Source organism: Cronobacter sp. EKM101R (genome assembly GCF_963888145.1).
Lineage (GTDB): Bacteria > Pseudomonadota > Gammaproteobacteria > Enterobacterales > Enterobacteriaceae > Cronobacter > Cronobacter turicensis.
In genome coordinates, this window is sequence record NZ_CAWPHW010000012.1 from 468837 (window position 1) to 525789 (window position 56953).

Sequence of the window (56953 nt, forward strand, 5' to 3'; positions counted from 1 at the left end):
CTGCCGGGCATGGTCGAGCGTAACCGCGGCCACGTGATTAACATCGGCTCCACGGCGGGCAGCTGGCCTTACGCGGGCGGCAACGTATACGGCGCGACCAAAGCGTTTGTGCGTCAGTTCAGCCTTAACCTGCGCACCGATCTGCACGGCACCGCGGTCCGCGTGACGGATATCGAGCCGGGCCTGGTCGGCGGCACCGAATTCTCTAACGTGCGTTTTAAAGGCGACGACGATAAAGCCGGTAAAACTTACGAGAATACGACCGCGCTCTCGCCGGACGATGTGACCGAAGCGGTCTGGTGGGTGGCGACGCTCCCGGCGCACGTCAATATCAACACCGTGGAGATGATGCCGGTCAGTCAGAGCTTCGCCGGGCTTAGCGTACATCGGCAGTAATTCCCTTATGCCCGCTGCCCGTCCATGCTGGGCGGGGTGGGCAATTAATGTTAAATTGCCGCAGTTACCCGCAAATTAAGACAATAGAATGGCCGCTGAAACTCCGCTCAACCCGACCCAGCCGGTGAGTCAACAGATTTACCGCATCCTGCGCCGCGATATCGTGCACTGTTTGATCCCGCCGGGCACGCCGCTTTCTGAAAAGGAAGTCTCGGTGCGTTTTGACGTGTCGCGCCAGCCGGTGCGTGAGGCGTTCATCAAGCTGGCGGAGAACGGATTGATTCAGATCCGCCCGCAGCGCGGCAGTTTTGTGAATAAGATTTCGCTGCGCCAGGTGCGCAACGGCTGTTTTGTCCGCCAGGCGATTGAGCGCGCGGTGGTGCAGCGCGCCGCCACGATGGTGACCGATGCCGATCTCTACCAGCTTGAGCAAAACCTTAACCAGCAGCGCACGGCCATCGATCGCAAACAGCTGAGCGATTTTTTTCAGCTCGACGACGAATTTCACTACCGCCTGACGCAGGTCGCCGACTGCCAGCTTGCCTGGGATACCGTGGAGAATATCAAAGCGACCATCGACCGGGTGCGCTATATGAGCCTCGACCACGTCTCCCCGCCGGAAATGCTGCTGCGCCAGCATAACGATATTTTTCACGCGCTGGAGCGCCGCGACCCGCAGGCGGCCGACAACACCATGCGCCTGCATTTGCAGGAGATCAGCGAATCGGTATTGCTGATCCGCCAGGAAAACCGCGAGTGGTTTACTGAAGAGTAACCGCGCAGCGCAATTAAACAACTCAGGATGGACAGGTGATGCGCGCATTACTGCTCGTGGGCTGTGCCCTTTTCTCTTCGCCGCTGCTGGCTGACTGTCTTCAGAGCGAGGCGAACGCCGCGGCCGCCGCGGATTTTACGTGGTCGGCGAGTACCGTCACCGCTACGCCCCGCGCGCATTTTTACTCCGCGCCGTCACCGGAATGCCGCCTTGGGGCTTTTCTGGTGCCGGGCGATGCCGTACAGGTTTATCGCCTTTCCCGTAGCGACGCCCTGGGCGCCGATGAAAAGGCGCGCCCGTTCGCCTGGGTGAGCTATCGCGACAATCAGGGCCGCGTTGCGACCGGCTGGATGGAAACCGCCGCGCTTAAGGCGCAGCCGGACGCGCTCAAGCCTGAAGGCGCCTGCGCCGCTCGCCTGCGGGAGCTGGACGATGCGCAGGACACGCCGGAAACCGCGAACCGCTACGAAGTCACCGGCAGCGGCCGTCATTTCTTTTACACCGCGCCCGACGCGCAGTGCCGCAGCCAGCAGGTGTATCTGGTGGCGGGCGATACGGTGAGCGTGAGCCGCACGCGGCCGGGCTTTAGCGAGGCGACATGGTACGGCAAGGACGGGCGCATCGTGAAAGGCTGGCTGGAATCGGCGGCGCTTCACGCCACCGGCGCGGGCGAGACGTGGCGTGAGGATATCAGCGCCAGCCCGCTTGCCCGGGTGACCCGCACCGTCTCGTTGCAACTCAACCCCCACGGCCAGTGCATTTTCTATGAGAATGCGCAGGACGGCGGCATTTTCCGTTTGCTGGTGCGCGAAAATCATACCCGCGAAGACTGCCGTGGAGGCGCTGACCCTGAAGTGGCGCCTGTCGTGGCGACTAATGATATCGATATCGCGAGCGGAAACATTGTGCGTAACGCGCCCGCGGGCGAGTAGTTACGGGCCGTGACATTCATCACACAATTGCCTCGTTTTTGATCGAGATTAACGTTTTTCCGGGAGTGATTTTTAAAATGGGGCTCGTCTGGATCTTTCCCAACTATTCAGAGGAGATAACACCATGATGACCTACGATCGCAACCGTAATTCCATCACTACCGGCAGCCGCGTAATGATTAGCACCACCGGGCAGACCGGCGTGATTAAAGCGATTCACGGCGACGGCATGACGCCGGAGCAGATCCGCCGTGGCCGTACCGTTGAAGTGGAAGGTTGCGAAGGGAAATTCGAGCCGATCGAGTTGATTCGTCTGGGGATGCATTAATCGTCTGGCGGGCGGGGTTGATATTGTGAGATGGCGGGTGCGCTGCGCTTACCCGCCCTACAAAGCGTTAAGGTTTCCACAAGGCGGGTGCGCAGCGCACCCACCACATTAAAAAACCCACCCTCAGAATCAACCCACTCGCGCTATCAACACCCTGCTTTCACATACTGCGCCACGGTCGCTCTGGCGCCGTTCTCCCGCAAAAGCTTATAGGCCTCCGTTACCTGCGCCACAAATTCTGTCCGCGTCGCCAGATCCTCGCCAAAAATCGCGCGAATGCTGAGCAGCGCTTTCACCCGCGCATCGCCCTCTTCGCTTGTGCGTACCGTCTCCTGAATAACATTCAGCAGCGGATCGCACACCTCAATCGTATTGCCCTGCTCATCGACGCCGCTCACGTAGCGCATCCAGCCCGCCACGCCGAGCGTCAACAGCGGCGCCGCGCTGCCGTGCGCCTGATGCCAGCGCAGAGAATCCAGCCAGCGCTGCGGCAGTTTCTGGCTCCCGTCCATCGCGATTTGCCAGGTGCGGTGACGCAGCGCCGGGTTGCTGTAGCGCTCAATCAGCAGATCCGCGTAACGCGCCAGATCAACGCCTTGCACACTCAGCGTCGGGGCCTGTTCGTTAAGCATCAGCGCATGCGCGGCATGGCGGTAATTCGCATCGTCCATGCAGTCGTTGATGTGCTGGTACCCCGCCAGATAGCCGAGATACGCCAGGAACGAGTGGCTGCCGTTAAGCATACGCAGCTTCATCTCCTCGAACGGCACCACATCGTGAACCAGCTGCGCGCCCGCCTTTTCCCACGCCGGGCGGCCCGCGACAAAATTATCCTCAATCACCCACTGGCGGAACGGCTCGCAGGCGACACCCGCCGGGTCGCGCACGCCGGTCAGCTGCTCGATTTTATCGAGCGTTTCCGGCGTCACCGCCGGCACGATACGGTCCACCATGGTGGACGGGAACGTCACGTGCTCCTCGATCCACGCCGCCAGGCTGGCGTCCAGCGCGCGGGCGAACGCCATCACGACGTTGCGCGCCACATGCCCGTTTTCCGGCATATTATCGCAGGACATCACGCTGAAGCCCGCAAGCCCGGCGGCTTTACGGCGCGCCAGCGCCTCCACAATCACCCCAACGGCGGAAGATGGCGCTGTGGGGTGCGCGAGATCGGCGGCGATCAGCGGATTATCCAGCGCCAGTTCACCGGTGGCGGGCGAATGGCAGTAGCCTTTTTCGGTGATGGTCAGCGAAACAATCGCCACCTGCGGCTCGCACAGCGCGGCGAAGACGGCTTCCAGGCCATCCACCTGCGCATGGAGCGCGTTTTTCACCACGCCCACCACGCGGGCGCGCCAGGCGTCGGCGGACATTTCAGCCACGGTGTAGAGATTATCCTGACGGCGGATATCGGCGATTTGCTGCTCGCCGCCGATCAGATTGATTTCACAATACCCCCAGTCGCTGCCGTGTTCGGCGGCAAGGATATCGGTATAGACGCCCTGGTGCGCGCGGTGAAACGCGCCAAAACCGAGATGCACAATGCGGGCGACCAGCGCGTCGCGGTGATAGGCAGGGAGCGTGGCGTGGGCGTGAAGCAGCGTATTTTCCATGGTCGGGACTCGTTTGATAAATAAAGTAATTTGTATGAAGCCTACGCGTCGCAGCGGCAGGATTTATGATTTGCGACAGCTTTTGATGACTACATTAACTAGAATGGTAGTAAAGCGTGACGTTCATCACGCTTTACGTGTTAAGAGAAGTGATAACAGGGATCAGACAGTGACGGGTTTCGCGGCCAGATTATCCGCCACGCGCGCTTTGACGAACGTCCAGAGGATAATCGCCCCGACGATATCCATCATACTCAGAATAATAAAGAACGGATTATAGCCGACGGTTTTCACCAACCCGCCCATGATAAGCGTGCAGATAAAAATGCCCGTCCAGCCCGCCGTACCGGCGAAACCGCTGACGGTGGAGGTTTCGTTACGCCGGAAGAGATCGGTGGCCATGGTAATGACCTGGGTGGAGAGCATTTGATGGGCAAACGCGCACACCGAGACCAGCCCTATCGCCACATAGGCGCTTTCCACAAACCCGACCAGCGAAAGCGGCAGCATCAGCACTGCGCCCGCGCTAAACCCGATACGCCGCGCGTTGATGGTCGAGAGGTTCCAGCGCTTCATCATGAAATTATTCAAAAAGCCGCCCGCCATGCCGCCGAAATCCGCCGCCAGAAACGGCAGCCAGGCGAACAGCGCGATATCCTTAAGCGGCATATGCCGCACCGTCATCAGATAGACCGGCAGCCAGAAGTTGATCGTGCCCCAGGCGGGGTCGGCCAGAAAGCGCGGCAGCGCGATGCCCCAGAAGTTACGCTGGCGCAGGATCTGCATCACTGACGGTTTGGTGCCGTCGGCTTCCAGATGTTTCTCCTGCCCGTCTTCAATGAGCTGCGCTTCCTCTGCGCTGAGCGCGCGATGGCGCGCGGGCGACTCATAGCCAAACCACCAGATCACCGCGAACACCAGCCCGAGCGCGCCGGTTATCACAAACGCCATTTCCCAGTTGTAGGCCATGATGGCCCACACCACGAGCGGCGGCGCCAGCATCGCGCCTATCGACGTGCCGATATTCGCCACACCGCCCGCAATGCCGCGCTCTTTCGCCGGAAACCATTCAGAGTTGCACTTGACGCCCGCCGGGATCGCCGAGGCTTCGCTCAGCCCCATCAGCCCGCGCAAAAAGGCCAGTCCTCCCCACGAATGACACGCCGCATGGGCCATGTTGGTCAACGACCAGGCGATAATCATAATGAAAAAGCCGAGCTTTAATCCCACCACATCGATAAAGAACCCGCAGATGGGCTGCGCAATCGTGTAGGCGAACTGAAAGGCGCTTAAGATCCAGGAGTATTGTTGTTCATTAATATGCAGTTCGGTAAAAAGCGTGGGCGCCGAGACGCTCAGCGAGCTGCGCGCCAGCGCGTTAATAATCGTGCCCAGTGACACCAGGCCTATCATATACCAGCGTAAGTGTTTAATTTTCATGGGTAGGGTCCGGAGGTTTTTATTATTGTCGCCGCAGCGCGCTGCGGCGATGCGGGATTACCAGTTCCACAGCGTGCCGTCTTCAAGCCGGGCCACCGGCAGGTAAGCCGGATCGTAGGGATATTTCGCCGCCAGCTTTTCATCGAACCCGATGCCCAGCCCCGGCTTCTCGCCCGGATGCATATAGCCGTTGTCGAATGTCCAGCTGTGCGGGAAGACCTCCAGCATCTGCTCTGAATAGCCCATGTATTCCTGCACGCCGAAGTTCGGCACCCAGAGATCGAAATGCAGCGCGGCGGCGTGACAGACCGGGGAGAGATCCGACGGCCCGTGCGAGCCGGTGCGCACCTGATACAGCGCCGCGAAATCCGCAATGCGGCGCATGCCGGTAATACCGCCTGCGTGGGTCACCGTGGTGCGGATGTAGTCAATCAACTGCTCTTCGATAAGCTGTTTACAGTCCCAGATGCTGTTAAACACTTCTCCGACCGCGACGGGCGTCACGGTGTGCTGGCGGATGAGGCGAAAGCAGGCCTGGTTTTCGGCAGGCGTCGGATCTTCCATCCAGAAGAGGCGGTAATCCTCAATGCTTTTACCGAAACGCGCCGCCTCGATGGGCGTCAGGCGGTGATGCATGTCGTGCAGCAGATGTTCGTTAAAGCCGAATTTCTCACGTACCGCCTCGAAAAGTTTCGGCGTGAAATCGAGATATTTTTCGGTGGACCAGAGCTGCTCCTCCGGCCACTGGCCTTTGGTGGCGGGCTCATACGCCAGTCCTTTGCCCTTCGCCATGCCGTAAGTGGTTTTCATGCCGGGCACGCCGCACTGCACGCGAATCGCCTTAAAGCCCATTTCTTTGTGCCGGGCATAGTCTTCCAGCACCTCATCGATGGTGTGGCCCGTGGTGTGGCAGTAAACCATCACGCCGTCGCGCGACGCCCCGCCGAGCAGTTGATAAAGCGGCATTCCGGCGGCTTTGGCTTTGATATCCCACAGCGCCGTGTCGATAGCGGAAATCGCCGACATCGTCACCGGCCCGCGACGCCAGTAAGCGCCTTTGTAAAAAAACTGCCAGATATCTTCGATGCGCTGCGCGTCGCGACCCACCAGCTGCGGGCAGAGGTGATCGCGCAGGTAGCTGGCGACAGAAAGCTCGCGCCCGTTTAGCGTGGCGTCGCCAAGCCCGGTCAGGCCCTCGTCGCTGGTGATTTTAAGCGTCACGAAGTTGCGCCCCGGGCAGGTGACAAACACTTCCGCTTTACTGATCTTCATGCATCTTTCCTTTTAGAAACGGCAATGCGTCATGCTGTACACATTGCGATCAACTGACTTAACTACCATACAAGTTGATTGAGCGGAAAAATGCGCGACGCTTCACAAAGCGTGAAGCGCTGTCAGTGGCAAAAAAGGGAAGACATCAGGAAGAACGTCAGGCGCGGCCCCAGCCTGCGACAATAATCAGCATACCGCAGAGCGCCACGGCGGCCCCTGCCCAGTCGTAGAGACTCAGGCGCACGCCATCCACCACCCGCAACCACAGCAGCGCGGTCATCACGTAGACGCCGCCGTAAGCGGCGTACACCCGCCCGCTCGCCGCCGGGTGCAGCGTTAACAGCCAGACAAAAAGCATCAGCGATAGCGCCGCCGGCAGCAGCAAAAGCACGCTCGCCCCCTTGCGCAGCCATAGCCACGGCAGAAAACAGCCAATAATTTCCGCAAGCGCGGTGGCAAAAAACAGCAAAGTGGTTTTAATCATATTGAGACTCTTTGAAGTAATATCGGTCATCGCTGCCGCTGTGCGCGATTCGCGCACGATGATATAGTAAAGCGTGTCGGCTTCACGACAAGAACAGCTTCATTAAGGATATCGCCATGAATAAATTCCTTCGCCACTCACTGCTGCTGGCGTTGCTGACCGGCGCGCTGTCAGGCGTTGCCCACGCGCAAACCGATAAACTGATTATTGAGTCCGGCGACAACGCGCGGACCCGCCAGGATGCTGCGATGGATAAAGAGCAATGGAATGACACCCGTTCTTTACGTCAGAAAGTGAACAAACGCGCCGAAAAAGAGTGGGATAAAGCGGATGTCGCGTTCGACGCTCAGGATAACTGCGAGAAAAGCGCGAACCTCAACGCTTACTGGGAACCCAATACCCTGCGCTGCCTTGACCGCCGCACCGGCCGCGTCATTAATCCGTAACCCCCGTTTGCATCACGGCTCCCGCGCCGCGGGGGCTGGTTTTTCCCGCGCATATAAAGGATGAACGATGTCAGATTACGTTGATGTCAAACTGCGCCCGCTCGAACGTGAAGATTTGCGTTTCGTGCACCAGCTCGACAATAACGCCAGCGTCATGCGTTACTGGTTTGAAGAGCCCTATGAAGCGTTCGTCGAACTCTCCGATCTCTACGATAAACATATTCACGACCAGAGCGAACGCCGCTTTGTCGTGGAGTGTGACGGCGATAAAGCAGGCCTGGTGGAGCTGGTGGAAATTAACCACGTCCACCGCCGCGCCGAGTTTCAGATAATTATTTCACCGGAGCATCAGGGCAAAGGCCTTGCCAGCCGCGCGGCAAAGCTGGCGATGGATTACGGCTTTACGGTACTGAATCTCTATAAGCTCTATCTCATCGTGGATAAAGAAAACGCCAAAGCGATTCATATTTACCGCAAGCTGGGCTTTATGGTGGAAGGCGAACTGGTTCATGAATTTTTCATTAATGGCGAGTATCGCAACACCATCCGCATGTGTATTTTCCAGCATCAGTACCTGACGCATCTCAAACCCGCCGGGACGACGCTGTTGAAACCGACCGCGCAATAACGTGTAAGCGCAGGCGTGCCTGCGCTTACACAATCTCTTGTAACAGCCTGTCAGTAGTAGTTGATTTCGTTCTGAATGGTGAATTTGTGCAGCACAGGCGGCGTCACGCTGGCATCGGTAATTTCCAGTACGCAGCTTGACGGGTTGAGGTGACGGTCATATTCGCAGCTCTGCTTTGCCGTATCGATCACTTTATCGTTAAGCTTTGTCACCGAGGTGTAATCGTGTTTTTTTCGCTTATCGCTGGGCGTGGCGACGGTTAAGAGCTCGGCGTCTTTCGCTTTGCTGGTTTTGCCGAGCGGATAACCTTCTTCATCGTAACGGTAGTTCACGGTGACATCCGGCGTGTGGCCCTTCACCACAAATTCGCGATCGTTAGTTTCATACACCATGCCTACCGAAGGCAGCTCGGCCAGCTGGCATTTGCCCTGTAAACGAATACGTTTTTCGCGGCTTAGCGCGTCGAGGTAGTAGTTGGCGTCCAGCACCAGCGACATATGGCTGTTGCTCGGTTTATCAACGTAGTTCAGCGTCTCGAAGCACCCCTCCTCGGAGAGCGTGCCGTTCACTTCCGTCTCCACCTCGCCGCTGTCGTTAATCAGCTTCTGGGTGAAATTTTTTACCGGGCCGCGCAGCGGATCGAAATTAAACTCGCTGGAGAAACTCGCCATCTCCGGGCTGAACGGCGCCAGCGCGTCTGGCTTATCGCACCCCGTGAGCACCAGCGATACCATCATTACCGTCACGTATTTTTTCACGTCTTTATTATCCTTCTGCGGCCTCGCCAAAAGCGGCATGATATCTGAAAAGTCAGTGATATATATAACAACTGCTATGCTTACTACATCTGTTTTACGTCAATAAGGAGCCGTTAATGAAAAAACGTTACTGGGCAGGCGCCCTGCTGCTGGCCGCGACATTACCGGTCAGCGCTGCGCAAAACTCCTGTGAACGAGTCAAAGCCGATATTGAACAGCGCATCATTAATAATGGCGTACCGGAGAACGGGTTTACGTTAACTATCGTTCCTAACGACCAGGCTGACCAGCCGGATGCGCAGGTTGTCGGGCATTGCGCCAACGATACGCAAAAAATTCTCTATACCCGCACCCAAAGCGGCAATGCCGCAGGCGGCGCAACGTCGCAGGGCGCGGCCAGCGAGCCGCAATAATCGCATAAGGGGCTTCGGCCCCTTTTTTTTATCCCTCATTCGTTTATGCCCCATCTATTGACCCTCGTTAACGTTTTCTACTCCATTCTGGGTAAAACTCTTTTTGCGCTAATCATTAGCGCTCTAATCGTCTGAGTTTCTTACCTCATGGCCGCCCGGTGTTTTCAGCGGCCCGCCAGGGAGCGCGTTATGTCACAACAGCAAGAGGGCATCAGCCGTCGTCATTTTCTTACGACCACTTCACTGGGCGGCCTGGCGCTGGCGGCGGGCGGCGTCACGCTGCCTTTCGGTTTCAGCCGCATTGCCGCCGCCGTCAACACCTCCGTTACTCCGCCTGACGATAAGATTGTCTGGGGCGCCTGCTCGGTGAACTGCGGCAGCCGCTGCGCGCTGCGCCTGCATGTGCGCAACGACACCGTCTGGCGCGTCGAAACTGACAATACGGGCCTCGACATGTACGGCGATCATCAGGTTCGCGCCTGTCTGCGCGGACGATCGATCCGGCGGCGCATCAACCACCCCGATCGTCTGAACTACCCCATGAAGCGCGTCGGCAAACGCGGCGAAGGAAAGTTTAAGCGCATCAGCTGGGACGAGGCGCTGGACACCCTTACGGAGAGCCTGAAGCGCATCGTCGCGCAGTACGGCAATGAGGCCGTGTATATCAACTACACCTCCGGCGTCGTGGGCGGCAATATCACCCGCTCCTCGCCTTACGCCTCGCTGGTGGCGCGGCTGATGAACTGCTACGGCGGCTTTCTCAGCCATTACGGCACCTACAGCACCGCGCAAATCGCGGCCGCCATGCCCTACACCTACGGCTCGAACGAAGGCAACAGCACGTCGGATATCGTTAACAGCAAGCTGGTGGTGATGTTTGGCAACAACCCGGCGGAAACCCGCATGAGCGGCGGCGGGATCACGTATCACCTTGAACAGGCCCGCGAACGGTCGCAGGCGCGTATGATTGTTATCGATCCACGCTACACCGATACCGCCGCCGGACGTGAAGATGAGTGGATCCCGATCCGCCCCGGCACCGACGCCGCGCTGGTCTCCGCGCTCGCGTGGGTGATGATCGATGAAGATTTAGTCGATCAACCGTTTCTCGATCGTTATTGCGTGGGCTATGACGAGAAAACGCTTCCGGCAGGCGCGCCCGCGAACGGCCATTACAAAGCGTATATTCTCGGCCAGGGCGAAGACGGCATTGCCAAAACCCCCGCCTGGGCGGCGCACATCACGGGTATTCCACAAGAACGCATCGTGAAGCTGGCCCGTGAAATCGCGGGCGCCAGACCGGCGTATATCTGCCAGGGCTGGGGGCCGCAGCGCCAGGCGAACGGCGAGCTGACGTCGCGCGCCATCGCGATGCTACCCATCCTTACCGGCAATGTCGGCATTCACGGCGGCAACAGCGGCGCGCGTGAATCAACCTACACCATCACCATTGAGCGTATGCCGGTACTGGAAAACCCGGTGAAAACGCAGATCTCCTGCTTCAGCTGGACCGACGCCATCGCCCGCGGCCCGCAGATGACCGCGCTCGCCGACGGCGTGCGGGGCAAAGATAAGCTCGACGTGCCCATCAAGTTCATCTGGAATTACGCGGGCAATACCATCACTAATCAGCATTCCGATATCAACCGCACGCATGAGATTTTGCAGGACGACACCCAGTGCGAAACCATCGTGGTAATTGAAAACTTCATGACCTCATCGGCGCGCTACGCCGACATCCTCCTGCCGGACTTAATGACCGTTGAACAGGAGGACATCATCCCCAACGACTACGCGGGCAACATGGGCTATCTGATCTTCACCCAGCCCGCCACCTCTGCGAAATTCGAGCGCAGGCCGATTTACTGGATGATGAGCGAAGTGGCGAAACGCCTTGGGCCTGAGATCCACCAGCGTTTTACCGAAGGGCGCACCCAGGCGCAGTGGCTGCAGTACCTGTATGCGAAAATGCGCGCCCGCGATCCGCAACTGCCCGACTATGAGGCGCTCAAACAGCAGGGCATTTACAAGCGCCAGGATCCGGACGGACATTACGTCGCTTATAAAGACTTTCGCGACGATCCCGACGCGCATCCGCTGAAAACCCCTTCCGGCAAAATCGAGATTTACTCCGCCGCGCTTGCCCGCATCGCGCAGACCTGGCGGCTTCGCGAGGATGAAACCATCAGCCCTCTGCCCGTTTACGCCTCGACATTCGAAGGCTGGGATTCCCCGGGGCGCCGCGATTACCCGCTGCAACTCTTCGGCTTCCACTACAAAGCCCGCACCCACTCCACCTACGGCAACATCGACGTCTTACAGGCGGCCTGTCGTCAGGAAGTCTGGATCAACCCGGTCGACGCCCGCGCTCGCGGCATTGAAAACGGCGATCGGGTGCGCGTGTTTAACGCGCGCGGCGAAGTGCGGCTGGAGGCGAAAGTGACACCGCGCATCATGCCCGGCGTGAGCGCCATGGGCCAGGGCGCGTGGCACCATGCCGATATGAACGGCGACCGCATCGATCACGGCGGCTGCGTCAATGTTCTGACGACGCAGCGCCCGTCGCCGCTCGCCAAAGGCAACCCGCAGCACACCAACCTGGTGCAGATAGCGAAGATCTGACGCGGGCTGAATACAAAAATCATAACAACAGGAACCACATTGACTCTCCGTTCTGGAGACAAGGAGTGAGTAATGTCAAATACCGATAGTCCGGTCGGGATCAGCCGCCGCACGCTGGTGAAATCCACCGCGCTGGGCGGCCTGGCGCTCGCGGCAGGCGGCATCTCCCTGCCCTTCGGGCTCCGGCCTGCGGCGGCTGCGGTGGGACGCGCCATTGCGCCAGATGAACGCGTCGTCTGGAGCGCCTGCACCGTCAACTGCGGCAGTCGCTGTCCGCTGCGTATGCATGTGGCGGAGGGCGAGATCCGCTATGTCGAAACCGATAACACCGGTACCGATGACTATGACGGACTGCACCAGGTCCGCGCCTGCCTGCGCGGGCGCTCCATGCGGCGGCGCGTCTACAACCCGGATCGTCTGAAATATCCCATGAAGCGCGTCGGCAAACGCGGCGAAGGCAAATTCGCGCGCATCAGCTGGGAAGAGGCGCTGGATACTATCGCCCAGGGCATGAAGCGCATTATCAGCGAATATGGCAACGAGGCGATTTATCTCAACTACGGCACCGGCACGCTCGGCGGCACCCTGACCCGCTCCTGGCCGCCCGGGAAAACGCTGATTGCCCGCCTGATGAACTGCTGCGGCGGTTATCTTAACCACTACGGCGATTACTCCAGCGCGCAGATCGCCGCGGGCCTGAACTACACCTACGGCGGCTGGGCCGACGGCAACAGCCCGTCTGATATAGCAAACAGCAAGCTGGTGGTGCTGTTTGGCAATAACCCCGGCGAAACCCGCATGAGCGGCGGCGGCGTGACGTACTACCTTGAGCAGGCGCGCGCGAAATCGCAGGCGCGAATGATAGTCATCGATCCGCGCTATACCGACACCGCCGCCGGGCGCGAGGATGAGTGGATCCCGATCCGCCCCGGCACCGATGCCGCGCTGGCCGCCGCGATCGCCTGGGTGTTGATCACCGAAAACTATGTCGATCAGCCGTTTCTGGATAACTACTGCGTCGGCTATGACGAGAAAACCCTGCCGCCCGGCGCGCCGGCTAATGGTCACTATAAAGCCTATATCCTTGGCGACGGGCCAGACAATACCGCCAAAACGCCCGCCTGGGCCGCGCCCATTACCGGTATTCCCGAAGCGCGCATTATCAAACTCGCCCGCGAGATCGGCGAGGCCAAACCGGCGTTTATCGCGCAGGGCTGGGGGCCGCAACGCCATTCCAACGGCGAACTGGCCTGCCGTGCGATAGCGATGCTCCCTATTCTCACGGGGAACGTGGGCATTCCCGGCGGCAACAGCGGCGCGCGCGAAGGTTCATTCTCACTCCCCTTCGAGCGGATGCCGACGCTGGAAAACCCGGTACAGACCAGTATCTCGATGTTTACCTGGACCGACGCCATCGAGCGCGGCCCGTCGATGACCGCCACCGCCGACGGCGTGCGCGGCAAAGAGAAGCTCGACGTGCCGATTAAGATGATCTGGAACTACGCCGGTAATTGTCTTATCAACCAGCACTCGCACATTAACCGCACCCACGAAATTTTGCAGGACGATAAAAAGTGCGAGCTGATCGTGGTGATCGACTGCCATATGACCGCCTCGGCGCGCTATGCCGATATTCTGCTGCCGGACTGCACCGCGTCTGAGCAAATGGATTTCGCGCTCGACGCCTCCTGCGGCGACATGGCCTACGTGATTTTCGCCGACCAGGTGATTGCGCCGCGCTTTGAATGTCGCACTATCTATGACATCACCAGCGCGCTCGCGGTGCGCATGGGCGTCGGCGAACAATTTACCGAAGGCCGCACGCAGGAAGGCTGGCTGCGCCATCTTTACGCGGAGTCACAGCGCGCGATCCCGGAACTGCCGGATTTCGACACGTTCCGCAAACAGGGGATCTTTAAGCTTCGGGATCCGCAGGGCCATCACGTCGCCTATCAGGCTTTCCGGGAAAAGCCGGCCGCGAACCCGCTCGACACGCCCTCCGGCAAAATCGAGATCTACTCGTCGGCGCTTGCCGATATCGCCGCGCACTGGCAGCTGCCGGAAGGCGATGTCATCCACCCTCTGCCGGTCTACAGCCCCGGTTTTGAACAGGTCAGCGATCCGTTGCGCGCGCAGTACCCGCTCCAGCTCACCGGTTTTCACTACAAATCCCGCACTCACTCGACTTACGGCAACGTCGACGTTTTACAGGCCGCGTGTCGCCAGCAGATCTGGATCAACCCGCAGGATGCGCAGGCGCGCGGCATCAACGATGGCGACCCGGTGCGGGTCTGGAACGCGCGCGGCGAAGCGCGCATCGAGGCGAAAGTGACGCCGCGCATTATGCCGGGCGTCGTGGCGCTGGGCGAAGGCGCGTGGTACCAGCCTGACGCGCAGGGCGTCGATCACGCCGGCTCTATCAATGTACTGACCACCCAACGGCCGTCGCCGCTGGCGAAAGGTAATCCGTCTCACAGCAATTTAGTTCAGCTTGCCAGGGTTTAAGGAGTCCTGATGACCACACAATATGGCTTTTATATCGATTCCAGCCGCTGCACCGGGTGTAAAACCTGCGAGCTGGCGTGCAAGGATTACAAAGATCTCACCCCTGATGTCAGCTTTCGCCGCATCTATGAATACGCGGGCGGCGACTGGCAGGAAGATAACGGCGTCTGGCATCAAAACGTCTTTGCCTATTACCTCTCAATAGCCTGTAACCACTGTGAGGACCCGGCCTGCACCAAGGTGTGCCCGAGCGGCGCGATGCACAAGCGCGAGGACGGCTTTGTGGTGGTGAATGAAGACGTCTGTATCGGCTGTCGCTACTGCCATATGGCCTGTCCGTACGGCGCGCCGCAATACAACGCGGCCAAAGGGCATATGACCAAATGCGACGGCTGCTATGAACGCATCGCTGAGGGCAAAAAACCGATTTGCGTCGAATCCTGCCCGCTGCGCGCGCTGGATATGGCGCCCATTGAGGAGCTGCGTAAAAAGTACGGTTCGCTGGCGCAGGTCGCCCCGCTGCCCGCCGCGCACTTTACCCGCCCGAATATCGTGATTAAACCCAATGCAAACAGCCGCCCGACCGGTGACACCACCGGCAAACTGGCGAATCCGAAGGAGGTCTGAAATGGGAAGCGGATGGCATGAATGGCCGCTGGTGTTATTCACCGTGCTCGGCCAGTGCGTGGCGGGCGGGCTTATCGTCACCGGGCTGGCGTGGTTTGCTGGCAGTCAGGATGAACGCACGCGCATTGTGCGCGCCATGTTTTTTCTCTGGGTATTAATGGGCATCGCCTTTCTCGCCTCGGTGATGCATCTCGGCTCGCCGCTGCGCGCGTTTAATTCGTTAAACCGTCTCGGCCACTCGCCGCTCAGTAATGAAATCGCCAGCGGATCGCTGTTTTTCGCGGTGGGCGGACTGTGGTGGCTGGTGGCGGTGCTCGGGAAAATGCCGCAGACGCTCGGGAAAATCTGGCTCATCGTGGCGATGGCGCTCGGCGTGCTGTTTATCTTCGCGATGACCCGCGTGTATCAGATAAACACGGTGCCGACCTGGCATAACGGCTACACCACGCTCGGCTTTTTCCTGACGGCGTTCCTCGGCGGGCCGCTGCTCGGCGCGCTCCTGCTGGCCGTCGTGGGCGTTGCTGGCCCGCGGGCGTTCGCGGTGGTGTGCGTGCTCGCGCTGGCGGTAAGCCTGGCGGCGGCGTTGATGCAGAGCGCGGGTCTTGCGGGCATTCACAGCTCCGTCCAACAGGCGAGCGCCCTGCTGCCGGATTACGGCTTCTGGCAGGCGTGGCGCATGGCGCTGCTGGCGCTCGGCATTGGCTGCTGGCTCTGCCCGCTGGCGCGTCGCGTCCCGCCGCGCCCGTGGGGGCTGGCGGCAGGGTTTGCGCTGGTGGCGGTGGGCGAGCTTATCGGCCGCGGCCTCTTTTATGGTCTGCATATGACGGTCGGCATGGCCGTTGCGGGATAATCTCCGGGCGGCCCCGCCGCCCGGCTTTTTCAGGACAGTGACGCAGTGGAACAAAAATTAACGGATATCGCCTGTAGTGCCCGCATTCTGGGGGCGCTCTTTTATTACTCGCCGGAGGCGCCCGAGGCGCACGCCATTGTTGACGCGCTGCGCGCGCCAGGCTGGGAGCGGGAATGGCCCTGTGCGTTCGATGCCGCATGCGTGGCGGGGTTTCGCGCGCACAACGCCGGGGACGAAACGCTGGCGCAGGCGTGGCAGCGGCTTTTCATTGGCCCGCACGCGCTGCCCGCGCCGCCGTGGGGATCGGTCTGGCTCGATCGCGAGTCGGTCCTGTTTGGCGACTCCACGCTTGCGTTACAGAGCTGGCTGCGCGAGAACGCCATCGCTTTTGAAACGCCGCTTCAGGAGCCTGCGGATCATATCGGTCTGCTGTTGCTGCTGGCCGCCTGGCTCGCGGAGCAGGGAAAAACCCGTGAGCTGGACGAGCTGCTGGCCTGGCATCTGCTGCCGTTCGCGCCGCGTTTTCTGGAGGTCTTCTGCGCGCAGGCGCAGCATCCGTTTTACGTGGCGCTGGGCGAGCTGACCTGCGCGACGCTTGCCCACTGGCGCAGCGGGCTGTTGATGCCGGTTTCGCAAAAACCGCTCTACCGTTAGTGAAAGCGGCCCCACAACGCGATTAACAGCCAGGCGCTCAGGCACCAGCACGCCACCGCGCCGCCGAGCGCCAGGGGCACTTTGATCATCCCGCTTAGCACCCACAGCGAGGCCAGATAAACAAAGTAAGGAATGATGGCCCACATCCCGAAAATCACCGTCGTGCGCAGCGCCTCCACGCCGCGGCCGGTGACGACGATATAGTGGGCAATCAGTGCGAAGGTCGGAAAGAGCGGGATCAGCCCGGCGAGGTAATAGTTTTTCGTTTTCGACAGCATCCCTATCAGCACCACGACCGCCGCGCCGAGCAGCGCTTTTATCAACAGCCCCATCGTTTTACGTTCCGTCTTCTGGTTTCAGTTTTTTCCGACCCTACCATAACTGCGCGCCATGCCGGGATTTTTTCACCCCAGCGCCCTCTTTTGTTACGGCGTCACTTATTGTTCTTCGCTTTTAAGATAATTCTCTGTCGAGCCGCTCAAGCGAGGCGGGATAAGGGAAAACCGTTAATTGCCGGGGTAAATCATTGATCGGCTAAATGTTACCTCATGTGGAATCCTTCCCGCCCGGTTGCTATAGCTCAATACACCCTGCCGACACACGGCATAACAACAGGCGATCCTCATCGCCATAAAACGTGCACCAGGGAGACAACGCCTCATGCAGAAAGCCTCACTGACTTTACGCGCCATCGGGGCGCTGGCCGGACTCGCGGTGGTCATCGGATTGCTGGTCTGGGGCATCGGCCCTCAAACCATCGCTGCCCGCCGCGAAGACCTGCTTTATCTGGGTAAACAGCATCTGATTCTGGTGTTCAGCTCCATGGCGCTGGCGCTCGCCGTCGGTATCCCGAGCGGCATTCTCTTAAGCCGCCCGGCTGCGCGCCGCTTTGCGGAATACGCGATGCAGATCTTTAACGTCGGCAATACCCTGCCGCCGCTGGCGGTACTGGCGCTGGCGATGGTGGTGGTTGGCATCGGCGATAAACCGGCTATCGTGGCGCTGTTCCTCGCCTCCCTGCTGCCGATTGTGCGTAACACCTACGCCGGGCTCTGCTCGGTGCCGGGCTCGCTGATTGAAGCGGCCAACGGCATTGGCATGACCAAAGGCCAGCGGCTGTGGCAGGTGGAGCTGCCGAACGCCTGGCCGGTGATGCTCTCAGGCATTCGCATCGCCACCGCCATTAACGTCGGCACCGCGCCGCTGGCCTTTCTTATCGGCGCCAGCAGCTTCGGCGAACTGATTTTCCCGGGCATCTACCTGAACGACTTCCCGACGCTCATTCTTGGCGCCGCCGCGACGGCGTTATTCGCGCTGATTCTGGATATGGCGCTCGCAGCACTTGGCCGCGTGCTCAGTCCGCATACCGCCTGATGATAAGGAGCTTCCGATGACCCTGCTGAATCGCTGGCTGACCATTGCCGCCGCAGGCCTGCTGCTGGCAACAACCGCCGCTCGCGCCGCGCCGCTGGTGCTCACCACCAAGAGCTTTACCGAGCAACATATTCTCTCCGCCATGACGGTGCTGTACCTGCAAAAAAAAGGTTTCCAGGTGGAGCCGCGCACCAATATCGCCACGGTGATTTCACGCAACGCCATGATCAACAAACAGGTGGACATGACCTGGGAGTACACCGGCACGTCGCTGATTATCTTCAACCATATCAACAAGCGGATGACGCCCGAGGAAACCTATAACACGGTGAAACAACTCGACGCGAAGCTCGGGCTGGTGTGGCTGAAACCCGCCAGCATGAATAACACCTATGCGTTCGCGATGCAGCGTAAGCGCGCCGAAGCGGAGCATATTTCGACGATGTCGCAACTGGCGGAGAAAATCGAACAGGTGCGTAAAACCGACCCGGACAAGAACTGGATGCTGGCGCTCGATCTGGAGTTTTACGGACGCAGCGACGGCATGAAGCCGCTGCAACAGGCGTACAACATGCCGCTCGACCGCCCGCAGATCCGTCAGATGGATCCTGGGCTGGTCTATAACGCTATCCGCGATGGCTTTGTGGACGCGGGGCTGGTTTACGCCACCGACGGGCGCGTGAAAGGGTTCGATTTAAAAGTGCTGGAAGATGACAAGGGCTTTTTCCCGAGCTATGCCGTCACGCCGGTGGTGCGCAAGGATACGCTGGCGGCGAATCCGGGGCTTGAGGACGCGCTGAATACGATCTCTGGCCTGATGGATAACGACACCATCACCACGCTTAATGCGAAGGTGGATATCGATCACCAGACGCCGCAGCAGGTCGCCCGCGACTTCCTGCGCGACAAAGGCCTGCTTTAAGGAGGGATGATGGATACCATTCACTATATGATCGATAACGCCGGTTTCCTGGCGAGCCTCACGTTCCAGCACCTGTGGCTGGTGCTGCTGGCGGTGGGCCTGGCGATTGTTATCGGCGTGCCGCTCGGCATTCTGATTGTGCGCCACAAATGGCTCGCCACGCCGGTGCTGGGGCTGGCGACGCTGGTGCTGACCATTCCGTCCATCGCCCTGTTCGGGCTGATGATCCCGCTTTTCTCGCTGATAGGCCAGGGCATCGGCGCCCTGCCCGCCATCACCGCCGTATTTCTCTATTCGCTGCTGCCGATTGTGCGTAACACCCACACCGCGCTCGACAGCCTGCCGCCTGGGCTTCGCGAAGCCGGTCGCGGTATCGGCATGACGTTCTGGCAGCGCCTGCGCTGGGTGGAAATCCCGATGGCGCTGCCGGTGATTTTCGGCGGCATCCGCACTGCCGTCGTAATGAATATCGGCGTGATGGCGATCGCCGCCGTTATCGGCGCGGGCGGTCTGGGGTTACTGCTGCTTAACGGCATCGGCGGGAGCGACATTCGTATGCTTATCGCCGGTGCGCTGATGATCTGTTTACTGGCCATTATTCTGGACTGGTTACTGCACCGCTTGCAGGTTGTGCTGACGCCTAAGGGGATCCGCTAATGATTAAACTTGAAAACCTCACCAAACAGTTTGTGCAGAAGAACGGCCAGACGTTTAACGCCGTCGATAACGTGAACCTGAACGTGCCGGAAGGCGAAATGTGCGTGCTGCTCGGCCCGTCGGGCTGCGGCAAGACCACGACGCTGAAGATGATTAACCGGCTGATAGCGCCCTCCGGCGGCAAGATTTTCATTAACGGCGAAGACACGACCGATCTCGATACCGTCACGCTGCGCCGCAATATCGGCTACGTCATCCAGCAGATTGGTCTTTTCCCCAATATGACCATCGAAGAGAACATCACCGTGGTGCCGCGGATGCTGGGCTGGGATAAAGCGCGCTGCAAGGAACGCGCGACCGAGCTGATGGCGATGGTGGCGCTGGATCCGAAACGCTTTCTGAACCGCTACCCGAAAGAGATGTCCGGCGGTCAGCAGCAGCGTATCGGCGTTATCCGCGCGCTGGCGGCGGATCCGCCGGTGCTGCTGATGGATGAACCGTTCGGCGCGGTCGACCCGATTAACCGCGAGGTTATCCAGAACCAGTTCCTGGAGATGCAGCGTCAGCTGAAGAAAACGGTAATGCTGGTGAGCCACGACATCGACGAAGCCCTGAAGCTTGGCGATCGCATCGCGGTGTTCCGCCAGGGGAAAATCATTCAGTGCGCCAGCCCCGACGAGCTGCTTGCGAAACCGGCCAATGAGTTTGTCGGCTCTTTCGTGGGCCAGGATCGCACGCTGAAACGCCTGCTGCTGATCCAGGCGGGCGATGTGACCGACAAACAGCCGACCATTACGGTACGAACCTCGACGCCGCTTGCACAGGCGTTCGCGCTGATGGACGACAACGATATGCGTTCCGTGACGGTGGTGGATGAAAACGAGAAGCCGCTGGGGTTTGTAAAACGGCGCGAAGCGCGCGGCGCGACAGGGGTTTGCGCCGATATCGCCCATCCTTTCCGGGTGACCGGCAAAGCGGAAGATAATCTGCGCGTGGTGTTATCGCGCCTTTACGAGCACAACACGGTCTGGATGCCGATCGTGGATGAAGAGGGCCGCTACAGCGGCGAGATTTCGCAGGATTACATCGCCGATTATCTCAGCTCCGGCCGCACGCGGCGGGCGCTCAATATTCACGAGGGATGAGTAACACGGCGGGTGCGCATATAAAACGGCGAATTCGTATGTAAAACGGCGGGTGCGCTACGCTTACCCGCCCGACATTATTCCCTCACCGTCGGCTCCATAAGGCGGGTGCGCTGCGCTTACCCGCCCTACATTATTCCCTCACCGTCGGTTCCATAAGGCGGGTGCGCTACGCTTACCCGCCCTACATTATTCCCTCACCGTCGGTTCCGTAGGGCGGGTGCGCTCCGCTTACCCGCCCTACATTATTTTCCCCCACCGTCTGTTCCATAAGGCGGGTGCGCTCCGCTTACCCGCCCGACATTATTCCCTCACCGTCGGTTCCATAAGGCGGGTGCGCTGCGCTTACCCGCCCTACATTATTCCCTCACCATCGGTTCCATAAGGCGGGTGCGCTGCGCTTACCCGTCCTACATTATTCCCTCACCGTCGGTTCCATAAGGCGGGTGCGCTCCGCTTACCCGCCCTACATTATTCCCTCACCGTCGGTTCCATAAGGCGGGTGCGCTGCGCTTACCCGCCCTACCATTCACTCTGCCGCCTTTTCCGTAGGGTGGGTAAGCGCAGCGCACCCGCCATAAAACCACTCACACCGCGGCGCGCAACGGATCGGGCGCGCCAAGCCGCGTCACATCCACCCACTTCGCCAGCTCGCGCTGCTCGGCGCGCGGCAGATACGGTAATTCGCCGATAAGCGGCGCAGGCAATTTCTGGCTTAACACCTCGATAATTTCGGCGTAATGCGCCAGCCCAGGATTGATACGGTTCGCCACCCAACCCACCAGCGGCAGGCCGTCGCTCGCAATCGCCTGTGCGGTTAACAGCGCATGGTTCAGGCAACCTTCCTGAATGCCGACCACCATCAGCACTGGTAATTGTTCCTGCACCACCCAGTCGGAGAGCGGGCGTAAATCGTTCATCAGGCTGCGCCAGCCGCCGGTGCCTTCCACCACGACGTGATCCGCCTGTTCACACAGCTGCGCGAGGCCGTTCGACAGCAGCGAATAGTTAATGGCGCAGCTGTGCGCCACGCTGCTCTCTTCTTCGCTGAATGCGATGGGATTGATAGCCTCATACGGCAGCGTCAGGGTGGACACGCTTTGCAGCACCAGGGCATCTTTGTTCCGCAGCCCCTCCGGCGTGATTTTGCTTCCTTTCGCCACCGGCTTATAGCCCACCACGCGCTTGCCGGTGGCGGCCAGCGCCTGTAACAGGGCGCGGGACACCACCGTTTTTCCGACGGCGGTATCTGTACCGGTAATAAAGACGCGCTTAAGCATCGCTGACTCCATCTGCCATTGTGTTAAAGAGAATGATCCAGTGGCAAAAGTCTAAAAGAAGACTTTCAGGGTCAGCTTGAGATAGCGCAATTTTTAGTGGATCAGGGAAAAGTTGTCACCCTTGCAACAGGCGAATCAACAACGAACCGTTATACATCGCGTCTTTCACCAGCGCCGCCCCGGCCATCGTGCCGCGGTTTGAGAACTGGGTGCTTTCCACGCTGATGTTCCGGCTGTAGGCGGGCAGCGACTGCTGGCGAACGGCGTCAGCAATCGCCGGGAAGAGAATATCGGACGCCCGGTTAAGCGGCGAACCAATCAGAATTTTTTGTGGATTAAACAGATTGACCATAATGGCGAGGATGCGCCCGACGTTAACGCCGACGCCGAGAATAATGTCGCGCGCCAGCAGATCGCCCGCCAGCGCCGCGTCGCACAGCGACTCCACGCCGAGCGGCTGGCCGTGCAGCATCGAGCCCATCGACTGGTTCATTCGCTGCTGGGCAAGCTCCAGCACGCTGTCGATGCTGGCGATGGTTTCCAGACAGCCGTGATTGCCGCAGTAGCAGCGCTTACCGTAAGGATCGACCTGGGTGTGGCCAATCTCCACCAGGCTGCTGCTGCCCGCGTGCAGCAGGCGGCCATCGGTGATGACGCCCGCGCCGACGTTATGATCGATAACCACCTGAATCACGTCGCGCGCCCCGCGCGAGGCGCCGAACAGCCCTTCTGCCATCGTCCAGGCGCTGATGTCGTGCTGGACGAACACCGGCACGCCGGTATGAGCCTCCAGCGCCGCGCCGAGCGGCATATCCGTAATCTCGTAAAACGGCATCTGGCGCACCAGCCCGTGTTCGGTATCAATCACGCCAGGCAGCGTAATGGCGATGGCGGTCAGCCGCTCCAGCTGGCGCTGATGGCGGATAAAAAAGCGATCGATATGGTCGATAATGCGATCGAGCAGCGGGCGGACGTCCTGCAACGGCAGGTCGAGCTGCTCTTCCACCACCAGTTTGCTGCTGAGATCGCGCAGCGCCAGGTTGATTTCGCCGCGGTTAATGCGCACCGACAGGTAGTGCCAGGCGTCGGTTTCCACCGCCAGCCCTACCGCCGGCCGCCCACGGCTGCCCGGCTCCTGGATTTCCGTCTCCTGAACCAGATGCGCCTCAAGCATTTCGCGCACGATTTTGGTAATGCTGGCCGGGGCGAGTTGCGCCAGTCTGGAAAGATCGATACGTGATACCGGGCCAAGCTGATCAATCAGGCGATACACGGCGCCCGCATTGGTCTGTTTTATCTGATCGATATGGCCCGGTTGACTGTCAGCAACCACGTCCCACTCCCTTATTTTCGCGCTTCGAAATAAACATTCGGCTATGGTGAATCACTTCGCCAGGGCGCGTCAAATTTTTACTTAGCCTTGTGATTTACCGCACATTTTTACGGGGATTCGCCGCTGTTTCCGGCCGCTGCGCCGCCCCATTAAGCAGAGAAATGAAACGTTGTGCCGCGGCGCTTTGCTCCCGATGGCGCGCCCAGACCAGCCACATTTCCGAAATCGCGTCTGGTTCCTGCAGCCTGACCCAGCGCATCTCCTCCAGCCGCACGCGCTGAAACGACGCCGGAAGAATCGACACGCCAAGCCCCGCCGCCACCAGCCCGATAATCGTCATCGCCTCGCCCACCTCCTGCGTGATGCGCGGCTGTACGCCGTAACGATGCAGCAGCCCGAGAATATCGTCGTACAGCCCGGTGCCGACGTGAGGATCAAAGAAGACGAACGGCTCGCCCGTCAGCTCGCTTAGCGACACCGCCTCGCGCGCGGCGAGCGGATGATCGCAGGGGATCAGCGCCAGCAGCGGCTCGCGCAGCACCAGTTGCCAGGCGAGCGTCTCCGGCAGCGGCGTATTGCGCAACAGCCCGACATTGAGCCGCCCTTCGGTCAGCGGGGCTATCTGCGAGCGGGTGTTAATCTCAAGCGTCTGCAAATGCACATCCGGGTAGCGACGGCGAAACACGGAAAGCGTGTCGGAAATGGCGCGGATAAACGGCGCCGACGAGGTAAAACCGATGCGCAGTTCGCCGGTCTCGCCGTTATGCAGCCGCGCGGCGCGCACCGCCGCGGCCTCGACCTCGCTTAAAATCTGGCGGCTGTCGGCGAGAAACTGCCGGCCCGCCGCCGTGAGGCTGACGCTGCGGTTGGTGCGGGCCAGCAGCCGCGCGCCGGTCTGGGCTTCCAGCGCCTGGATCTGCTGGCTTAACGGCGGCTGGGAGATATTCAGCCGGGCGGCGGCGCGGCCAAAATGCAGCTCCTCGGCCACCGCCACGAAGTAGCGAAGATGACGCAGTTCGATATTCATATTTAATACGTATTATTTGAGATTATTAATATATTAGACAGATGATTCGCCGCTTTCTACTCTTCGTGTGTGCTTCACCCGCAGCCAGCAATCGCGGGGATATTACGTAAGGATATGCTGTGAGTCGTACCACTACCGTCAGCGCCGCCCCGGCGCAGGCCGCTGACGATGCTGTGATTGCCGCGCCGGTAACGTACATCAAACGCGGCACGCCCGCTTTTATGCGCGTCACGCTCGCGCTGTTCTCCGCCGGTCTCGCCACTTTCGCGCTGCTGTATTGCGTACAGCCCATTCTCCCGGTGCTGTCGCAGGAATTTGGCGTCACGCCTGCCGCCAGCAGTATTTCGCTTTCGGTTTCAACGGGGATGCTGGCCGTCGGGCTGCTGTTCACCGGGCCGCTCTCCGACGCCATCGGGCGCAAAAATGTGATGGTCACCGCCCTGCTGCTGGCTTCCATCTGCACCCTGCTCGCCACCATGATGCACAGCTGGCACGGCATTCTGCTAATGCGCGCGCTGATTGGGCTGTCGCTAAGCGGCGTGGCCGCCGTCGGCATGACCTATCTTTCCGAAGAGATCCACCCCAGCATGGTGGCGTTCTCAATGGGTCTCTATATCAGCGGCAACTCGATTGGCGGGATGAGCGGCCGTCTGCTGACCGGGGTTATCACCGATTTCTTTAGCTGGCGCGTGGCGATGGCGTTTATCGGCTGCTTTGCGCTGGCGGCGGCGCTGATGTTCTGGAAAATCCTCCCGGCCTCGCGTCATTTTCGCGCCTCGTCGCTGCGCCCGCGCACGCTGCTGATTAACTTTCGCCTGCACTGGCGCGACGACGGCCTGCCGCTGCTGTTCGCCGAAGGTTTTCTGCTGATGGGCGCGTTTGTGACGCTGTTTAACTACATCGGCTACCGGCTGATGCTCTCGCCCTGGCACTTAAGCCAGGCGGCAGTGGGCCTGCTGTCGGTGGCTTACCTCACCGGCACCTGGAGTTCGCCGAAAGCGGGCGCGATGACCGCGCGCTTCGGGCGCGGCCCGGTGATGCTCGGCTTTACCGCCATCATGCTGTGCGGCTTGCTGCTCACGCTGTTCTCGTCTCTGTGGCTGATTTTCGCGGGTATGCTGCTTTTCTCCGCCGGATTCTTCGCCGCCCACTCGGTCGCCAGCAGCTGGATTGGCCCGCGGGCGCGGCGCGCCAAAGGCCAGGCGTCCTCGCTCTATCTGTTCAGCTATTACTTAGGCTCAAGCGTTGCGGGCACGCTCGGCGGGCTGTTCTGGCACCGCTACGGCTGGAACGGCGTCGGCGGGTTTATCGCGCTGCTGCTGGTGCTGGCGCTGCTGGTCGGCAGCGGTCTGCACCGCCGCGTCCGCTAATCGCCCGCCAGGCCTCGTGTTTCGTCAGGGTTAGTGCTACCTTTTCAGCTTGCCGACAACGTCACGAGGCCTTATGGAAAACAAAAACTATCAACAGCTTAGCCGCACGTTCCTGCGGCTTTCCCGCTTCTCTCATCTCTCGGCTATCGCAAGCTGGGATATGTTCGCCATGATGCCGCCGGGCGGCAGCCGCGCGCGCGGCGAAGCCCTGGCGGAGCTGAGCGTGCTGCAGCATCAGATCCTGACCGATAAAAAAATGGCTGAGTGGCTGCGCGGCGCGGAGCAGGAAGACTTAAACGATCTCGAACAGGCGAACCTGCGCGAAATGCAGCGCCATTACCAGCAGGCCGCCTTGCTGCCGGAAGCGCTGGTCGAGGCCAAATCGCTCGCGGGCAGCCGCTGCGAACACGCCTGGCGCAGCCAGCGTCCGGCCAACGACTGGGACGGCTTCTCGGAAAACCTCAAAGAGGTGGTAAAGCTGAGCCGTGAAGAGGCCGCCATCCGCGCGGAAGCCAAAGGCTGTTCGCGCTACGATGCGCTGCTCGATATCTTTGAACCAGACATGACCAGCGCGCGCCTCAATACGCTGTTTGGCGATCTGCGCAGCTGGCTGCCGGATCTCCTCGCCCGCGCGGTGGAAAAACAAGAGCGCACCGAACTCACCGCGCCGCAGGGGCCGTTCCCGGTGGCGCAGCAGCGCGAGCTGGGGCTTGAAGCCATGCGCCTGCTCGGCTTTGATTTCGACGGCGGCAGGCTGGACGTCAGCGCGCACCCGTTCTGCGGCGGCGTGCCGGAAGATGTGCGCATCACCACGCGCTATGATGAAAACGAACTCTTCAGCGCGCTGTTTGGCGTGATCCACGAAACCGGCCACGCCCGTTATGAGCAAAACCTGCCGCGGGAATGGCCGGGCCAGCCGGTGGCGCTGGCGCGCTCTACCGCGATCCATGAATCCCAGAGCCTGTTTTTCGAGATGCAGCTCGGGCGCAGCCGTCCGTTCCTGAAGCTGTTGCTGCCGCAGGTGGTTTCGCGTTTCGGTCAGCAACCGGCGTTTGAGGAAGAGAACTATCTGGCCTGGAATCAGCGCGTGAAGCCAGGTTTTATCCGCGTCGATGCTGATGAGGTGAGCTACCCGGCCCACGTGGTGCTGCGCTATGAGATTGAGCGGGCGCTGATCGACGGCGATATCGAGGTGGACGACATCCCGGCCCTGTGGGATGAGAAAATGCAGCAGTGGCTGGGGATTTCCACCACCGGCAACTACCGCGACGGCTGTATGCAGGATATCCACTGGACGGATGGCGGCTTTGGCTACTTCCCGTCGTACACGCTCGGCGCGATGTATGCCGCTCAGCTTTTCCACGCTGCGCGCCAGGCGCTGCCGAACCTGGATGCCTCGATTGCCGCGGGCGATCTGCGCGCGCTGTTCGACTGGCTGCGCCAGTCGGTATGGCAGCACGGCAGCCGCTTTACCACCTCGCAGCTGATGATTAACGCCACCGGCGACGATCTCAACCCGCGTTATTTCCGCGATCACCTGACGGCGCGCTACCTCTGACGCCGTTGTACATACCGGGCCGCGCGCCCGGTGTGTACATTCCGTTACACGCCGATACTAATCACCTACGGACGCCCGCCCCGTCGCGCCGTTATAGTCTCTTCACGCCCCGCCGTTTTTCTTCGCCGCTTTTGTCAGGCCTGCGCGCTCAGGCACGCGCGTCGCCGTTGCGCCGGACGCGCGGGCTGCGTTTCCGGAGGCCCGACATGATCCGCCGTTATCAGTTTGAGATAATCCTGACGCTGCTGCTGTTATGTGGCGCGCTGACGATCTTTTTTTACTGGTAAACGTCGCTAGCACGCTGATTTTATTCTCACTTTGCTCGCGTCACGTCTATAGTTACCTCACAGGGTTACTTTAATAATCATAATTGCCCCACCAGAGAGTGATATGCGCAAAACCGTTTTCTTGTTACTGGGATCGCTATTATTACCTGCTTTTATTACGCACGCCGACGAGGGCGATGACGCGGCCGAAGCGGCCAGTGACGTCCAGACTCTCTTTTTTGGCCACGATGACCGCACGCCCGTACCGGACGCCGCCTCTTCTCCCTGGGACGCCATCGGGCAGCTCGAAACCGAGAGCGGCAACCTGTGTACCGCCACGCTTATCTCCCCGCATCTGGCGCTGACCGCCGGGCACTGTCTGCTCTCACCGCCGGACGGCACGCCCGATCGCGCGGTCGCGCTGCGTTTTGTTGCCCAAAAAGGTAAGTGGCGCTACGAAATTCACAGCATTGAAGGACGCGTGTCGCCGTCGCTCGGACATAAGCTGAAAGCCGACGGCGAAGGCTGGATTGTGCCGTCTTCCGCCGCGCCTGAAGATTTCGGGTTGATTATCCTGCGTAATCCGCCCTCGGGCCTGACGCCGCTGCCGCTGTTCGAAGGCGATCGCGCGGCCCTGAACCGCGCGCTGAAGGCCACCGGACGGCGTGTGACGCAGTCCGGCTACCCGGAAGATCATCTCGACGCGCTCTACAGCCATCAGGACTGTCTTATCACCGGCTGGGCGCAGCGCAACGTGCTGGCGCACCAGTGCGACACGCTGCCCGGCGACAGCGGCTCGCCGCTGATGCTGCGCACCGACACCGGCTGGCAGCTGATTGGCGTGCAGAGCTCGGCTCCCGCCGCCAAAGACCGCTGGCGCGCCGATAACCGCGCGATTTCCGTGACCGGTTTCCGCGAGCGGCTCGAAGCGCTGGCGAGCGAATAAAAAAAGGGGCGCTCAGCGCCCCTCTCTCTTTCTTTGCGGCTTACGCCAGCTTGATGATCACCATCCCCACCAGCAGCAGTCCAAGCCCCGCCCAGCCTTTGCGATTAAGACGCTGGCCGAACATTATCCAGCCTGCCGCTACCGTCGCGGCGATCCCGAAACCGCCCCACAGCGCGTACGCCACCGCCAGGTCGATGCCTTCCACCGCCTGCCCCAGCGCGCTGAAGGCGGCCAGTACGGCCGCGAGCGACGCCACGCCATACAGCGGGCGGCGAAAACCGTCAGAAAACTTCAGCCAGATATTGGCGATAATTTCGAGGACAATAGCCAGCAGCAGCCAGAGAATATGCTGTAACTCAACCTGCGACATGACGCACCTCCGCTTTGCGGGTTACGGTGCGGGTGCCGGTTTTGATAAGCAAAATCCCGGCAATTAACACCAGCAGACCCAGCGCTTTTTGCAGCGTCAGGGTTTCGTTAAACAGCAGCACGCTAAAGAGCGTAATTAAAACAATCCCGACCCCTTCCCACAGCGCGTATGCCACGCCCAGCGCAATGCGCTTAATCGAAAAAGACAGCAAAATATATGACAGGGAAATCATCACCAGCATTAAAATAAATCCGGCGTGGCCACCGCCTACGCTTGCCCATTTTAATGCCAGCGTCCCGGTAATTTCCGACACGATCGCTAATGCTAATAAAATCCAGTAAAACATGGTCTCTCTCCCGCCTGAAAAAATACATAGGCCTGTTTGATGGCGCGTAAATACGCGACATTAAAAATGACTAAAATAGCGACAGGCGTACAAGGACGGCCTGAAACGAAATTAAAGAGAGAGGCTGACTAAAGCGCTGTGCGCCAGTGCTGTTCACCGCAAAGAAGGGTAGATGGGAAAGGGCTGGAAAAAACGTAAAACAGTGCAATAAAACAATTGAACAGGTTGTCCATAATCTTTCAATTTATCCGCGGTCTTGCTTCTCGTCGTTGCGGAAAAAAATTGGCCTCGGTAGTCAAACACGCCCGAATTAAACCATGCCGTTAGACTTTTCTCAACTCGTTTACACTACTTTACGGCACGACTGACTGTTTTAATGGGGCAAAAACAGCGACTTATTTTATCGGCCAGTTTAATTAATCACGTCAGGCGATTAAATAATCATTAGCTGGCGTTGTATTTTCACGATATGCTATTTTCTTACATTAATTTAACAGGGAAGTATCAGAATGACCGTAGACGAACTGCAACAGAAATATCCCGGCGCGCGGGCCTGGGGCTTTGGCGATTCACCGCACATGGCGGACGAGCTGGGCGCGCTGGTGGCGCACGGCGCCAAACGCGCCAGCTGCAGCGATTATCACGCCTGGCGGCAGGACGCCGACCCGACCCTGCCGGGCGATTACCATATTATTCTCAACGGCGCGGGCGAGCCGCTGTGCGTTATCCGCACTCACACGCTGCGGCTGGTGAACTTCTGCGACGTCACCGAACAGCTCGCCGCCCTGGAAGGCGAAGGCGATTTAAGCCTCGCTTACTGGCGCAATGAGCATGAAGCGTTTTTCACCCGCGCCGGCTGTTTCTCTCCCGACATGCCGCTGATGTTTGAGGAGTTCGAACTGACAGAACGGTGCTGAGTGTATTACACCGTTCAGAAACACCTTAACCTGTGAGCCTTACCATGACGGATGCTGACGGATTTATACGCGTTGTGCCGGATGCTGCGCTTCAGCCCGATTTCCGGGAAGTCGTGGATACGGTGATAAATACGCTGGTGCGTGAACTGGGCGAAGCGCTGCACAGCGGCTATTTATATGGCAGCGTCGCGCGAGGCGAAGCCGTTAAGGGCGTTTCCGATCTCGACCTCTGCCTTATACTTACGCGCGCAGCAACCGACGCTGAAACCACACGGTTAGCTGCTATCAAAAAGCAGGCGGCGGCAGATTATCCTGTTATCAGCAAAATAGATGTTGATATCGGTACCGTCGCAGAGGTGCTCTCTGCGGATAATCTGTATAGCTGGGGCTACTGGTTAAAACATCACTGCCGCTGTATTTATGGCGACGATCTCTCTTCTCGCTTTGAGCGTTTCAGGCCGTCCCGCGCGATTGCAGAAGCCGTTAATGGCGATGTGGCGCGCGTTATTAACGACGCTATAAAAACGCTGGCCAACGCGCCCGATGAACATAGCCGCAGGCAGACACAGCGAGCGGCATCGAGAAAACTATTACGCGCAACGAATCTGTTACGCGCTGACGATGACACCGACTGGCCTGATACGCTTGAAGAATATCAGGCAAAATTCGCTGCCACATACCCGCTAAGAGCGGCCGAGATAAATTACTTTTTGCGCGAAAGCCGGGAGCCCGCCGACGCGCCTGATGCTTTTATTGAGGCAGTGCAGCGTTTTATGGACTGGTTTAGCCAGACGCGCAGTGAAGGCGTAAAAACATCGTAAATGTTTTAGCCCGCCTCACCACAAACTCGCGCGCGGCAGCTCGCTGAAACGTGTGGTGTAGCCGGGCGAGAGAAAATCGCGCTTCATCGCCCAGGGTTTTACGATCCCCTGGCCTGCGAACCAGAGCTTTCCCCGGCCTGAGCGATTATATTCATCCAGCAGATGCATCAGCGGCGCGCTGTTGGGCTGCGGCGGATGCTCGTCGAAAAGATTAAGCTGCGCCACGCCCTGACTGAAAAAATCCCCCAGCATGACGCCCGCTTTGATGTAGCGATACCCTTCGCGCCAGATGGCGTCCAGCGCGCTCACCGCCAGCCGCACGATCTCGCGGGTGTCGTTGGTGGGCGTCAGCGCCTGGCAGAGCGCCTGATTGCTGTAGCGGTCATCCGGCTCGTCATGCGGGCTGGTGCGGATAAACACCGCCACCTGGCGGCAGAACTGATGCTCCTGACGCAGCTTTTCCGCGGCCCGCTCGGCCCAGGCGCAGACGGCCTGACGCATATCCTGATAATCCGTGACCCGGTAGCCAAACGAACGGCTGCACACGATCTGCTGTTTCGCCGCGACAAATTCATCCATCGCCAGACAGGGCTCGCCGCGCAGTTCCCGCACGGTGCGCTCCAGCACCACGTTGAAATTTTTGCGGATCACCCACGCCGGGCTGTTGGCGAGATCAAACGCGGTCTCAATGCCCATCGCCGTCAGCTTTTTGCTGAGCCTGCGCCCGACGCCCCAGACGTCCTCCACCTTAAAATGCGCCAGCGCCCTGCGCAGCCGGGCCGGATCGGAGAGATCGACCACCGCGCCCGACTTCGGCCACCTTTTGGCGGCGAGATTGGCAAGCTTGGCGAGCGTTTTGGTCGGCGCAATGCCCACGCCGACCGGCAGATGGGTTTCGCGCCAGAGGCGGTCGCGGATCTCCTGAGCAAACGTGGTCAGCGACATCACGTTACTGACGCCGCGCAGATCGATAAACGCCTCGTCGATCGAGTAGATCTCCACCTGCGGCGCCATCTCTTCGAGAATATCCATCACGCGTTTGCTCATGTCGGCGTAAAACGCATAATTGGAGCTGAAGACCGCCACGCGGTGACGCTCAAAGCGCGCGCGCTGTTTGAAATACGGCTCCGCCATGGTGATGCCGAGCGCTTTGGCCTGACGGCTGCGCGCAATGACGCAGCCGTCGTTATTGCTCAGCACCACGACCGGTTTATCCCGCAGATCCGGGCGAAACACCGTCTCGCAGGAGGCGTAAAAACTGTTCACGTCGACCAGCGCGTACATCTCAGCGCCTCTTCTTCAGCACCCAGGTCACCACGCCGAAAATCACCACTTCGGCATCGCCGACGAGCGGGATCGGCGCGAAATCCGGGTTCATCGGCACCAGTTGCGCCACCGGGTGCAGCCGCAGGGTTTTGACGGTGAACTCCCCTTCCAGCGCGGCCACGACAATGTCGTTTTCCTGCGGCTTCAGAGCGCTGTCCACCACCAGCAGATCGCCATCCTCGATCCCGGCGCCGTTCATCGACTCCCCGGACGCCCGCAAAAAATAGGTGGCGTTCGGGTGCACAATGCAGTGCGCGTCAAGGCTCACGCGCTTTTCGACGTAATCCTGAGCGGGCGACGGAAATCCGCAGGCCACTTTCTCAAGGAACAGCGGCAACCCCTCGGCATCAGGTTGTGGCAAGAGACGCATCATTAACATGGCGTGCTCCATCCATTCATTATGTTGTTATTTACTGTGTTTATATACAGTAGTTTGATTTGTACTGTTCTGACAACCCTATTTTTAAGCGAAGCGGCGCATTTGCCTGGAGAACGGCCAGTTTGTGCGGGTTTGTTGAGCGGTATGGAATGAAGATAAAAAAAGCCAGAGCGTAAGCTCTGGCTTTCAGGGACGGGCTATCAGGCGTTTTTGCGTTTCGGCAGGGTTTTCAGCAGATCTTCCGGGCTGATGGAAGCGACCACGCTGCCCGGCTGCGGCATTTTCAGGATATGGTTTTTGATTTTGCCGACCACGTGCATTTCACAGGGTTTGCAGTCAAAACGCAGCGTTAACACTTCGTCGCCGTGCACCAGCTGCATCGGCGTCGCCTTCCAGCTCTTGATGTTGCCCTTCGCCTGTTTCGGGCAGAGGTTAAAGGCAAAGCGCAGGCAGTGCTTGGTGATCATCACCGGCACGTCGCCTTTTTCCTCGTGCGCCTCATACGCGGCGTCGATAAGCTGCACGCCATAGCGCTGGTAAAATTCACGCGCCTTATGGTTGTAGACGTTCGCAAGGAAGCTCAGGTGCGTTTCCGGGTAGACCGGCGGCGGCACGGAGACCGGTTTGCGCGCGCCGCGCTGGTAATTCGCCAGGCGCGCGGCATCCAGCGCCTCGACCGCTTCACGACGGAACGCGTTGAGCTGGCTGTTAGGCACAAACAGCGCGCCCGGCAGCGTAATCTGTACGTCGCGGGCGAAATAGATAGTCTGCCCCAGTTTCGCCAGGCCCTCTTTCAGGCTGGTCAGCGCTTTTTCCGGGTTATTGGCTTCGTCGAACTGTCCGTCGAGCGTATGCGTCACGCTGACGCCGTCTTCGCTGGTCAACGTCAGGATCAGCTGTTCCTGCCAGCCGCCCAGTTCAATATCCACCCCGATGCGGCGCTCGCTGGAGGTTTTCAGCAGCGCCTGCTGCCAGTTGTGATCGAGGTTGCGGTTGAGCTTGTGGCGCGGGCGCAGGGTTTTCAGCGCCGACGGCATCTCGTTCGGGAAGATGCGGTAGCGGTTTTCACCGGTTTTTTCCGCCACATTGACGCGAAAGCCCACGACTTCGCGTTTGATCATGACGTTCAGCCCGTCGCCGTTCGCCAGCGGCTCGGTGGCTTCCACATCCAGATGCTCTTTGCCGACGCTCAGCACTTCGCCGACCGGCAGTCCGACAAACGTCGGGGTGTCGAACGCGCCGATATCTATCTTACGGGCGTTAACGAAGTAATCGGTGCTGCCGCGGTGGAAGGTCTTCTCGGTGGACGGCACGAAATAGTGCGCCGTGTTGCCCGCGGAAGAACGCGCCAGATCGCCGCGATCCTCAATAATCGCATCGAGCATCTGACGGTAGTGCGCCGTGATGTTTTTCACGTAGCTCATGTCTTTGTAGCGCCCTTCAATCTTGAAGGAGCGCACGCCTGCGTCGATCAGCGCCGCCAGGTTGGCGGTCTGATCGTTGTCTTTCATCGACAGCAAGTGTTTCTCATACGCCACCACGCGGCCCTGATCGTCTTTCAGGGTGTACGGCAGACGGCAAGCCTGCGAGCAGTCGCCGCGGTTGGCGCTGCGTCCGGTCTGGGCGTGGGAGATATTGCACTGGCCTGAATAGGCCACGCATAGCGCGCCATGAATAAAGAATTCGATGGTGGCGTCGGTATTTTCATGAATGGCGCGGATCTGGTTGAGGTTCAGCTCGCGCGCCAGCACGATTTGCGAGAAACCGGCGTCGGAGAGGAACTTCGCTTTCTCGACGCTGCGGATATCGCACTGGGTGCTGGCATGCAGCTCGATGGGCGGAATATCCAGCTCCATAATACCCATGTCCTGCACGATCAGGGCGTCGACGCCCGCGTCATAAAGCTGGCCGATAAGCTTACGGGCCGGCTCCAGCTCGTCGTCATGCAGAATGGTGTTGAGGGTGATAAACACCTTCGCGCCGAAGCGATGGGCGAACGGCACCAGGTCTGCGATGTCCTGGAGGCTGTTGCTGGCGTTATGGCGGGCGCCGAAACCGGGGCCGCCGATATAGACTGCATCTGCGCCGTGCAGAATGGCTTCGCGGGCGATAGCGGTATCGCGGGCGGGGCTGAGCAGTTCAAGGTGATGCGATTGCAGGCGCATAATTCGTCGTTATCCGTTATTTGAAAGGCGGCTATTGTAGTCACATTCCGGGCGTTCGGAAACTCTTTCACGGCGCCGCCGCGGGTTTGCCGTTTTACGGGAAAGTATTGCACAAAGGTTTATTTCACGCGGCGCGCGGCAAGGGATACGCTGGGGCGGTATTCCTGACTTATCACCTCAGTTTCATCGTGTCGTTGTAGATTGTCGTTGGCCGCAAGCTCGCTTGCGGTTTTTTTTATGGCGCCGGGTAGTGGATCAGCGAATGAAAGCGCACCGGCAGCGGCGTCGCGTTGCGATAGGCGTGCGGCCTGTCGCCGGCAAACTTCAGCCCTTCGCCGGGGCCGAGCCGCCGCCAGACGCCGTCCGTCTGCAGTTCCAGCTCGCCCTCAATCACCACCACATGCTCCGTCACGCCGTTTTCATGCGGCGTGGAGTCGCTCTGCGCGCCGGGCGCGAGCGTGACGGCGAGCATATCGAAGCGCAACTGTTCATCCCACGGAAAGAGCGGCTCCACGATCATCGTCTGTTGGGCGTCAAACACCGTGCGCGCCCCCGGCGCAGGCGGCGTGATAAACGCTGAAAACGGCACGTTAAAACCGGTGGCGATTTTCCACAGCGTCGCGACCGTCGGGCTCGATTCGTTGCGCTCTATCTGGCCGAGCATCGCTTTCGACACGCCGGTTTCCTGCGCCGCCTGGGTCAGGCTCCAGTTTTTCTGCTGGCGCAGCGCTTTCAGCGTCTGCGCGAGATGGGCGGTAATGTCCATACGCTCTCCTTTTATCGCGGCCAGTATAGCGCCTTGTGCGTTATAGCGCACGATGATAGAGTCTGCGGACGTTATAACGCACAGCGGAGTTTTTATGCGTTTTTCTCTTCCTCCGGCGCCTGCCGTCATTGCGGGCTTTGTGGCGGTGCTGGTGGGCTACGCCAGCTCTGCCGCTATTATCTGGCAGGCCGCCGCGGCGGCAGGCGCCACGCCCGCGCAAACGGCGGGCTGGATGACCATGCTCGGCATCGGCATGGGCGTCAGCAGCCTCGCGTTAAGCCTGTGGTATCGCGCGCCGGTGCTGACCGCCTGGTCGACGCCCGGCGCGGCGCTGCTGGCGACAGGGCTTGCGGGAAGCAATCTGCATGAGGCGGTCGGCATTTTTATTTTCGCATCGGCGCTTATCGTCATCTGCGGCGCTACCGGGCTGTTCGCCCGCCTGATGAAAATTATCCCGCCGGGCCTTGCCGCCGCGATGCTGGCGGGCATTCTGCTGCGCTTCGGGCTACAGGCGTTCGGCACGCTGGAGGGGCATTTTGCGTTGTGTGCCGCCATGACGGGCGCCTGGCTGCTCTGTAAAGTCTTCGCGCCGCGCTACGCCGTGGTGGCCGCGCTGCTGGCGGGTGTGGCGGTCTGTCTGTTACAGGGCGAAGTGAATACGGCGGCGCTGCATTTTCGCCTCGCGCCGCCGGAGTTTGTCTCGCCCACATTCAGCCTCTCTTCGCTGCTCGGCGTCGGCCTGCCCTTCTTTCTGGTGACGATGGCCTCGCAGAACGCGCCGGGCGTCGCCACGCTGCAGGCTTCCGGCTACCGGGTGCCGGTCTCGCCGCTGATGGTGGCGACCGGCCTGCTGGCGCTTATTCTTGCGCCCTTCGGGGTCTTTTCCATCTGCATCGCTGCCATCACCGCAGCCATCTGCCAGAGCCCGGAGGCGCACCCGGACCGCGACAAACGCTGGATGGCGGCGGCGATGGCGGGCGTGTTTTATCTGCTGGCGGGCGTGTGCGGCGGCTCCGTCGGCGCGCTGATGACCGCCCTGCCGCTGCCGTGGCTGCAAACGCTCGCCGGGCTGGCGCTGCTCGGCACCATTGGCGGCAGCCTGCATCAGGCGCTGGCGAATGAACGCGCCCGCGACGCGGCGCTGATTACGTTTCTGGTGACGGCGTCCGGCGTCACGCTGCTGGGCGTCGGGTCGGCGTTCTGGGGGCTGATAGCGGGCGGGATAAGCTACGCGCTGCTGGCGCGCCGGGCGGGATAAAAAAGAGGGAGCCAGGCTCCCTCTGCTCGGTTTATTTCGGCGCGGGATCGAACATGCGCGCATCGGTCGCCATGTCGTCGATCACCTGTTTGAGGTTGTCGACCGTCAGCGGCGTTTTTTCGTTGCTGAGATCTTTCCCCTCGCCTTTACGCACTACTTTGACGACCGTTTTTTGCGTCGCCGCGTCAATCAGCTCGCCTTCAAAAAACAGGCTGGTGTCCATGGTGCGATGCCCTGTCGCGACCTGGGTGCCGGCCACCACCAGCGCAATCGGCAGCACTTCATAGAATTGCAGCCCCTCTTTGCTGCTGTCGACGGCGGTGATAGCTCCCCGGAAAATCACGCTGCGCGGCCCAGGCGTCGTCACCAGCGGCTTACGGCTCGCCGCCGCGGTTTTCAGCTTGTCGTTGGTATATTTCAGCAGGCCGTCCAGCACCGGCTGGGTTATCTGCCCGGTCGGTTTCGGCGCCGGGTAATACACTACAGAGTTATAAACGATAGAGTCGTGATTAGTGATGCGATGGGTAACTGCTTGTTTATAAAGAAAATAATTTGGAAGTTAAATTTTAATACCGTCAGCAATACCGTTACGGAGAAAAACTACCCCGCTTCGTCAGCGAGTCATACTGTCTCTCGCAGGTCTCTCCGGCGTCACGGTATCGCTCAGCTTCTTCTGCTGTTGCGACGTAAGCTCGGTTGCTTTCTTCAAGCATGTCGGCAAGCACACTGATGACCTTGCTGGCTGGCGTGCCAGTGGGGAAAGCGCCGGTATAGTGTTCGGCAAGTCGCTTGGTTTTGTCAATCTCGGCGCGCAGGCTGCCAGCAGCGGAATTAGCAAGCTCAGCATCAGCACGCGCAGCATCAATACGGGATTGCGCTTCACGTTCAATTTCTGTTTTCTCCTGATCACGTTTTGCTTTAGCCTCATCATCAGCATTCTTCTGGTCTTCCTTAGCCTTTGCATAGCCGGAGCTATACTGAGCCTTTCCGTGGTTCACCCATGCCATGCGGGCGCCGATGCCGATTGCCGCCACCAGCGCCAACAAAATCAGCGGCTTCCACCATGCTTTGACAAAAACCCATAGCGCCGCCATCAGAGCACCTTACATGCTGCGTTAAACCGCGCGCGCCGGTCGTCGATACCGTTCTGGCCGCCGTTAATGATCTGCGTTACGCGCGTAACATCGCCCGGGTAGTTCAGGCACCCTTTACTCACGAAAAACCAGGCAGCGCTGCGCGCGGCGTAATCGTCCTGCGCCAGTAGCTCCGGCTGAGACACCAGATCAACTTTGAGGCCGTTGCCGCAGTCGCGGTAATTTGTCAGCCCGGTGATTTGGATCAGGCCGCGACCGCGGTAATTCCAGCCATCGCCAGGACCGTTATTTCCCATGCGCTTGCTGTACACCAGATTTGCGATAGCGCGCTGGCGTTCCAGCGGCAGAGACTTCTCGTAAGGCTTGCGCCCGAGCGCGTTGATCTGATCCGTCGACAGGCGATTGGAAAAGGTGATCCTCAAGGCAGCAACGCTGTAGTTGAAGCTTTCCACCAGCGAAGAGAAGCCGGCCGACTCATGCCCTACCTGCGCAATGAACATCGCCTGATCGACTGTCTTTTTAATGCCAAATTCAGCCATTGCTGCAACGATGTGCGGTTGCCAGCGGGCGGCCAGCTCCGGGGAAATGCCAGCAGCTTTCTGAAACGTTTTAATGTCCATGTTGGGACCTCGATATTTTGAAAATCTGGACGACATTGCCTTTCGTCTTTATCAGGGCAGCCAGAAAAACGGCTTTGATAATTACGTCAGACCAGTCAGGGAGGATGTAATAGCCGTAGAACGTGCGCACAGGAACGCTGGCGGCCACAACGATTACGATGTAAGCCAGCCAGCCACCCCACCAGCGATGGCGGGCGCCTTCCCGGCGGAAAAGCAGGACGCGGATTGCGATCCCTGCGCAGATGATGGCGTTAATCAGGAGCAGCATTTCAGGGCTGGTCATCGTCTTTTCTCCCCGGGATCAGGTCGCGTGGATTTTCAGAACGGTGATAGAGCCAGATGCCAATGCGTACAGCCACAATGGACGAGACGAAAGCGCCAGCGGCAAACACTATCCCTTTTTCAAACGAGTCCTGCGTAATCGTCGGAATAAGGCTGGCTATGCCAATGAGGATGGCCGCTGTCGCTTTGTAAAAGAGAAGGCCGCAGAGGAAGCTGAGAACCGCCAGGAAGACGCGCCTTTTGATAGGGTATTCAACCGCCGATGTCACAAATATTACCGCGCCGGCCAGCGCCCCCAACGCCACCTCCGGAGGAACCCCTGCCAACACTGAAGCCAGCGCGCCCATGCTAAGACTCTGATTTAGCGTGTCTGCTGTCATCGTGGTTGACATTGTAACCACCGTTTAATGTGCATAAGAACCCCCTTAGTTAGTGAGTCCATAATACACAATAAACCACATCCGGATAATATTACCTCGGATTGGTCTTAACAAAGTTACCTTTAAGGTATAAAATGGATGTAATGCATATTACATAGGGAAATAAAATGAGAGTTGCGGTGGTAATACCTTCGTACAAAGTGAAAAAACACATTTTGAATGTAATAAGTAAAATCGGCCCGTCGGTTCATAAAATTTATGTAATTGACGATTGCTGCCCGGAAGAAACTGGAGATTTTGTCCTGGAGAACAACACGGATGATAGGGTGTCCGTTATAAAGCATGAGGTTAACCAGGGGGTTGGCGGCGCGGTGATGACAGGCTACCAGGCGGCTGTTAATGACGGTATCGATATCGTCGTGAAAATTGATGGCGATGATCAGATGGAACCCTCGCTGATATCTGATTTCATTGCTCCGATCATTGCCGGTGAAGCTGATTACACCAAAGGGAACCGCTTTTTCAATCTGGACAATATAAGCGCCATGCCTAAAATAAGAATTTTTGGTAATGCTGTATTGTCGTTTATGACAAAATTTTCATCGGGTTATTGGGATATCTTCGACCCAACCAATGGCTATACAGCAATTCATACAGACGCGATTAAGCACCTTCCACTAAACAAAATATCTAAAAGGTACTTTTTTGAGTCAGATATTTTATTCAGACTGAACACACTGAGAGCTGTTGTAGTTGACGTGCCAATGGATGCCAAGTATGAGGATGAGGAAAGTAACCTTAAGATTTCAAAAATAATTGGTGATTTTCTTTATAAGCATGGAAGAAACTTTTTCAAACGCGTGTTCTATAACTACTACTTGAGGGATATGTCTATCGCATCAATCGAGCTTCCTCTTGGGGTTGCTATGTTATTTTTTGGCGTTGTCGTAGGCGTTGTAAATTGGGCCGATGCTATCATAACCGACATCCCAAACACATCAGGTACGGTCATGCTCGCCGCCTTGCCGGTTATTATTGGGTTACAGTTGATATTAGCATTCTTCGGCCACGACATAGCTAACACCCCTAGAAGAACATTTCATAACAGGTATAAAAAATGATTTACCTTATAACTATAGCCTGCGTCATTGGTATAGCTGTAGGCCAGATACTATTTAAGTTGTCATCTTCTGCATTAAGCAAGAGCGGAAGCTTATTCTCATTTGACACGCTTGTAATTCTTGTGCCTGCCCTTGCTTTGTATGGCGTTACAACACTGGCATGGATATGGGTTCTTCAGAAGATAGAGCTCGGCAAAGCATATCCTTTTATGGCACTTGCCTTTGTCTTGGTGCCGGTTGGTAGTCACTTTTTGCTTGGTGAGAAGTTTAACCTTTCATACTTTTTGGGTGTTGCATTAATAATGGTCGGCATCATCATAACATTAAGGTCAGCGTCATGATGTATTGGGCTTTGGCATCCATTTTTGGATATTTTCTCTACCTGGTATTCATTGCTAAACTTAAGTGGCAGCAAGCTCCATTCATTGCTCTTAGCATTTGCACTTGCATACTTTATGTTAGTGGAATACTTGGCTTCCTTGAGCAAGGCTGGGGTATAGCGGTATCGCTTGGATTCGTACTCGGAGCTTACGCGATTTACAAAGAGAAGCCTGTCATTGCTATTACATGGAATGGCATTCTTGCAACTTTGGTCAGCGTAGCGCCTTTTGTATTTTCTTTTCTTGCAGTTAAAAACGATTATTTATTCACGGATTGGGATGAATTTTCTTTTTGGGGTTCGAGTATAAAAATTATGACTGTGACTAACGCTATCTACGATGGTGGTTCGTCATTGTCTAACACATTTAAGGCTTACCCACCGTTCCAGCAGCTTGCTCAATATCTGTTTGTATATCCGGCAGGATGGAGCGAATCGGCTGTACTCAAGGCGCATAACGTTTATATATATTCAGCGATGCTATTTGCTTCCGCTACGGTCATCAGAAATGACGCGTTGCTGGCCGCCATAGCATTTGCAGCATCAACAACATTCATATACTTTTTCAAATATGACATTGGACATGTTCTTGTAGATCAGCTCCTGGGCGTTGTTTTTTTATCTGCGCTCTGCGTTGCTGTTTCCGCAAAAGAGAACGACAGAAAATACCTGCTTCCCCTGGTTGTCTTCATCCTTCCATTGATTAAGCAGATCGGATTGGTATTTGGATTGTTCGCGATAGCCTGCGCCTTCGTCCATATTGCGCTTGGAAAAGGTGACGGCTTTAAGAGCAGGATTGCAAATGCTTTTAAACTATCAGCGTTATGTCTTGCTGTTCTGCTGGTATCCTTTAAATCATGGTCTTTATATCTAAGCAGTGTTGATGTAACTCCAGCTTTTAGCGCTTCTGGCCCAATAAATTGGGCGTCCGCTGCAATGCAAAACAAAATATCGGTGACGCTTGCAGAGCTTAATGTGCGTATTTTAAATCCGCTCTATTTTAGTTATGCGACTCTTCACTTTCGTCCGTTAACCATTTTCTTAATTGGTGTAGCAATGATTGCTCCCATCTCGATTATGAGTAAGGGCCGAAGATTTCAGGAAACTGCTATCGCAGCAATACTGCCTTTGATGTGCGCAGCTTATATAGCCTTCCTTGTCTACTGCTATATTGCATACTTTTCAGAGTTCGAGTCTAAAAGGCTTGCTTCCTTTGAAAGATATGCTGGCACCTTCTTGATAGCCTGGGCATCCTTTTTGCTATACAAGATTGTCGATCTGAGCTGGAGAGGATTCAGAAGCGCGTACTCGCTCGTTGCCATCCTTGCTGTTGCTCTGCCAGTCTATGGCGTTACTGGGTATTATCGGCTGGACATGCAGAAGATTCGCCCGGAACAGAAAAAAGCCGTCCTCAGGAAGGATGTTTCTCGCTTGTCTGACATGATCTGGAAGAAGCTCAAGCCTGGTGACTCAGTATACTTTATCGCCCAAAACACTAAGGGCCTTGAAAAGCTAGCTTTCACCTATGAAATGCAGCCATTTAAGGCAAATAACTGGTGCTGGACTTTAGGGAAGAAATACTATGACAGCGATGTATGGACTTGCGACCAGAGTCTTTCGGAAGTCATGAAAGGCTATAAATATCTGGCGATTTATAAAGCAGACAAGCAGTTCTGGGATTTATTTTCTTCTCACTTTAAAGATGGTGAGGGAAAGGACGAGCTTGCTATATACAAAGCTGATTATGATAAAGATGGGAAGTTGCGTTTAACTGAAGTTAAATAGTAAAACCAGAGAGTAAAGGCCCCTTTTGGGGCCTTTATTTATCCTTCAGTGTGAGCCCTTCTGGATATAGTTGGCCCAGGTCCTGTTGATGACCACGTTAGGCTTAAAGTATCACCAGCCTCAAGCCTGACTGCCTGTACGGATAATGTAGGGATACTAACCGCGTCGCCATCGCGAGATACCGTAGCCTGCGTTATTGAAGCTGTGCCTTGGACATATACAGTGCATGGTAGCCTGGTATCATTAACCCAGGTTCCTCTCGTTCCGCCGGATACAGAAGTGAGGCTCATTGTAACAGCTGTCCTTACATCAGTTGTATTGACAAAGCTTGATAACTTTATGTCATATATGCTTCTTTTTCTGGTTCCTGACCCTGAGTCTGTAAAACCACCGGAACCAGTATTCCAGTTTTTTACCGCCACATTTTTAACTTCGTAACCTATTGCTACTGATTGAACCTCTATTAACTCAAAATACCCGCCGTCGATAAGTCCATTAAACCCCTGCGCAACAAATCGCTGGCTTGAATAACAGTTAAGAAACTTTGTATATCTTCCTCGGTCTACGAAATCGCCAGTTGATGCGTTGAGGTTTTCATTGCCCATACCGATAAATGTATTGTAACGGCAGTTTGAATTTATGTTCAGGCCGTAGTCAGTATTGGCTTCGCACGAACCATTAATGAATGTATTCTGGTCGCCCCAAGTCATGTTAAGACCACGGGTTAATCCTTCTGCATAAAAATTTATGAAAGTATTATTAGACGGACTCCCCTGGCCCGCCCCGGCTCTGGTGCCGACCGTAAGAAGCATCCCAAGCTGAGCGACATTCGTAGTAAGACCAGCAAGATTTCGATACTTAGACGCCATAACATTGTACATCGTGCTTAGCTGTAAACTCTTATGCACGATAACAGTACCAGTTGATTTGGCCCCCCAGGCAGTAACATCACTCCAGATAGAGCGCGCTATACCTTGCGTTGAAATTGCGATTGCCGAATTTGCATTTCCCTCAACGTGTAACCCTACAAGGTTGACAGCATCAAGATATGGTTGATTGGGATTGACAGGGTCTGGCCATGCGTCGATGTCTAACGCGATGTGATCATCGGTAGTGTTGGTGCATTTCAGTACCGTCTGCATGCTTCCTTTCCCAGCCAGTGTGATTCTGTTCTTAGTTATTTTGCCTAAGTCTGTGTAACGGAAAATTCCTGCTGGGAAATCAATAGTCACATAGTCGGTATTAATTTTATTCAGCATTCGAATAAAATTCACAGTATTGTCAGTAGAATCATCTCCTACCAATCCCCAGTTTCGCACGTCGTAAATCGGGTAGCCGTTAAGCATGCCTACGCATCGCCAGTTGCTATCAGGTGATGATGGTATTGTTGCAGGAAAGGCGGTTGACTTGCTGATGTACCAGAGATTTTCAGCCGGATAAAAAACAGCTTCGCGCTGTGAGTTGACGCTACCAGGGATGCCAAACTGATACTTTTTTCGAAGCTGCGCGGGTTGATAGTCCGTATAGACAGTTCCACCATAAGACGAACCTAACCTTTTGTCACCACCCTGCTTCGCCAACTCAATGAGCACATCAGTTGCAGAACCGGAAGAAGGAACCAACCCTACCGGCTGCCCCCCAACAAAACCGATTACCTTGCCTTCCAGATCACTAATGGGTGGCAGTTGCGACACAAACGAATCCGGCACGCGCAGAGTGCGGTTAAAATTTCCTGCAGATAGTGTGTCGACATAATTTTTTGTTGCAGCATCCTGTGGGTCACGGGGATCTTTAATGTTGCGGATGTAATTGCTTAGAGCGTCGTACCAGTTCGCTACTGATGACGGTTTTCGCAGAGACAACCTGAACGCATTGAACGCCTGCTGAATGAGCATGGTCAGCTTATCAAATGCAGCCTCGTGAATTTCGGGGAAGAAGCTGCCCTGGTTTCTCAGATCGGTGTCTTGAGTTACAGGCAGGCTGCGCTCAATGGAGATTTTCCAACCATTCTGCAGGGGAGTAGCAAGGTTCACCTTGCCTCCGAAATATGTTCCCGCTCCGGTGACCGTGTAGTCGGTATCCAGCGCAAGGGTTGTAATGTTCTCGTTCAGGTCGACGACAGTTACTGTCAGATCGCTCTTCTTGAAGATGCGAAAATTATAGTCAAAGGCCGTGGTTACCCCATTGCCGGTGTAGTCATTGTGGTCCACTTCGGTTGAAACGGTCATGTCATCAGCTCCAGTATGGCCGCGCCCTGCGCGCTATGCTTATGAGCATTCTATAGCCTGCCAACTCTATTATGAATTATCATTACCTTTATAAATGAAACAAATTACCATATAGGTAAGGTGATTTTTCTGGAGTAAAATCAGGTCTTCTGATATATGTATATATATACAGTATTAAGATGAAGGAGGTGGCATGTCGCAGTATCATCACCCTCTTGATGAGGGAAGGTTGGGAGCGCTGAATAGCCCGAAAGGTGTAATGGAACTGGTTGAAAAATCTCACCTAATGGAGCTGATCAGAGAGCTTGAAAAGGACGGTCATGACGTAAGCGGAGCTGCGGCGGAACTCGTCGCCTTGGTCAACTACGTCACCAGTATGCAGGTTTCCCTGAGCGATATTCAGACCCATCTTGACTACTGCGTACTGAGCCTGAAAAGGAGCATTGGGTAATAATTTTTGGTAATACTTGGGCCGCCATTGCGGCCCGTGACATGTCACTGTTTTTTGATTAACTCTCTCAGCCTTGCGAATCCCATAACCACTAACCCGATGCCGCATAAGAAAAAGAAGAGGATCAACAGAAAATCTATTGCAGTAATTTTTGACTTATCGAAAAACAACATGGTTACGCTCGGGTAAAGGAAAAACGTCACCATGAACAGATACACAGCCAAAAACTTAATTCTTTCCATCGCTTACTTACCTATCATGAATTGTGACGGCGGCACCAGAAACTCGTTGCCCTGCTCCCGCTCTACTCGGCGCTGATAACGCTCAAGCGATCCGGGGTCCAGCGAGTCCTGAACCCGGTTTAGGATCAAACCGTTCATCGCCGTGCGCAGCCAGAAAATGTTAAGAAATGGCGTGTTGTCAAGCGTCGTCCGATACCAGTCGCCCAAATCCGCCTCCCCGCGCGTCGTCTGCTGCAGCAGCGTGATAATGCTGTCAGCGTTAGACGCCGCCGGCCCCATCAGAGACGTCACCGGCCCCGCCCCCATTCGGTTTACCTCGCCGAACATAAAATCTCCGAGAATGCCGAGCCCGCCACCCTGTGCCGCAGCTGCCAGAAATGTTTTTGCATCCGCCGGTCGCGGCGTCTGACCTTTCAGCATCAGCTTAGCCTGCATTGAGACATAACCGAACATGGTCGCCCAGACGAATAGATTCGCGGCTCCCATGAAAGCGCCATTGCCGTTCCTCATCAACGCATTGGTAAGCGAGGTGGTTTTCGATTCACCGAGCCCTGCCGGAGTATACCCGCGACCAAAAACCTCACGCCCAAGCACGTTCTGCATGAAACTGGCGGTAAAAGATTTGTACTGGCCTGCGAAGCGAATCGCCTCGCCCGCCACGGTTCCTGGTACGGTGCCCATCTTCATAAACGCCTGCGTGCGGTCGCCGGGCTCGGACATAGCAATGTTCAGGCGATCGAGGATATAGCCGCGCAGCTGGCCTTCGAGCTGGTCGCGCGCATCGGCGATTGCACGATCCGTGGGGTTCAGGCCTTTGCTTTCAACATAATGGGCAATCACGTCATCCGGCACACCGCGGACGCCGCTGGTCGTCATGAACTTGCGCCCCTCGCTGTCGGCCATGTCCATGTTACGGAAAATTTCCCATTCCCGGTCACCTATACCGTGGAGGTCGAGCACGCGGCGCAGGTCTTCCGGCAGGCTGGCGTGAGGCTGGTCGGCATTTTTTGCCAGCCAGTTGGTAATCATCAGGGCGTTGGAATTGCGGCCGCTCTCTGTCCAGAAATTCATCAGGTTATATTTGAAAAACAGCTGCTGCGCGCGCCCCATTTTTCCGGTAAGCGAGTCGTCGCCGGAGATGCGCCGGATGATTTCCTGTGTCATGGCGTCAGAATAAACGCCGATGGAGGACAGGATCTCTTTCTGCTCTGTGCTGTTATACCGGGAGAAACGCCCTTTCATGGCGCCGAGGACCGCCTGCATAAAGTTCTGCCCCTGGTAGCGCATTTCAGTAGCTGCGATCGGCACGTCGTTGAATGAAGAGATAACGGCGCCACCGAGCTGGCTCATACGCAACCAGCCGCGCACCGCGGCGGAAGCGTTGGCCCAGCCGACACTGCCGGGTATATTCAGCGAGCCATCAACCTGCGGCATTACAGTGCGATTAAGGCGGCGAACTTTGGTCATGTAGTCCGCCAGCGCCGCCGGGTTTCCTGACTTGCTGACGTCCTCGGCCAGCGTGTCAGTCAGGTATTTGAACATGTTGCCGGGATTGGTTCCCAGCATGCGCATCATTCCTGTATTCCGCGCCGCGCTGTTAAGACCGCCGAATAATGCTTCGCGCAGGCTTCCGGTGCCGAACTGCTGATTGTATTCGTGCCAGGAGATACCGTCTTTGAAGTGCAGTACGCGCTCCTGGCTGGCGCGCTTCGCCGCGTTTGCCGAACCCTTGAAGCCGTTCATCCAGTCTGGCTTTTCAGATGTCAGGTGAACGCCAGAGGCCAGACCGTTGTAAACGTTCCGCATGAACTGATCGCGGTCGGCGACGCCATCAAATGTGCGTTCATCGAGGCGAGGCAGGATTGCATTGCGCCAGGCATCATACCCGGCAGCGCGGATCTTCATAATGTCATGCGACTGTCGAACAATATAGCCAGGCTCTTTGCGTATCCACGCGCCAGCGCGGTTCTCGTCGATGCGCGCCGCTTCCTGCCACTTCATGATAATCTGCGCCGCACTGACTGATTGTTTCGTCATTCCTTCGGTAGATTCGCCGCGGCCAATTCGCCACATTGCGTCAGCGATTTCACGATCGTTGCTGCCGCTGGCGATGAATTTAACCAGCCCGGCTCGGTCGAAATCGTAATTGATGCCTGCGTGATATTTCCCGCGAAGTTGCGCCACCTCTGAGGATACCGACCGGCGCGCCCCGGTGCGCGCATCGTTACGCCCTACCAGTATCGCCTCCAGACCTATATCCGGGCGGTCTTTCCAGACGGTGCGCAGCTCGCCGAGTCGCTGCGCCGCCACGCGGGTATTAATCGCTTTATTGCGCGCTTCAATCTGTTTGGCCAGCACGTCAGCGTTACTTAGTTCTTCGGCGGCACGCATGGCCGCCTCTTCGAGTGACAGCGCCTCGTTACTGGCAAGAATGCGGTTTGTGGTGTCGCGCATATCGCGCACCAGCCCTTCCATTTCATCTGCCGACAGCTCGCGGCCAGCGGCGGCGTTAACGGTGCGCTCGCACTGTGTCAGAAATTCGTTGGCAGCCATCAGATCCCCCGGTTAATCATACAGGCAGCAAAGGCCCGGAAAGCGTTGCTCATGCTATTGTCGCTGGCCTCGGCGCGAATAGCATTGAGGTTTTCGCGCATCGTGGCCGCGAGCTCCGGATTGTCCACCGCGATATCATCCAGCAGCGCGTTGCTGATATTGAATTCGTTCTCAAGGTCAGCTGCGGCGGATGTAAGCTCATGATCTGCTTTCTGCGTGTCCTGATAAATTCGATCGGCGGTTTCGCTCACCGGGCGGGCCGTTTCATCAACCTGCCGCGCCGGGTTCTGTATGCGCTGAATAGCGCGCTCGCGCAGCGCCGGTTTATGCAGCTCATAGAAAGGCTCAACGTCCGGGCTTCGGCCTTCCATCATGTGTGCCAGCGCGGCGCGGTAAGCCTGCTGGTTAACGCTCCAGTCTGCTTCTCTGATAGCACTGGCGGCGGTGCGCACTGCACCGGCGACCGGCGACATCTGCATGCCGTCGCGGATCTGCTGCGCGCGCTCGGCGATGGTAACTTTCAGGTCGTCTGGTATCTCTCCTCGGGAAAGTTGGGTCTGTCGGCCACGCGCCTGCTCGGCGGCGGCATTACGCTGAAGCGTCTGGTTTATCTCTTCATTACGGGCCTCGATCTGTGCCTTCTCGGCATCAATATCCTTCTGCGCCAGACGGCGAGCTTCCTTAAACTTCATCCGCTGGCCCTGGTATTCCGTTGTACGCTGTTGCAGGGTAGCTTCTAATTCATCAGCGCGGCGCATGTTGGCGGAAAGCTCGGTGCGAAGGTCTGCAACATTATCAATCTGTCGTGATTGCAGATCCTGCTGGCGCGCCATGTATTCAGGCACAACGTCATCATAAGCCCGGCTGTACGCATAACTATCAGCATCGCTGGAAATGGCGGCAGCCAAATCAGCATTTGTGCCACGCTCAGGGATATTTACACCAGACGGGATGTTGTCCGGCGTTATGACCGGAGTTGGCTGAGCTTCTGGTTGAATATCTGCCTGCGCCAGCGGCGCGGCGGGATCATTTCCTGCTCCTGAAGGGCTCCGCGCACGCACCAGGTCGGCGATAAGACCGCCGCCTGCATGCATCAAACCGCCCGCCATCGTGTTGAAAAAGGTACTTTCCAGAGCGTTTCCGTAGGTAAAGTCATCCCCGCCGGCGGCGGCCGCCTGGGCAGTTAACGGCACTGTCGCCACGGCCTGAGCTGCGCCCATGCGCGCACCGGCAAACAGACGTTCCCCAAACCGCCCCGCGACAGATGCCGCCTTCGCCTCGCCAGCGAAAGGAACCAGCGCCAGCGCCACGTTTCCGGGGTCTGCCATCGAGCCGGCCAGACTGGCCGCGAAATTAAGCGGCGTCGCCGCCCAGCCACTCGGCGCAGACATGGCGATCTGCTGACGAGCCAGCGAGTTCTGGCGCTCTTCCACCACGTGATCGAGAAACGCTTTTGTTACACCGCTATCCGGTACGTTGATGCTTTTGACACCATACTGCTTGAGCCGCTCGTCAGCCTCCTGCTTGCTGACGATTGCAGAGTTTGGATCGTTTGCCAGCCTGTCAGCGGAAGAGAACCGAACACCCGACATGACCGGGCCTTCTTCAAATCCCTGCTGCAAGGATGAGAGCAGCGATTCGCCCAGACCGGCAGGCGCGTTACTGATGGGCTGGTTAATGCCTGTGCCCGGATCTTCTGTAAAAATTGGCATGTTATCGTCCTGACTGCTGGCCGTTCTGGAGGATGTCGAGAATGTTTTCGCGCTGGCTCTCTACGCTGTAATTTTTCGACTGACCAGGCGTATATTTCACTGGCGTGTCGATGAATTTGGTCAGTTTGTTCCACGTCGATCGGGTTCCTGTTCCGAGTTTCGCCAGGTCGCTGAATGGAACGGTGATCGGGTTGCCGTCGGCACCGTTCACCAGCAGGCCATTCATCATCAGAGTTAGCCCGCTTTCATTGCTGTTAGTCACCCACTGCGCGCTTTCTTTGATGCGAGAAAGGCTTTGCTCTTTGTTGACCGATTCTGGCAGCCGCGGGTCGCCAATCAGCGGCATAATCTGCTCGGATGACAGATTTTCAAGGTAGGCATTTGCGCCGTCGGTTACGTCGCGCAGATCAAGCCCGGTTCGGTTTGGCAGGCGCCACGTTCCACTTGTCTGGTATTGCTCACCCAGAATGTCTTGGTATGCCTGTTTTGCCGCGTCAGAGGCCGACATGCCGCGCTGCATATTGATATAGGTCAGGCGCTTCCCCTGCTCGTTGAAGTTATTCCACACGGCAGTGCCGCCCGGCTGAACAACCATCGTGCTGGCAAAGTCTTTGGCCTGATCGTTCCACGATGAATCAGCTTTATCAGCATCAGGCTTCTCGAAGCTTCCCCGCAGGTCAGCCGTTTTAACGCCGCGGTTCTGCCACAGCGCGTTTGCCGCACGCGGGTTTTCAGTTGCCATCACAACCTGTAGCGCCGGGAAGGCATTTTTCTGCACCTGCTGCATCACCTGATCGGAGTATTTCCCGAACGACTGCGCCACAGACTGGATCGCAGTGACGCTTGATTCCTGAGAATTATCAATGCGTTCAAGCAGGCTGTTAACCATCGTGTCCGGAAGAACCTTTTTGCTCCGGATGCCCAAACGGTCTTTCTCTGCCTGAATTCGAGAAACCAGATATTCACCTGATGCCTGGTTATTCTGGTATTCAGAAAACGCGCTCTGCACGACCGGGGAATATTGTTGCAGCCAGGTTCCCGGATCAGACTCGCGAGCCTTCAATACCTGGTTCAGTTTTGACTGTGCTGTTGCGTACAGTTCCTGCTTATATTTGAAATCAGCATCATTATCTTGCGGTCGAAGCGCCTGTACCGCCGCCGTCGCCTGCTGCACGTTACCCTGCGTAATGGACTGGTAAACGGGCTGCAGGGTCATGGCCTGCTGATATTGTTGGTAGGTTTTCTCCATCTGCATGCGTTCTGCTGGGGCGGCCTGCAGCGGCATCACTGCTGCCCACTCACGCGCGCTGACAGGCTGAACCGGCTGGCCAGCTTCAAGGCGAGCCAGATCATCCTGCATCCGGCTTTGCAGCGCCACGCGACCGGCAGACGCCTGCATGTCATAGAGGCCCGCTACTTTGCTCATCATCTGAGATTTGCTGGCCGGGCTCATGGCATTCCACCACGGCTGAGAAATCAGGTTCTCCATCGTCGCATCGCCGGGGATGGCCGCCGCGCTGCCCGTCACTTTCGCCACGTAATTACGGGTTTCTTCGTAGGGGATCGCTGCGGCAAACTGCTCATTGCTTACGGCACCTGTACGCGGATCACCGATTTTCTCAATCCAGCCATCAACTGCGCCGGGTCCGGCGTTATATGCTGCCACCGCCAGGACTGGGTTATTTCCATATTTTTTCATCTGGGCACCGAAATAAGCCTGCCCAAGTTTTGCGTTATAGCGCGGGTCATTCAGCCATTTTTCACGATCCCACGGCACCCCCGCCAGTCGGGCAGCCTCCGGCCCGGTATCCTCCATCACTTGCGCCACGCCTACCGCGCCTTTCTGGGAAACCAGCGGCGCGCCGTCTTTGCTGTACTGATTGCCGCCGCTTTCATTCCATATCATCGCGGAAAAAAGTTGCGCTTCCGTCGGGGTGTCTGTCACCTGAATCTTCCCGCCGGGCCCCAGCATTTGCTGATACATCGGCACATACCAGGCCTCGGATGCACCTTTAGCCGCATTTTCACGCCACGAAATCCAGTTCTGCTCTATCTCTTCATCGCTCTGACCGTGGGCCTTTCCGTACGCCATGATGCTCTGATAAGCCGTTTCGCCCGCAACCTGAGCCATCTCGGGGTTAGTGAATTGCTTGGTGAGCGTTTTAAGGGTGGCTTCCTGCATGCCAGCCTCATACTGCCGCACCTGCCCCACCTCGTGCCGTCCGGCCTGAGTGGTGAAGCTCATCCGCTGCTGCTGGGCCTGCTGCAAGAAAGCATTGCGCGCCTGCTCGTCCGGCAGACGGGCGGCAATTTGCTCAACCTGCTGGTCAAACTGCTGGGTGTACTCCTGGCTTTTGCCGATCGCATTCTTGCCCTGGAGATTCATAAATCCGCTGTCAGGGTTATTAAGCAGATCATTGCCTACGGCATCCAGTTGCAGGCTCGCGTCCTGCGTCATAGCTACGTTAGCGCGCTGCCGCGCCTCCGCGTAGGCACCAGCGTATTTCTGCGAGGCGTCGGCAATCACGTCGCCAACGTTTGGCTGCGGTACTGCCTGCAAACCAGGAGAGGAATACCCGCGGCTTTCAACCTGACGACCGGTTACGGTTGGTACGACTGGCATAATGCTCTCCTTAACGCCCGGTAGGTGTGCCGACGGCGGCGCTAATCGGCGCGGCCTTGCTTTGGGTGAACGGGCTCCACGTGCCGCCGCCCATCTTATAAGCGCCATAGGCATTAAGCGGCGTAGTCAGCAGCGTTGAGAACGCCCCCATGTTCCCCTGGCTCCGGCTGGCGCTGGCTTGTGACTTGTAATTCTCCGCCTCCGTCTGCATGCCGTATGCCTGCCTGGTGGCGTTGTTTACCGTCGTAAGTGCGTCAAGCTCCCCGAATTGAGCAGTATCGCCGAACATGTCGAGAGCGCTGCCGCTGCCTAAATCCGCGCCGCTCGCTGCCAGAGTTGCAGCCTGATTACCGCGAGCAATACGGTTTCTGCGCCGGATTTCATCCGCCTGGGCGTTGCCGCTGTTGATAGCCTCATTTGCCTGCTTCTCGGCTGCGTCAGCATTCTGATCTGCTACCTTAGAGGCGTACTTTGCCTGCTGGTTCTGGCTGTACGCGCTGTACGCCGCCGATGCAACGGTGACAGCAACCATAGCGATGGCCGGGTTACACATTATTTTTTCTCCATGTAAAAGCGATGGAATGGTCGCCGCTCTTTGCCGTAGGGCGCCGGATCTTCAAGATGAAAGCCGAGCCATTTCAACCACGCTTTCGCCACGTGATTCCGCTCGTCAACATAGTTTTCAAGATACGGATAAGGCATCAGCATTGCATTGACTACGTGGCGGCAGCGACGCAGGAACGGGCGCTGGTATTTCTGCAGATCGTCAGTGGCAACCAGCCACGGAATGCCGCGACCGCTCAGAATAGAGGCAGGCGCTACGCCGAAGAGCGTCACTACTCTCCCGTTGACCATTCCGGCGCAGCAGAATGTTGATATGCGCAGACCGTGCTCCATTACCTCACGCGGCGTCTGGCCGGATATCGCGAGAAACTCGTCAATGTCAGCCTGTCGGACATTGGGCAGCATTTCCTCAATATGGCGCTTCTCAGCGGGAACCACGCGGACATCAAGCATTGCGGCCTCCTACTGTCAAAACAGGAATTAGAGCCAGAACAGAAAGCGGCAGAGGGTCCTGCTGACGCACGATAATTCGCCCGTTTAGCCCCCACGTGCTGTCTACTTTCAGCGTCACCTTGCCGGTAGCGTCATCAACCGGATCATCGTAGAACTCAAATTCACGCTGAGGATATTCGTACCAGTCACCGCCGGGCGTACTTGCCCATATCCCGCGACTGGCGTTTACAACCAGAGAAACTGAGGTGATGAGCTGTTTTTTATCGAGTAGCGTTTCCTGACCGTTGATATTGACGTCCAGCGTTTCAAGTTGGGAGGTGTAAGGAAGCCCGATATGCACTACCGCGCCGGGAGATTCGAGGGTAACTGTGCCACCAGTTACGACCTTTTGAGGCTCAACGTTCGCATCAGAGAGAATGCTTACCGTTTTCCCTTCCAGATGGTTCAGCCCGGCGAATGTCTGTCGGGCCATCTGCCAGTTTTTTACTGCTACCCCTTGCAGCTCAGTGGGGATGTTACGGCTTGCCATGATTTTTACGGCGCTTGAGGATGCGAGCTCAATGATATTGCAGCGCAATTCCATGTTCTGCGGATTGCCGTCGGCGTCTTGTCCAACGTAGGGGATCTGGATCTGTGCGCCGATATCTGACGCAGTAAAGCCGCTGCCACCAGTCATTGTGAGGGTATACAACTGCTCGTAATCCCATGAGCCACTTCCGCCGGTGATTTTTACCGTAGCTGACGAGGTATTTCGTCCGTCATAGCTCAGTCCGCAATCGACGAAAAACGCGTCTTCTGTGAGGGTAAAGAGGCGGCTCGCGAGGCGTTCCACGTATCGCACCGTCTGTCCGTTAATAACGCGGCGCACAACGAAATAAACGGCGTCCTCCTGGCTTTCACTGATTGAGCAGGTCGATTCGAAATATCCGTCAGTAGGCTGTGACGCCCAGGCAAATACCTGCTGATCTTTCAGATAGGTCAGGGCAAGCAGCATGCCGTCTTCACGGCAGCACCACGCGGCGGAATAAGGCACCGTGCTGAATGACCAGTCGACAATGCTGTGTTTCTGAAACAGATGGTTGGCGAGAATGGTGAGGTCGTTACCCTGATACCCGTCAACGTCGAATGAATAGGCCAGATCGCGCACGGCGCTGCCCTTCTCCTGCACGAATAGCGCGATGTTGGCGACGGCTATCGGCGGCAAGTTACTGCATCCATTCGAGCCCTGAGATGAAAACGCGAAGGCGCTCGGTGTCAGCGTTTTATTCTGGTCACCAGTGATGATGTACTCGCCGCCGGACGTCAGCGCCACCAGTGAACCGACGTCTATCAGGTGGCGGATCTCATTCACCTGCCGGCCAGCATAGGTATAGATAATGCGGTCATCATCCTGTACAGGGTTATTTTTGCCGAAGTCTTTGTAATCGCCGGTACGGCTGGCCCATATCGTTTGCGGGTACGCACTGCTCGCCGCGAAGAAAAGGCGCTGCTGATAATAGACGACAGTCCCAGGATAGCCATTTACGTCATTCCAGGCGTAGCGAGCCCACTTAAAACTCGAATTTGCAGCACCGAGAACTTGGTTCGGGATGTAAGAGATCACCGTGGCGTTAGCGCTTAACCCGTCACTGGATACCGAGTTTATGCGCGCTATGCCAAATCCTGAATGTAGGTACTCCCACTGAACGCCGGTCGCATCCGTGCCGGTGCCGCCCCATCCATCCCACGACATGCCCTCTGTGTGTGAAGGTCGCAGCGTGCCAGTTTTGCCCGCAGTGTTCGCGCGATAGTAATTGCTCCCGGCGCGGCGGATATCGTTCACCACAGTGGTCTTGCTGGTTTCCCATACCGGCACCGAGTCAACCGCCGTCTGCTCAAGATAAAAGAGCTTACCTGCCTGCTCTGCCCCAAATATTGCTGAGTTGGCAGTGAGAGTGATGTTGCCCGTGGATCCGCTCGCATAAACCTTAATGGACTCGTTGACGTTGATATCTTCGAACGGGCCATTTTTCGTCTGAACGGCGGCTATCTGCCAGTTATCATGCGCATATCGACGCAGCTCCATTGGCGGGTATTTCGGATGCGCGATCGTCAGTACGTCAGCTGACTGAGTAAACTTGAGCCTGAACAAATCAGCTTCGGCGTAGGGCGTGGCAATCTCGTAAACAGCGCCCGACGTGCTGAGCACCTGCCCGCCATCTTTGAAAACGCGCATGTATTTGTCGCCGAACTCCAGCGCATAAGTTTGCACCGTGGAGAACTGGAACGGGATCAGTCGGCATTTTTTATTGGCGTATTTCGTTGCCGCGATAAACTGCGTGCCTGGCCGGTTCTCTACCCCGCCATACTGCCGCACGATAAAATTGCTGCAGCGGCGCAGCGCGACCTGGTACTTAGCCATATCAATGCGGCCGTAAAGTGACGGAGCAATTTCACCCCCGGCAAAACTCGGCTGAATCCAGCTGATAGGCATTATGACAACCTCGCTGTCGTGAATTCGCTATCCGGCTCCTGCGGTTCCTGGCTCTCGTTCATGCTGTGAGATCCGGCGCTCAGGATGACGCTCTGGTACATCTGAAGGCAAAACCGCGTCAGATTGGCATCGCCAGTCAACGGCATATTGATAGCCGCCGCCAGCCGCCAGGCCAGAGCATCCTGGAACAACGGATCGAACATATTGACATCGGTAATGCGCGAAACGTACTTCAGCCGCGCTTCCCGCTGGTCGGTATAGATAAGTTTGCCGGTGCCCGCATCGTTGACTCCCGTCTCGTAGTTGATGCGCATCGCAGACGTCGGATAGCGCACACCCGGAAGCATTATTTCGATGATGCGCAGGCAGTCAGTGGGGTATGCATAAGCATATGACCAGTCAGGCGGCGCGCTGCCAGTGTCGGCCAGCGCCACGCGCTTGGTGGCAAAATTCCACTCGGCATCTGCCAGGACAGCATCGCGGCACGATTCGAAATGAAGGTTGCACTTGTCGGCCTCTTTGCTTTTTTCATCGAGGCTGTTGATGCTGCGGCTACCGATATTGCTCAGAGCCAGGTTGCAGATTTCGACCGCCGAAGCCATTATTCATCCCCGCCGTAAAGAGTGTCGGCGGCTGATTTCTGCTGCTCAGCCTGCGCCGATGCGATTGCCATATCAGTGATCTGCACGTCGGCGTTCTGATACTTTTCATCGCCGTCATCGCGCACAGACGTGCCCTTAACGACCGCACGCGCGGTAATCATCACTTCCGAGCCGACGGCAGGCATGCTTACGCCAAGCTTTTTCAGGGTTTCGTTATCAAGATTGAGGCGCAGCCCCCAGGGATAGTCGTCGCGGGTTTTGGTTTCGCCGCTTTCGTCCTGATAGGTGTCGGTGCCGTTTTTGAGATTTACCAGATCCATAACCCACTCCTGCAATAAAGGGGCCGAAGCCCCTTGTTTTTACTGGGGCTTAAAGGCCCAACTCGGCGCGTTTTTTAGCAATGCGATCCTGCAACGTCTCAG

Annotated in this window: 55 protein-coding genes and 1 pseudogene (2 of these 56 only partly in view); 26 read left to right on the forward strand and 30 right to left on the reverse strand. The window is 57.4% G+C overall.

Translation table 11 applies throughout. The features are described from left to right. The 4 genes from ydfG to ydfZ form a co-directional block, all read left to right on the forward strand. A protein-coding gene (ydfG, locus tag AACV31_RS10715) for a bifunctional NADP-dependent 3-hydroxy acid dehydrogenase/3-hydroxypropionate dehydrogenase YdfG (RefSeq protein WP_007761382.1) crosses the window boundary here: on the forward strand, positions 1–396 show its 3' portion. Its footprint begins 351 nt before the window's first position; only the last 396 of its 747 coding nucleotides appear in the window; its start codon lies beyond the left edge, outside the window; it ends in the stop codon at positions 394–396. Between the two features lie 88 nt (positions 397–484). Next, positions 485–1171: a GntR family transcriptional regulator gene (locus AACV31_RS10720; protein WP_165154036.1), complete on the forward strand. Its 687-nt coding sequence runs from the start codon at positions 485–487 to the stop codon at positions 1169–1171. Positions 1172–1209: 38 nt separating this feature from the next. Further along, positions 1210–2103, forward strand: a complete 894-nt coding sequence (locus tag AACV31_RS10725; protein WP_165154338.1) for a hypothetical protein — start codon at positions 1210–1212, stop codon at positions 2101–2103. A gap of 124 nt (positions 2104–2227) precedes the next feature. Next, positions 2228–2431, forward strand: coding sequence for a putative selenium delivery protein YdfZ (gene ydfZ / locus AACV31_RS10730; RefSeq protein WP_007697274.1), 204 nt, complete (start codon positions 2228–2230; stop codon positions 2429–2431). Between the two features lie 146 nt (positions 2432–2577). On the opposite strand, the gene AACV31_RS10735 is transcribed toward ydfZ, so the two are convergent. The 4 genes from AACV31_RS10735 to AACV31_RS10750 form a co-directional block, all read right to left on the reverse strand. Then, on the reverse strand, positions 2578–4044 hold the full coding sequence (locus AACV31_RS10735) for a mannitol dehydrogenase family protein (RefSeq protein ID WP_165154038.1): 1467 nt from the start codon (positions 4042–4044) through the stop codon (positions 2578–2580). Between the two features lie 162 nt (positions 4045–4206). Further along, a complete protein-coding gene (locus tag AACV31_RS10740) occupies positions 4207–5484 on the reverse strand; it encodes an MFS transporter (RefSeq protein WP_165154040.1) in 1278 nt (425 codons plus the stop codon). A gap of 57 nt (positions 5485–5541) precedes the next feature. Further along, complete coding sequence (gene manD / locus AACV31_RS10745; protein WP_165154042.1) at positions 5542–6756, reverse strand: D-mannonate dehydratase ManD; 1215 nt, start codon at positions 6754–6756, stop codon at positions 5542–5544. Between the two features lie 157 nt (positions 6757–6913). Next, on the reverse strand, positions 6914–7240 hold the full coding sequence (locus AACV31_RS10750) for a YnfA family protein (RefSeq protein ID WP_032806519.1): 327 nt from the start codon (positions 7238–7240) through the stop codon (positions 6914–6916). 116 nt (positions 7241–7356) lie between these two features. Between AACV31_RS10750 and AACV31_RS10755 the strand changes: the two genes are divergently transcribed. Then, the gene (locus AACV31_RS10755; protein WP_007761427.1) at positions 7357–7686 is read left to right on the forward strand and encodes a DUF1283 family protein; all 330 of its coding nucleotides are present in this window, start codon (positions 7357–7359) and stop codon (positions 7684–7686) included. Between the two features lie 67 nt (positions 7687–7753). Beyond that, on the forward strand, positions 7754–8314 hold the full coding sequence (gene speG, locus AACV31_RS10760) for a spermidine N1-acetyltransferase (RefSeq protein ID WP_007761428.1): 561 nt from the start codon (positions 7754–7756) through the stop codon (positions 8312–8314). A 50-nt stretch (positions 8315–8364) separates the two neighbouring features. Here speG and AACV31_RS10765 read toward each other — a convergent pair whose 3' ends face one another. Further along, entirely contained in the window at positions 8365–9072 is a 708-nt protein-coding gene (locus tag AACV31_RS10765; protein ID WP_007761429.1) for a YnfC family lipoprotein, read from the reverse strand. 116 nt (positions 9073–9188) lie between these two features. Between AACV31_RS10765 and AACV31_RS10770 the strand changes: the two genes are divergently transcribed. From AACV31_RS10770 to dmsD, 6 genes are all read left to right on the forward strand, one after another. Further along, the gene (locus tag AACV31_RS10770) at positions 9189–9485 is read left to right on the forward strand and encodes a DUF1161 domain-containing protein (protein WP_007671423.1); all 297 of its coding nucleotides are present in this window, start codon (positions 9189–9191) and stop codon (positions 9483–9485) included. A 189-nt stretch (positions 9486–9674) separates the two neighbouring features. Next, positions 9675–12107 (forward strand): selenate/tellurate reductase subunit YnfE, encoded by a 2433-nt coding sequence (gene ynfE / locus AACV31_RS10775; RefSeq protein WP_165154044.1) that lies wholly within the window; start codon positions 9675–9677, stop codon positions 12105–12107. A 72-nt stretch (positions 12108–12179) separates the two neighbouring features. Continuing rightward, positions 12180–14612 (forward strand): dimethylsulfoxide reductase subunit A, encoded by a 2433-nt coding sequence (dmsA, locus tag AACV31_RS10780; protein ID WP_165154046.1) that lies wholly within the window; start codon positions 12180–12182, stop codon positions 14610–14612. 9 nt (positions 14613–14621) lie between these two features. Continuing rightward, complete coding sequence (locus tag AACV31_RS10785; RefSeq protein WP_007761441.1) at positions 14622–15239, forward strand: DMSO/selenate family reductase complex B subunit; 618 nt, start codon at positions 14622–14624, stop codon at positions 15237–15239. Between the two features lies 1 nt (position 15240). Next, on the forward strand, positions 15241–16089 hold the full coding sequence (locus AACV31_RS10790) for a DmsC/YnfH family molybdoenzyme membrane anchor subunit (RefSeq protein ID WP_165154048.1): 849 nt from the start codon (positions 15241–15243) through the stop codon (positions 16087–16089). A 45-nt stretch (positions 16090–16134) separates the two neighbouring features. Next, positions 16135–16743, forward strand: coding sequence for a Tat proofreading chaperone DmsD (dmsD, locus tag AACV31_RS10795; RefSeq protein ID WP_165154051.1), 609 nt, complete (start codon positions 16135–16137; stop codon positions 16741–16743). On the opposite strand, the gene AACV31_RS10800 is transcribed toward dmsD, so the two are convergent. Next, a complete protein-coding gene (locus AACV31_RS10800) occupies positions 16740–17075 on the reverse strand; it encodes a GlpM family protein (RefSeq protein WP_105539093.1) in 336 nt (111 codons plus the stop codon). The two genes, dmsD and AACV31_RS10800, sit on opposite strands and share 4 nt — an antisense overlap. 328 nt (positions 17076–17403) lie before the next feature. Here AACV31_RS10800 and osmY point away from each other — a divergent pair, with 328 nt between their 5' ends. The 4 genes from osmY to osmV are packed head-to-tail and all read left to right on the forward strand — an operon-like array spanning position 17404 to position 20841. After that, complete coding sequence (gene osmY, locus AACV31_RS10805; protein WP_053531639.1) at positions 17404–18117, forward strand: osmoprotectant ABC transporter permease OsmY; 714 nt, start codon at positions 17404–17406, stop codon at positions 18115–18117. Positions 18118–18133: 16 nt separating this feature from the next. Beyond that, positions 18134–19039 (forward strand): osmoprotectant ABC transporter substrate-binding protein OsmX, encoded by a 906-nt coding sequence (osmX, locus tag AACV31_RS10810; RefSeq protein ID WP_007761450.1) that lies wholly within the window; start codon positions 18134–18136, stop codon positions 19037–19039. A 9-nt stretch (positions 19040–19048) separates the two neighbouring features. Then, positions 19049–19696 (forward strand): osmoprotectant ABC transporter permease OsmW, encoded by a 648-nt coding sequence (gene osmW / locus AACV31_RS10815; RefSeq protein WP_075199470.1) that lies wholly within the window; start codon positions 19049–19051, stop codon positions 19694–19696. After that, a complete protein-coding gene (gene osmV, locus AACV31_RS10820) occupies positions 19696–20841 on the forward strand; it encodes an osmoprotectant ABC transporter ATP-binding protein OsmV (RefSeq protein WP_075199471.1) in 1146 nt (381 codons plus the stop codon). Before osmW ends, osmV begins: the two co-directional genes overlap by 1 nt. 587 nt (positions 20842–21428) lie before the next feature. Here the strand turns inward: osmV and bioD are convergent. The 3 genes from bioD to AACV31_RS10835 form a co-directional block, all read right to left on the reverse strand. Then, positions 21429–22121 (reverse strand): dethiobiotin synthase, encoded by a 693-nt coding sequence (bioD, locus tag AACV31_RS10825; RefSeq protein WP_015741337.1) that lies wholly within the window; start codon positions 22119–22121, stop codon positions 21429–21431. A 115-nt stretch (positions 22122–22236) separates the two neighbouring features. Next, entirely contained in the window at positions 22237–23454 is a 1218-nt protein-coding gene (mlc, locus tag AACV31_RS10830; protein WP_165154053.1) for a sugar metabolism global transcriptional regulator Mlc, read from the reverse strand. 94 nt (positions 23455–23548) lie between these two features. Further along, entirely contained in the window at positions 23549–24481 is a 933-nt protein-coding gene (locus AACV31_RS10835) for a LysR family transcriptional regulator (RefSeq protein WP_165154055.1), read from the reverse strand. Positions 24482–24600: 119 nt separating this feature from the next. Between AACV31_RS10835 and AACV31_RS10840 the strand changes: the two genes are divergently transcribed. The 3 genes from AACV31_RS10840 (at position 24601) to AACV31_RS10850 (ending at position 28621) form a co-directional block, all read left to right on the forward strand. Then, a complete protein-coding gene (locus AACV31_RS10840) occupies positions 24601–25851 on the forward strand; it encodes an MFS transporter (protein WP_165154057.1) in 1251 nt (416 codons plus the stop codon). Between the two features lie 73 nt (positions 25852–25924). After that, positions 25925–27409 carry a carboxypeptidase M32 gene (locus AACV31_RS10845; RefSeq protein ID WP_165154059.1) on the forward strand — a complete coding sequence of 495 codons (1485 nt, stop codon included), beginning with the start codon at positions 25925–25927 and terminating at the stop codon, positions 27407–27409. 390 nt (positions 27410–27799) lie between these two features. After that, complete coding sequence (locus AACV31_RS10850; protein ID WP_075198660.1) at positions 27800–28621, forward strand: trypsin-like serine peptidase; 822 nt, start codon at positions 27800–27802, stop codon at positions 28619–28621. A gap of 40 nt (positions 28622–28661) precedes the next feature. Here AACV31_RS10850 and mdtI read toward each other — a convergent pair whose 3' ends face one another. Further along, a complete protein-coding gene (mdtI, locus tag AACV31_RS10855) occupies positions 28662–28991 on the reverse strand; it encodes a multidrug/spermidine efflux SMR transporter subunit MdtI (protein ID WP_075198661.1) in 330 nt (109 codons plus the stop codon). Continuing rightward, positions 28978–29337, reverse strand: coding sequence for a multidrug/spermidine efflux SMR transporter subunit MdtJ (gene mdtJ, locus AACV31_RS10860; RefSeq protein ID WP_105539101.1), 360 nt, complete (start codon positions 29335–29337; stop codon positions 28978–28980). Before mdtJ ends, mdtI begins: the two co-directional genes overlap by 14 nt. A gap of 509 nt (positions 29338–29846) precedes the next feature. On the opposite strand from mdtJ, the gene AACV31_RS10865 reads away from it, so the two are divergent. Both AACV31_RS10865 and AACV31_RS10870 read left to right on the forward strand, forming a co-directional pair. Further along, positions 29847–30254 carry an ASCH domain-containing protein gene (locus AACV31_RS10865; RefSeq protein WP_007761477.1) on the forward strand — a complete coding sequence of 136 codons (408 nt, stop codon included), beginning with the start codon at positions 29847–29849 and terminating at the stop codon, positions 30252–30254. A 32-nt stretch (positions 30255–30286) separates the two neighbouring features. Beyond that, on the forward strand, positions 30287–31075 hold the full coding sequence (locus AACV31_RS10870) for a nucleotidyltransferase domain-containing protein (RefSeq protein ID WP_255491229.1): 789 nt from the start codon (positions 30287–30289) through the stop codon (positions 31073–31075). 15 nt (positions 31076–31090) lie between these two features. Here the strand turns inward: AACV31_RS10870 and umuC are convergent, their stop codons facing one another. The 4 genes from umuC to AACV31_RS10890 form a co-directional block, all read right to left on the reverse strand. Beyond that, a complete protein-coding gene (umuC, locus tag AACV31_RS10875; RefSeq protein ID WP_165154070.1) occupies positions 31091–32359 on the reverse strand; it encodes a translesion error-prone DNA polymerase V subunit UmuC in 1269 nt (422 codons plus the stop codon). Between the two features lies 1 nt (position 32360). Then, entirely contained in the window at positions 32361–32780 is a 420-nt protein-coding gene (umuD, locus tag AACV31_RS10880; RefSeq protein WP_075198663.1) for a translesion error-prone DNA polymerase V autoproteolytic subunit, read from the reverse strand. A 200-nt stretch (positions 32781–32980) separates the two neighbouring features. Next, positions 32981–34945 carry a peptidase U32 family protein gene (locus AACV31_RS10885; protein WP_165154073.1) on the reverse strand — a complete coding sequence of 655 codons (1965 nt, stop codon included), beginning with the start codon at positions 34943–34945 and terminating at the stop codon, positions 32981–32983. Between the two features lie 235 nt (positions 34946–35180). After that, positions 35181–35711 (reverse strand): helix-turn-helix domain-containing protein, encoded by a 531-nt coding sequence (locus AACV31_RS10890; protein ID WP_075198665.1) that lies wholly within the window; start codon positions 35709–35711, stop codon positions 35181–35183. A 94-nt stretch (positions 35712–35805) separates the two neighbouring features. Here AACV31_RS10890 and AACV31_RS10895 point away from each other — a divergent pair, with 94 nt between their 5' ends. Continuing rightward, positions 35806–36969, forward strand: coding sequence for a benzoate/H(+) symporter BenE family transporter (locus AACV31_RS10895; protein ID WP_255491230.1), 1164 nt, complete (start codon positions 35806–35808; stop codon positions 36967–36969). Positions 36970–37000: 31 nt separating this feature from the next. On the opposite strand, the pseudogene AACV31_RS10900 reads toward AACV31_RS10895, so the two are convergent. From AACV31_RS10900 to AACV31_RS10920, 5 genes and pseudogenes are all read right to left on the reverse strand, one after another. Then, a pseudogene (locus AACV31_RS10900) lies at positions 37001–37486 on the reverse strand (DUF3313 domain-containing protein); the annotation flags it as partial. A 70-nt stretch (positions 37487–37556) separates the two neighbouring features. Further along, positions 37557–38063, reverse strand: a complete 507-nt coding sequence (locus AACV31_RS10905; protein ID WP_165154090.1) for a DUF2514 family protein — start codon at positions 38061–38063, stop codon at positions 37557–37559. Beyond that, positions 38063–38683, reverse strand: coding sequence for a glycoside hydrolase family 19 protein (locus AACV31_RS10910; protein WP_165154093.1), 621 nt, complete (start codon positions 38681–38683; stop codon positions 38063–38065). Before AACV31_RS10910 ends, AACV31_RS10905 begins: the two co-directional genes overlap by 1 nt. Further along, positions 38673–38966 (reverse strand): phage holin family protein, encoded by a 294-nt coding sequence (locus AACV31_RS10915; RefSeq protein ID WP_165154096.1) that lies wholly within the window; start codon positions 38964–38966, stop codon positions 38673–38675. The genes AACV31_RS10910 and AACV31_RS10915 overlap by 11 nt, the downstream gene beginning before the upstream one ends. Beyond that, the gene (locus AACV31_RS10920; protein WP_165154098.1) at positions 38953–39357 is read right to left on the reverse strand and encodes a putative holin; all 405 of its coding nucleotides are present in this window, start codon (positions 39355–39357) and stop codon (positions 38953–38955) included. Before AACV31_RS10920 ends, AACV31_RS10915 begins: the two co-directional genes overlap by 14 nt. Positions 39358–39512: 155 nt before the next feature. Between AACV31_RS10920 and AACV31_RS10925 the strand changes: the two genes are divergently transcribed. From AACV31_RS10925 to AACV31_RS10935, 3 genes are read left to right on the forward strand one after another with little or no spacing between them, the layout of a single operon-like run. After that, entirely contained in the window at positions 39513–40466 is a 954-nt protein-coding gene (locus AACV31_RS10925) for a glycosyltransferase family 2 protein (RefSeq protein ID WP_165154100.1), read from the forward strand. Continuing rightward, positions 40463–40807 (forward strand): EamA family transporter, encoded by a 345-nt coding sequence (locus AACV31_RS10930; protein ID WP_085067653.1) that lies wholly within the window; start codon positions 40463–40465, stop codon positions 40805–40807. Before AACV31_RS10925 ends, AACV31_RS10930 begins: the two co-directional genes overlap by 4 nt. After that, positions 40804–42630: a hypothetical protein gene (locus tag AACV31_RS10935; RefSeq protein WP_165154102.1), complete on the forward strand. Its 1827-nt coding sequence runs from the start codon at positions 40804–40806 to the stop codon at positions 42628–42630. The genes AACV31_RS10930 and AACV31_RS10935 overlap by 4 nt, the downstream gene beginning before the upstream one ends. A 38-nt stretch (positions 42631–42668) precedes the next feature. Here the strand turns inward: AACV31_RS10935 and AACV31_RS10940 are convergent, their stop codons facing one another. Further along, positions 42669–44858, reverse strand: coding sequence for a hypothetical protein (locus tag AACV31_RS10940; RefSeq protein WP_185155277.1), 2190 nt, complete (start codon positions 44856–44858; stop codon positions 42669–42671). 193 nt (positions 44859–45051) lie between these two features. On the opposite strand from AACV31_RS10940, the gene AACV31_RS10945 reads away from it, so the two are divergent. Then, on the forward strand, positions 45052–45309 hold the full coding sequence (locus AACV31_RS10945; RefSeq protein WP_165154104.1) for a hypothetical protein: 258 nt from the start codon (positions 45052–45054) through the stop codon (positions 45307–45309). Between the two features lie 245 nt (positions 45310–45554). Here AACV31_RS10945 and AACV31_RS10950 read toward each other — a convergent pair whose 3' ends face one another. The 9 genes from AACV31_RS10950 to AACV31_RS10990 form a co-directional block, all read right to left on the reverse strand. Further along, entirely contained in the window at positions 45555–48104 is a 2550-nt protein-coding gene (locus AACV31_RS10950; protein ID WP_165154106.1) for a hypothetical protein, read from the reverse strand. After that, positions 48104–49816 carry a hypothetical protein gene (locus tag AACV31_RS10955; protein WP_165154108.1) on the reverse strand — a complete coding sequence of 571 codons (1713 nt, stop codon included), beginning with the start codon at positions 49814–49816 and terminating at the stop codon, positions 48104–48106. The genes AACV31_RS10950 and AACV31_RS10955 overlap by 1 nt, the downstream gene beginning before the upstream one ends. A gap of 1 nt (position 49817) precedes the next feature. Further along, on the reverse strand, positions 49818–52343 hold the full coding sequence (locus AACV31_RS10960; protein WP_255491232.1) for a transglycosylase SLT domain-containing protein: 2526 nt from the start codon (positions 52341–52343) through the stop codon (positions 49818–49820). A 106-nt stretch (positions 52344–52449) separates the two neighbouring features. Next, positions 52450–52992: a virion core protein, T7 gp14 family gene (locus AACV31_RS10965; protein WP_165154110.1), complete on the reverse strand. Its 543-nt coding sequence runs from the start codon at positions 52990–52992 to the stop codon at positions 52450–52452. Further along, entirely contained in the window at positions 52992–53456 is a 465-nt protein-coding gene (locus AACV31_RS10970) for a hypothetical protein (RefSeq protein WP_165154112.1), read from the reverse strand. Before AACV31_RS10970 ends, AACV31_RS10965 begins: the two co-directional genes overlap by 1 nt. Further along, a complete protein-coding gene (locus AACV31_RS10975; RefSeq protein WP_165154114.1) occupies positions 53449–55929 on the reverse strand; it encodes a hypothetical protein in 2481 nt (826 codons plus the stop codon). Before AACV31_RS10975 ends, AACV31_RS10970 begins: the two co-directional genes overlap by 8 nt. Then, positions 55929–56531: a hypothetical protein gene (locus AACV31_RS10980; RefSeq protein WP_032983298.1), complete on the reverse strand. Its 603-nt coding sequence runs from the start codon at positions 56529–56531 to the stop codon at positions 55929–55931. Before AACV31_RS10980 ends, AACV31_RS10975 begins: the two co-directional genes overlap by 1 nt. Next, a complete protein-coding gene (gp10, locus tag AACV31_RS10985; RefSeq protein WP_165154116.1) occupies positions 56531–56851 on the reverse strand; it encodes a capsid staple protein in 321 nt (106 codons plus the stop codon). The genes AACV31_RS10980 and gp10 overlap by 1 nt, the downstream gene beginning before the upstream one ends. Positions 56852–56900: 49 nt before the next feature. Then, positions 56901–56953 carry the final stretch of a hypothetical protein gene (locus tag AACV31_RS10990; protein ID WP_165154118.1) on the reverse strand. Its footprint extends 385 nt past the window's final position, so only the last 53 of its 438 coding nucleotides appear in the window; its start codon lies beyond the right edge, outside the window; it ends in the stop codon at positions 56901–56903.

Bases quoted from the DNA above. Each gene is read 5' to 3' on its own strand.
- AACV31_RS10720 (WP_165154036.1), top strand. From the start codon at position 485: ATGGCCGCTGAAACTCCGCTCAACCCGACCCAGCCGGTGAGTCAACAG.
- AACV31_RS10725 (WP_165154338.1), top strand. From the start codon at position 1,210: ATGCGCGCATTACTGCTCGTGGGCTGTGCCCTTTTCTCTTCGCCGCTG.
- ydfZ (WP_007697274.1), top strand. From the start codon at position 2,228: ATGATGACCTACGATCGCAACCGTAATTCCATCACTACCGGCAGCCGC.
- AACV31_RS10735 (WP_165154038.1), bottom strand. From the start codon at position 4,044: ATGGAAAATACGCTGCTTCACGCCCACGCCACGCTCCCTGCCTATCAC.
- AACV31_RS10740 (WP_165154040.1), bottom strand. From the start codon at position 5,484: ATGAAAATTAAACACTTACGCTGGTATATGATAGGCCTGGTGTCACTG.
- manD (WP_165154042.1), bottom strand. From the start codon at position 6,756: ATGAAGATCAGTAAAGCGGAAGTGTTTGTCACCTGCCCGGGGCGCAAC.
- AACV31_RS10750 (WP_032806519.1), bottom strand. From the start codon at position 7,240: ATGATTAAAACCACTTTGCTGTTTTTTGCCACCGCGCTTGCGGAAATT.
- AACV31_RS10755 (WP_007761427.1), top strand. From the start codon at position 7,357: ATGAATAAATTCCTTCGCCACTCACTGCTGCTGGCGTTGCTGACCGGC.
- speG (WP_007761428.1), top strand. From the start codon at position 7,754: ATGTCAGATTACGTTGATGTCAAACTGCGCCCGCTCGAACGTGAAGAT.
- AACV31_RS10770 (WP_007671423.1), top strand. From the start codon at position 9,189: ATGAAAAAACGTTACTGGGCAGGCGCCCTGCTGCTGGCCGCGACATTA.
- ynfE (WP_165154044.1), top strand. From the start codon at position 9,675: ATGTCACAACAGCAAGAGGGCATCAGCCGTCGTCATTTTCTTACGACC.
- dmsA (WP_165154046.1), top strand. From the start codon at position 12,180: ATGTCAAATACCGATAGTCCGGTCGGGATCAGCCGCCGCACGCTGGTG.
- AACV31_RS10785 (WP_007761441.1), top strand. From the start codon at position 14,622: ATGACCACACAATATGGCTTTTATATCGATTCCAGCCGCTGCACCGGG.
- AACV31_RS10790 (WP_165154048.1), top strand. From the start codon at position 15,241: ATGGGAAGCGGATGGCATGAATGGCCGCTGGTGTTATTCACCGTGCTC.
- AACV31_RS10800 (WP_105539093.1), bottom strand. From the start codon at position 17,075: ATGGGGCTGTTGATAAAAGCGCTGCTCGGCGCGGCGGTCGTGGTGCTG.
- osmY (WP_053531639.1), top strand. From the start codon at position 17,404: ATGCAGAAAGCCTCACTGACTTTACGCGCCATCGGGGCGCTGGCCGGA.
- osmX (WP_007761450.1), top strand. From the start codon at position 18,134: ATGACCCTGCTGAATCGCTGGCTGACCATTGCCGCCGCAGGCCTGCTG.
- osmW (WP_075199470.1), top strand. From the start codon at position 19,049: ATGGATACCATTCACTATATGATCGATAACGCCGGTTTCCTGGCGAGC.
- osmV (WP_075199471.1), top strand. From the start codon at position 19,696: ATGATTAAACTTGAAAACCTCACCAAACAGTTTGTGCAGAAGAACGGC.
- bioD (WP_015741337.1), bottom strand. From the start codon at position 22,121: ATGCTTAAGCGCGTCTTTATTACCGGTACAGATACCGCCGTCGGAAAA.
- AACV31_RS10835 (WP_165154055.1), bottom strand. From the start codon at position 24,481: ATGAATATCGAACTGCGTCATCTTCGCTACTTCGTGGCGGTGGCCGAG.
- AACV31_RS10845 (WP_165154059.1), top strand. From the start codon at position 25,925: ATGGAAAACAAAAACTATCAACAGCTTAGCCGCACGTTCCTGCGGCTT.
- AACV31_RS10850 (WP_075198660.1), top strand. From the start codon at position 27,800: ATGCGCAAAACCGTTTTCTTGTTACTGGGATCGCTATTATTACCTGCT.
- mdtI (WP_075198661.1), bottom strand. From the start codon at position 28,991: ATGTCGCAGGTTGAGTTACAGCATATTCTCTGGCTGCTGCTGGCTATT.
- mdtJ (WP_105539101.1), bottom strand. From the start codon at position 29,337: ATGTTTTACTGGATTTTATTAGCATTAGCGATCGTGTCGGAAATTACC.
- AACV31_RS10865 (WP_007761477.1), top strand. From the start codon at position 29,847: ATGACCGTAGACGAACTGCAACAGAAATATCCCGGCGCGCGGGCCTGG.
- umuC (WP_165154070.1), bottom strand. From the start codon at position 32,359: ATGTACGCGCTGGTCGACGTGAACAGTTTTTACGCCTCCTGCGAGACG.
- umuD (WP_075198663.1), bottom strand. From the start codon at position 32,780: ATGTTAATGATGCGTCTCTTGCCACAACCTGATGCCGAGGGGTTGCCG.
- AACV31_RS10885 (WP_165154073.1), bottom strand. From the start codon at position 34,945: ATGCGCCTGCAATCGCATCACCTTGAACTGCTCAGCCCCGCCCGCGAT.
- AACV31_RS10890 (WP_075198665.1), bottom strand. From the start codon at position 35,711: ATGGACATTACCGCCCATCTCGCGCAGACGCTGAAAGCGCTGCGCCAG.
- AACV31_RS10895 (WP_255491230.1), top strand. From the start codon at position 35,806: ATGCGTTTTTCTCTTCCTCCGGCGCCTGCCGTCATTGCGGGCTTTGTG.
- AACV31_RS10905 (WP_165154090.1), bottom strand. From the start codon at position 38,063: ATGGCGGCGCTATGGGTTTTTGTCAAAGCATGGTGGAAGCCGCTGATT.
- AACV31_RS10910 (WP_165154093.1), bottom strand. From the start codon at position 38,683: ATGGACATTAAAACGTTTCAGAAAGCTGCTGGCATTTCCCCGGAGCTG.
- AACV31_RS10915 (WP_165154096.1), bottom strand. From the start codon at position 38,966: ATGACCAGCCCTGAAATGCTGCTCCTGATTAACGCCATCATCTGCGCA.
- AACV31_RS10920 (WP_165154098.1), bottom strand. From the start codon at position 39,357: ATGTCAACCACGATGACAGCAGACACGCTAAATCAGAGTCTTAGCATG.
- AACV31_RS10925 (WP_165154100.1), top strand. From the start codon at position 39,513: ATGAGAGTTGCGGTGGTAATACCTTCGTACAAAGTGAAAAAACACATT.
- AACV31_RS10930 (WP_085067653.1), top strand. From the start codon at position 40,463: ATGATTTACCTTATAACTATAGCCTGCGTCATTGGTATAGCTGTAGGC.
- AACV31_RS10935 (WP_165154102.1), top strand. From the start codon at position 40,804: ATGATGTATTGGGCTTTGGCATCCATTTTTGGATATTTTCTCTACCTG.
- AACV31_RS10940 (WP_185155277.1), bottom strand. From the start codon at position 44,858: ATGACCGTTTCAACCGAAGTGGACCACAATGACTACACCGGCAATGGG.
- AACV31_RS10945 (WP_165154104.1), top strand. From the start codon at position 45,052: ATGTCGCAGTATCATCACCCTCTTGATGAGGGAAGGTTGGGAGCGCTG.
- AACV31_RS10950 (WP_165154106.1), bottom strand. From the start codon at position 48,104: ATGGCTGCCAACGAATTTCTGACACAGTGCGAGCGCACCGTTAACGCC.
- AACV31_RS10955 (WP_165154108.1), bottom strand. From the start codon at position 49,816: ATGCCAATTTTTACAGAAGATCCGGGCACAGGCATTAACCAGCCCATC.
- AACV31_RS10965 (WP_165154110.1), bottom strand. From the start codon at position 52,992: ATGTGTAACCCGGCCATCGCTATGGTTGCTGTCACCGTTGCATCGGCG.
- AACV31_RS10970 (WP_165154112.1), bottom strand. From the start codon at position 53,456: ATGCTTGATGTCCGCGTGGTTCCCGCTGAGAAGCGCCATATTGAGGAA.
- AACV31_RS10975 (WP_165154114.1), bottom strand. From the start codon at position 55,929: ATGCCTATCAGCTGGATTCAGCCGAGTTTTGCCGGGGGTGAAATTGCT.
- AACV31_RS10980 (WP_032983298.1), bottom strand. From the start codon at position 56,531: ATGGCTTCGGCGGTCGAAATCTGCAACCTGGCTCTGAGCAATATCGGT.
- gp10 (WP_165154116.1), bottom strand. From the start codon at position 56,851: ATGGATCTGGTAAATCTCAAAAACGGCACCGACACCTATCAGGACGAA.